The 54,564-nt window shown below is 67.6% G+C and carries 58 protein-coding genes (2 of these 58 cut by a window edge); 25 read left to right on the forward strand and 33 right to left on the reverse strand.

The window, feature by feature from the left end:
* The 5 genes from S2M10_RS13265 to S2M10_RS13280 all read right to left on the reverse strand — a co-directional run.
* Nucleotides 1–67, reverse strand: partial view of a hypothetical protein gene (locus S2M10_RS13265; protein ID WP_168846470.1) — the start only. 902 nt of this gene lie to the left of the window's left edge; only the first 67 of its 969 coding nucleotides appear in the window; the start codon lies at nt 65–67; the stop codon falls past the left edge of the window.
* A 132-nt stretch (nt 68–199) separates the two neighbouring features.
* The gene (locus S2M10_RS22985; protein WP_282098051.1) at nt 200–328 is read right to left on the reverse strand and encodes a hypothetical protein; all 129 of its coding nucleotides are present in this window, start codon (nt 326–328) and stop codon (nt 200–202) included.
* A 217-nt stretch (nt 329–545) separates the two neighbouring features.
* Nucleotides 546–1,160, reverse strand: coding sequence for a hypothetical protein (locus S2M10_RS13270; RefSeq protein ID WP_168846471.1), 615 nt, complete (start codon nt 1,158–1,160; stop codon nt 546–548).
* Nucleotides 1,150–1,656, reverse strand: coding sequence for a sigma-70 family RNA polymerase sigma factor (locus S2M10_RS13275; RefSeq protein ID WP_168846472.1), 507 nt, complete (start codon nt 1,654–1,656; stop codon nt 1,150–1,152). Before S2M10_RS13275 ends, S2M10_RS13270 begins: the two co-directional genes overlap by 11 nt.
* Nucleotides 1,657–1,921: 265 nt before the next feature.
* A complete protein-coding gene (locus S2M10_RS13280; protein ID WP_168846473.1) occupies nt 1,922–2,509 on the reverse strand; it encodes a hypothetical protein in 588 nt (195 codons plus the stop codon).
* 111 nt (nt 2,510–2,620) lie between these two features.
* Here S2M10_RS13280 and S2M10_RS13285 point away from each other — a divergent pair, with 111 nt between their 5' ends.
* Both S2M10_RS13285 and S2M10_RS13290 read left to right on the forward strand, forming a co-directional pair.
* Nucleotides 2,621–3,292, forward strand: coding sequence for a response regulator transcription factor (locus S2M10_RS13285; protein WP_168846474.1), 672 nt, complete (start codon nt 2,621–2,623; stop codon nt 3,290–3,292).
* On the forward strand, nt 3,289–4,602 hold the full coding sequence (locus tag S2M10_RS13290; protein ID WP_168846475.1) for an ATP-binding protein: 1,314 nt from the start codon (nt 3,289–3,291) through the stop codon (nt 4,600–4,602). The genes S2M10_RS13285 and S2M10_RS13290 overlap by 4 nt, the downstream gene beginning before the upstream one ends.
* A gap of 7 nt (nt 4,603–4,609) precedes the next feature.
* On the opposite strand, the gene S2M10_RS13295 is transcribed toward S2M10_RS13290, so the two are convergent.
* Nucleotides 4,610–5,653, reverse strand: coding sequence for a LacI family DNA-binding transcriptional regulator (locus S2M10_RS13295; protein WP_168846476.1), 1,044 nt, complete (start codon nt 5,651–5,653; stop codon nt 4,610–4,612).
* Nucleotides 5,654–5,785: 132 nt separating this feature from the next.
* Between S2M10_RS13295 and S2M10_RS13300 the strand changes: the two genes are divergently transcribed.
* Nucleotides 5,786–6,130: an L-rhamnose mutarotase gene (locus tag S2M10_RS13300; protein ID WP_168846477.1), complete on the forward strand. Its 345-nt coding sequence runs from the start codon at nt 5,786–5,788 to the stop codon at nt 6,128–6,130.
* Between the two features lie 16 nt (nt 6,131–6,146).
* On the opposite strand, the gene S2M10_RS13305 is transcribed toward S2M10_RS13300, so the two are convergent.
* Nucleotides 6,147–7,154, reverse strand: coding sequence for a zinc-binding alcohol dehydrogenase family protein (locus S2M10_RS13305; protein WP_168846478.1), 1,008 nt, complete (start codon nt 7,152–7,154; stop codon nt 6,147–6,149).
* Nucleotides 7,155–7,214: 60 nt separating this feature from the next.
* Complete coding sequence (locus S2M10_RS13310) at nt 7,215–8,045, reverse strand: amidohydrolase family protein (RefSeq protein ID WP_168846479.1); 831 nt, start codon at nt 8,043–8,045, stop codon at nt 7,215–7,217.
* Between the two features lie 151 nt (nt 8,046–8,196).
* Here S2M10_RS13310 and S2M10_RS13315 point away from each other — a divergent pair, with 151 nt between their 5' ends.
* On the forward strand, nt 8,197–9,183 hold the full coding sequence (locus tag S2M10_RS13315) for an SDR family oxidoreductase (protein WP_168846480.1): 987 nt from the start codon (nt 8,197–8,199) through the stop codon (nt 9,181–9,183).
* A gap of 41 nt (nt 9,184–9,224) precedes the next feature.
* Nucleotides 9,225–9,443, forward strand: coding sequence for a hypothetical protein (locus S2M10_RS13320; protein ID WP_168846481.1), 219 nt, complete (start codon nt 9,225–9,227; stop codon nt 9,441–9,443).
* Nucleotides 9,444–9,549: 106 nt separating this feature from the next.
* On the opposite strand, the gene S2M10_RS13325 is transcribed toward S2M10_RS13320, so the two are convergent.
* Nucleotides 9,550–10,809, reverse strand: coding sequence for a DUF445 domain-containing protein (locus S2M10_RS13325; RefSeq protein ID WP_247650802.1), 1,260 nt, complete (start codon nt 10,807–10,809; stop codon nt 9,550–9,552).
* A gap of 37 nt (nt 10,810–10,846) precedes the next feature.
* The gene (locus S2M10_RS13330; RefSeq protein WP_168846482.1) at nt 10,847–11,581 is read right to left on the reverse strand and encodes an SDR family NAD(P)-dependent oxidoreductase; all 735 of its coding nucleotides are present in this window, start codon (nt 11,579–11,581) and stop codon (nt 10,847–10,849) included.
* 159 nt (nt 11,582–11,740) lie between these two features.
* Between S2M10_RS13330 and S2M10_RS13335 the strand changes: the two genes are divergently transcribed.
* Nucleotides 11,741–12,028 (forward strand): DUF1488 family protein, encoded by a 288-nt coding sequence (locus S2M10_RS13335; protein WP_168846483.1) that lies wholly within the window; start codon nt 11,741–11,743, stop codon nt 12,026–12,028.
* Nucleotides 12,025–12,294 carry a hypothetical protein gene (locus S2M10_RS13340; protein WP_168846484.1) on the forward strand — a complete coding sequence of 90 codons (270 nt, stop codon included), beginning with the start codon at nt 12,025–12,027 and terminating at the stop codon, nt 12,292–12,294. The genes S2M10_RS13335 and S2M10_RS13340 overlap by 4 nt, the downstream gene beginning before the upstream one ends.
* 209 nt (nt 12,295–12,503) lie before the next feature.
* Here the strand turns inward: S2M10_RS13340 and S2M10_RS13345 are convergent, their stop codons facing one another.
* Both S2M10_RS13345 and gyrB read right to left on the reverse strand, forming a co-directional pair.
* Entirely contained in the window at nt 12,504–12,836 is a 333-nt protein-coding gene (locus S2M10_RS13345; protein WP_168846485.1) for a hypothetical protein, read from the reverse strand.
* A 356-nt stretch (nt 12,837–13,192) separates the two neighbouring features.
* Nucleotides 13,193–15,688, reverse strand: a complete 2,496-nt coding sequence (gene gyrB / locus S2M10_RS13350) for a DNA topoisomerase (ATP-hydrolyzing) subunit B (protein ID WP_168846486.1) — start codon at nt 15,686–15,688, stop codon at nt 13,193–13,195.
* A 92-nt stretch (nt 15,689–15,780) separates the two neighbouring features.
* On the opposite strand from gyrB, the gene S2M10_RS13355 reads away from it, so the two are divergent.
* From S2M10_RS13355 to S2M10_RS13365, 3 genes are all read left to right on the forward strand, one after another.
* Nucleotides 15,781–16,776 (forward strand): ligase-associated DNA damage response exonuclease, encoded by a 996-nt coding sequence (locus S2M10_RS13355; RefSeq protein WP_168846487.1) that lies wholly within the window; start codon nt 15,781–15,783, stop codon nt 16,774–16,776.
* Nucleotides 16,777–16,789: 13 nt separating this feature from the next.
* The gene (locus tag S2M10_RS13360) at nt 16,790–17,395 is read left to right on the forward strand and encodes a heme-binding protein (protein WP_168846488.1); all 606 of its coding nucleotides are present in this window, start codon (nt 16,790–16,792) and stop codon (nt 17,393–17,395) included.
* A gap of 190 nt (nt 17,396–17,585) precedes the next feature.
* Nucleotides 17,586–18,053 (forward strand): hypothetical protein, encoded by a 468-nt coding sequence (locus tag S2M10_RS13365; protein WP_168846489.1) that lies wholly within the window; start codon nt 17,586–17,588, stop codon nt 18,051–18,053.
* 6 nt (nt 18,054–18,059) lie between these two features.
* On the opposite strand, the gene S2M10_RS13370 is transcribed toward S2M10_RS13365, so the two are convergent.
* From S2M10_RS13370 to S2M10_RS13395, 6 genes are all read right to left on the reverse strand, one after another.
* Nucleotides 18,060–18,902 (reverse strand): endonuclease/exonuclease/phosphatase family protein, encoded by an 843-nt coding sequence (locus S2M10_RS13370; RefSeq protein ID WP_168846490.1) that lies wholly within the window; start codon nt 18,900–18,902, stop codon nt 18,060–18,062.
* Entirely contained in the window at nt 18,902–20,404 is a 1,503-nt protein-coding gene (rpoN, locus tag S2M10_RS13375) for an RNA polymerase factor sigma-54 (protein WP_168846491.1), read from the reverse strand. Before rpoN ends, S2M10_RS13370 begins: the two co-directional genes overlap by 1 nt.
* Nucleotides 20,405–20,409: 5 nt before the next feature.
* Nucleotides 20,410–21,192: an LPS export ABC transporter ATP-binding protein gene (lptB, locus tag S2M10_RS13380; RefSeq protein ID WP_168846492.1), complete on the reverse strand. Its 783-nt coding sequence runs from the start codon at nt 21,190–21,192 to the stop codon at nt 20,410–20,412.
* Between the two features lie 125 nt (nt 21,193–21,317).
* The gene (locus S2M10_RS13385) at nt 21,318–21,860 is read right to left on the reverse strand and encodes an LptA/OstA family protein (protein ID WP_168846493.1); all 543 of its coding nucleotides are present in this window, start codon (nt 21,858–21,860) and stop codon (nt 21,318–21,320) included.
* Nucleotides 21,860–22,504, reverse strand: coding sequence for an LPS export ABC transporter periplasmic protein LptC (gene lptC, locus S2M10_RS13390; RefSeq protein WP_168846494.1), 645 nt, complete (start codon nt 22,502–22,504; stop codon nt 21,860–21,862). The genes S2M10_RS13385 and lptC overlap by 1 nt, the downstream gene beginning before the upstream one ends.
* 53 nt (nt 22,505–22,557) lie before the next feature.
* A complete protein-coding gene (locus S2M10_RS13395; protein WP_168846495.1) occupies nt 22,558–23,178 on the reverse strand; it encodes a ribonuclease D in 621 nt (206 codons plus the stop codon).
* A 351-nt stretch (nt 23,179–23,529) separates the two neighbouring features.
* Here S2M10_RS13395 and S2M10_RS22990 point away from each other — a divergent pair, with 351 nt between their 5' ends.
* Nucleotides 23,530–24,342 (forward strand): cold-shock protein, encoded by an 813-nt coding sequence (locus S2M10_RS22990; protein ID WP_168846496.1) that lies wholly within the window; start codon nt 23,530–23,532, stop codon nt 24,340–24,342.
* 96 nt (nt 24,343–24,438) lie between these two features.
* Complete coding sequence (locus S2M10_RS13405; protein ID WP_168846497.1) at nt 24,439–25,074, forward strand: DJ-1/PfpI family protein; 636 nt, start codon at nt 24,439–24,441, stop codon at nt 25,072–25,074.
* A gap of 4 nt (nt 25,075–25,078) precedes the next feature.
* Here S2M10_RS13405 and S2M10_RS13410 read toward each other — a convergent pair whose 3' ends face one another.
* The 4 genes from S2M10_RS13410 to S2M10_RS13425 all read right to left on the reverse strand — a co-directional run bounded on the left by S2M10_RS13410 (nt 25,079) and on the right by S2M10_RS13425 (nt 29,552).
* Entirely contained in the window at nt 25,079–26,227 is a 1,149-nt protein-coding gene (locus S2M10_RS13410) for a PAS domain-containing sensor histidine kinase (protein ID WP_168846498.1), read from the reverse strand.
* 120 nt (nt 26,228–26,347) lie between these two features.
* Nucleotides 26,348–27,130 carry a DUF4019 domain-containing protein gene (locus S2M10_RS13415; protein ID WP_168846499.1) on the reverse strand — a complete coding sequence of 261 codons (783 nt, stop codon included), beginning with the start codon at nt 27,128–27,130 and terminating at the stop codon, nt 26,348–26,350.
* Nucleotides 27,131–27,215: 85 nt separating this feature from the next.
* Complete coding sequence (locus tag S2M10_RS13420; protein WP_168846500.1) at nt 27,216–28,793, reverse strand: cisplatin damage response ATP-dependent DNA ligase; 1,578 nt, start codon at nt 28,791–28,793, stop codon at nt 27,216–27,218.
* A 33-nt stretch (nt 28,794–28,826) separates the two neighbouring features.
* Nucleotides 28,827–29,552 carry an aspartate/glutamate racemase family protein gene (locus S2M10_RS13425; RefSeq protein WP_168846560.1) on the reverse strand — a complete coding sequence of 242 codons (726 nt, stop codon included), beginning with the start codon at nt 29,550–29,552 and terminating at the stop codon, nt 28,827–28,829.
* Between the two features lie 94 nt (nt 29,553–29,646).
* On the opposite strand from S2M10_RS13425, the gene S2M10_RS13430 reads away from it, so the two are divergent.
* Together S2M10_RS13430 and S2M10_RS13435 are read left to right on the forward strand one after the other, a co-directional pair.
* Complete coding sequence (locus S2M10_RS13430; RefSeq protein WP_168846501.1) at nt 29,647–30,483, forward strand: metallophosphoesterase; 837 nt, start codon at nt 29,647–29,649, stop codon at nt 30,481–30,483.
* Between the two features lie 80 nt (nt 30,484–30,563).
* The gene (locus tag S2M10_RS13435; RefSeq protein WP_168846502.1) at nt 30,564–30,881 is read left to right on the forward strand and encodes a hypothetical protein; all 318 of its coding nucleotides are present in this window, start codon (nt 30,564–30,566) and stop codon (nt 30,879–30,881) included.
* Between the two features lie 46 nt (nt 30,882–30,927).
* On the opposite strand, the gene S2M10_RS13440 is transcribed toward S2M10_RS13435, so the two are convergent.
* Complete coding sequence (locus S2M10_RS13440; RefSeq protein ID WP_168846503.1) at nt 30,928–31,422, reverse strand: DNA starvation/stationary phase protection protein; 495 nt, start codon at nt 31,420–31,422, stop codon at nt 30,928–30,930.
* A 252-nt stretch (nt 31,423–31,674) separates the two neighbouring features.
* On the opposite strand from S2M10_RS13440, the gene rpmG reads away from it, so the two are divergent.
* Entirely contained in the window at nt 31,675–31,842 is a 168-nt protein-coding gene (gene rpmG / locus S2M10_RS13445) for a 50S ribosomal protein L33 (RefSeq protein WP_010125625.1), read from the forward strand.
* Between the two features lie 88 nt (nt 31,843–31,930).
* Here rpmG and S2M10_RS13450 read toward each other — a convergent pair whose 3' ends face one another.
* Nucleotides 31,931–32,308, reverse strand: coding sequence for a response regulator (locus S2M10_RS13450; RefSeq protein ID WP_168846504.1), 378 nt, complete (start codon nt 32,306–32,308; stop codon nt 31,931–31,933).
* Nucleotides 32,309–32,343: 35 nt separating this feature from the next.
* On the opposite strand from S2M10_RS13450, the gene S2M10_RS13455 reads away from it, so the two are divergent.
* Genes S2M10_RS13455 through S2M10_RS13465 form a run of 3 tightly spaced genes read left to right on the forward strand, consistent with a single transcriptional unit; the run spans nt 32,344 to nt 33,725 of the window.
* Complete coding sequence (locus S2M10_RS13455) at nt 32,344–32,610, forward strand: DUF3572 domain-containing protein (protein ID WP_168846505.1); 267 nt, start codon at nt 32,344–32,346, stop codon at nt 32,608–32,610.
* Nucleotides 32,607–33,218: an HAD family hydrolase gene (locus S2M10_RS13460; RefSeq protein ID WP_168846506.1), complete on the forward strand. Its 612-nt coding sequence runs from the start codon at nt 32,607–32,609 to the stop codon at nt 33,216–33,218. Before S2M10_RS13455 ends, S2M10_RS13460 begins: the two co-directional genes overlap by 4 nt.
* Before the next feature lie 42 nt (nt 33,219–33,260).
* Nucleotides 33,261–33,725, forward strand: a complete 465-nt coding sequence (locus tag S2M10_RS13465) for a RidA family protein (protein WP_168846507.1) — start codon at nt 33,261–33,263, stop codon at nt 33,723–33,725.
* 77 nt (nt 33,726–33,802) lie between these two features.
* Here S2M10_RS13465 and S2M10_RS13470 read toward each other — a convergent pair whose 3' ends face one another.
* The 7 genes from S2M10_RS13470 to S2M10_RS13500 all read right to left on the reverse strand — a co-directional run bounded on the left by S2M10_RS13470 (nt 33,803) and on the right by S2M10_RS13500 (nt 43,324).
* A complete protein-coding gene (locus tag S2M10_RS13470) occupies nt 33,803–34,216 on the reverse strand; it encodes a DUF3035 domain-containing protein (RefSeq protein ID WP_168846508.1) in 414 nt (137 codons plus the stop codon).
* The gene (gene lspA / locus S2M10_RS13475) at nt 34,209–34,730 is read right to left on the reverse strand and encodes a signal peptidase II (RefSeq protein ID WP_168846509.1); all 522 of its coding nucleotides are present in this window, start codon (nt 34,728–34,730) and stop codon (nt 34,209–34,211) included. The genes S2M10_RS13470 and lspA overlap by 8 nt, the downstream gene beginning before the upstream one ends.
* Nucleotides 34,730–37,690, reverse strand: coding sequence for an isoleucine--tRNA ligase (ileS, locus tag S2M10_RS13480; protein WP_168846510.1), 2,961 nt, complete (start codon nt 37,688–37,690; stop codon nt 34,730–34,732). Before ileS ends, lspA begins: the two co-directional genes overlap by 1 nt.
* Before the next feature lie 173 nt (nt 37,691–37,863).
* Complete coding sequence (locus S2M10_RS13485; protein WP_168846511.1) at nt 37,864–38,631, reverse strand: methyltransferase domain-containing protein; 768 nt, start codon at nt 38,629–38,631, stop codon at nt 37,864–37,866.
* Nucleotides 38,632–38,633: 2 nt separating this feature from the next.
* A complete protein-coding gene (prfB, locus tag S2M10_RS13490) occupies nt 38,634–39,761 on the reverse strand; it encodes a peptide chain release factor 2 (RefSeq protein ID WP_168846512.1) in 1,128 nt (375 codons plus the stop codon).
* A gap of 81 nt (nt 39,762–39,842) precedes the next feature.
* A complete protein-coding gene (locus tag S2M10_RS13495; RefSeq protein WP_168846513.1) occupies nt 39,843–42,344 on the reverse strand; it encodes a transglycosylase domain-containing protein in 2,502 nt (833 codons plus the stop codon).
* Nucleotides 42,345–42,409: 65 nt separating this feature from the next.
* Nucleotides 42,410–43,324 carry an N-acetylmuramoyl-L-alanine amidase gene (locus S2M10_RS13500; RefSeq protein WP_348770599.1) on the reverse strand — a complete coding sequence of 305 codons (915 nt, stop codon included), beginning with the start codon at nt 43,322–43,324 and terminating at the stop codon, nt 42,410–42,412.
* Between the two features lie 489 nt (nt 43,325–43,813).
* Here S2M10_RS13500 and S2M10_RS13505 point away from each other — a divergent pair, with 489 nt between their 5' ends.
* The 5 genes from S2M10_RS13505 (at nt 43,814) to S2M10_RS13525 (ending at nt 50,742) form a co-directional block, all read left to right on the forward strand.
* Nucleotides 43,814–46,474, forward strand: a complete 2,661-nt coding sequence (locus tag S2M10_RS13505) for a ribonuclease E/G (protein WP_247650804.1) — start codon at nt 43,814–43,816, stop codon at nt 46,472–46,474.
* Nucleotides 46,475–46,580: 106 nt separating this feature from the next.
* Entirely contained in the window at nt 46,581–47,963 is a 1,383-nt protein-coding gene (locus S2M10_RS13510) for a M48 family metalloprotease (protein ID WP_168846514.1), read from the forward strand.
* On the forward strand, nt 47,960–48,724 hold the full coding sequence (locus S2M10_RS13515; protein WP_168846515.1) for a DsbA family protein: 765 nt from the start codon (nt 47,960–47,962) through the stop codon (nt 48,722–48,724). The genes S2M10_RS13510 and S2M10_RS13515 overlap by 4 nt, the downstream gene beginning before the upstream one ends.
* Nucleotides 48,725–49,048: 324 nt before the next feature.
* Nucleotides 49,049–49,975, forward strand: a complete 927-nt coding sequence (locus S2M10_RS13520) for an ABC transporter ATP-binding protein (RefSeq protein WP_168846516.1) — start codon at nt 49,049–49,051, stop codon at nt 49,973–49,975.
* Nucleotides 49,972–50,742: an ABC transporter permease gene (locus S2M10_RS13525; protein WP_168846517.1), complete on the forward strand. Its 771-nt coding sequence runs from the start codon at nt 49,972–49,974 to the stop codon at nt 50,740–50,742. The genes S2M10_RS13520 and S2M10_RS13525 overlap by 4 nt, the downstream gene beginning before the upstream one ends.
* 125 nt (nt 50,743–50,867) lie before the next feature.
* Here the strand turns inward: S2M10_RS13525 and S2M10_RS13530 are convergent, their stop codons facing one another.
* Nucleotides 50,868–52,715, reverse strand: coding sequence for a CocE/NonD family hydrolase (locus tag S2M10_RS13530; RefSeq protein ID WP_168846518.1), 1,848 nt, complete (start codon nt 52,713–52,715; stop codon nt 50,868–50,870).
* Between the two features lie 81 nt (nt 52,716–52,796).
* Complete coding sequence (glpX, locus tag S2M10_RS13535; RefSeq protein ID WP_168846519.1) at nt 52,797–53,765, reverse strand: class II fructose-bisphosphatase; 969 nt, start codon at nt 53,763–53,765, stop codon at nt 52,797–52,799.
* Between the two features lie 159 nt (nt 53,766–53,924).
* Between glpX and S2M10_RS13540 the strand changes: the two genes are divergently transcribed.
* Both S2M10_RS13540 and S2M10_RS13545 read left to right on the forward strand, forming a co-directional pair.
* On the forward strand, nt 53,925–54,278 hold the full coding sequence (locus tag S2M10_RS13540; protein ID WP_168846520.1) for a hypothetical protein: 354 nt from the start codon (nt 53,925–53,927) through the stop codon (nt 54,276–54,278).
* Between the two features lie 79 nt (nt 54,279–54,357).
* Nucleotides 54,358–54,564, forward strand: partial view of a hypothetical protein gene (locus S2M10_RS13545; RefSeq protein WP_168846521.1) — the 5' portion only. It continues 123 nt past the right edge of the window; the window shows 207 of its 330 coding nt (coding positions 1–207); its start codon is at nt 54,358–54,360; its stop codon lies beyond the right edge, outside the window.

Raw genomic sequence — 54,564 nt, forward strand, 5'->3', positions numbered from 1 at the left:
GCGCGGGCGGGGCGGGGCGACGATGTGATCCGGCAAGATACGCCTGAAGCTGTGGACGAGGAATCATGGGTCCTCCGGTACGAATGGCGCACGTCCTCCCGCACCGCAGCCTTCCGGCCGTGGCGGCAGTCGTACGACGATGGGGCGAAGTCCTCGTGCGCGTCACCCGCCTGGCGGGATGCGCGCACGAGGTGCGGGATCAGCCGCCTACGAAGATCCCCAGGACGACGGCGAGACACGCGACGCCGCCGACTTCCTCACGAACGACATTCCCGCAGAAGCCGACCCGCGTCGGCAGCGAAAGCTTGCTCTGATCAATCTTGTTCATGGCAATCCCCCAATTCCGCCGTGGATATCGGCGATCTTCCCTGTAGCCGTGCGATGCGCACCGGTCCGCCGCCCGCCACGCGCCTTGGGTGCGTGGCAGCGAACAATCCCGACCGAACCGACGGGACAACCATTTCAGTTGTCAGGAGTATAGTCTCCGCCCGGCGGAAAACCTGTCGCCCTTGTCGAAAATATTTATCGATCGTTTGATTCAGGGCTTATTGCCCGAGCGCGGCGCGATCCATTGCAGCTTCCCGCCGGTATTCGACAAGCGAGCCGGTCAGCCTGCGAACGACCTGGCGCTGCCGGCGCAGCCGTACCACCAGATAGGCGACGGTGGCGCCCATCGCTGCAAGGCCCAGCAACGTGGGCCAGTTCCAGAGATGATCGAGCAAATGCGTGAGGGGACGCCCCTCAACGCTCTGGCGTAAGGACGAGAACATCATGGCGAAGACGCTTAGCGGACCGAACAGGATAAGGTCGAAGATCGTGCGGCGGATGCGCGCATTGTACCGCACGATCTGTCCCTCCACGAATTGCTGGCGCTCCCGCTGCTCCGCACCCCATTCCACCCGCCGCAGCCGATAATGGGTGTAGGTGGACCAAAGGATGAACGCTATGATCGCTATGGCGACCAGTAGCGTCTCCAGCGAGAATTTGCGCCAGACCGCGAACGCGATCAACGCGATGAGGAGGCCGGCTACCGCCATTTCCACGCGCTCGATCAGGCGCGCCCGGCGCACCGCACGCTGGGAGAGCGCCACGACACTTAGCGTCGATTCCTGGTCGTCCTGCTGCCACAGCCGGGCCAGATCGTCGACATCAGCGTGCATGGGCGTGCCCCATCTGCTCGATCAGCGAGACCTTGGCGCGCTGGCACCGCAGCATGGCGGCGTTGGGGCTAATCCCCAGGGTTTCGGCGATTTCGGCGAAGGAAAAGCCTTCCAGCATGAGCATCGCCGTTTCGCGCTGCGCGGCGCTGAGCATCCGCACGGCCGCCAATAGGCGCGACCGGCGATCGGACGCGATCGCGGCCTCGTCGGGTTGTGGGCCGCCCGAAGGGACTTCCTCGCCCAGTTCCTCGGTCGCCGGAATGCGTCGTTGCCGCGAGACATGCGTTACCGCGCGCTTCTGGGCGATGCTGGCGACATAGGTCTTGACGGAAGACTGCCCGCGGAAGGACGGCAGGGCGCGCCAAATGGCCAAGATCATCTCCTGCTTCAGGTCTTCGCGCTGGCTAGGATCGCCTTCGTACGCCAACGCGATGCGCGAGAGCAGTCCCGAATACGTTCGAATGACCTGCTCGAAGCTGATCGCGTCTTCCGTCAAAGGGTCACCGACTTACGATACGCATCGTCGCAGATATCCAACTGCCCATCGCCATAGAACCCTGTCTCGTCGGCGACGTCAATCATTCCCGCCATTTGACATGCGAAGATCTCGTGGAGTGTCCGACACAGGTTTCACACAAAGCGCGGGCCGGCGAGCGGCATCTCGCCGCCCGATGCTGCACGCGCCGATTACCCCGGACTTGCTTCCGATCGACCCGCGACGTCTGAAGACGCGCGGGCCGACCCATGCTTCGTGCGCGCGATCAGCCTGTGGGCGATGCGCTGGGCGCCGGTGCAGGCGGGAGGGCCGCCGGCGGCAACGGCGCACCCGGCACTGCCGATGCGGGCAGTGGCGGTGGCGGCGGCGCGCCGGGGCCGCCCGGCGCTGGCGGTGGCGGTGGTGCACCGGGGCCGCCCGGCGGTGGCGGCGGCGGGGCGCCGGGGCCGCCCGGCCGGTGCGGCGGCGGCCCACCCACAAGCGCCACCTGCCCGGCGCCGTTCACCAGATAATGCGCGTGGAGCTGACCGTCGAAATAGCGCCCCTGCACGGTCAGCACGCTGCCGGACTGCACGCCTGCGCCTTCCGGCCCCACATCCACCAGTGTCCGCCCGGAGCCATCCTGCAGCACGAACCGGTCGCCATAGATTTCCGCCACGCGACCCTTCACCGTCACGATCCCGCCGGCCTCGGCGAGCTTGGCTGTAGTGGTCGGCACCATCGGCGCCATTTCCGCCGTCGGGCGGGTAAGCTGCACGGCACCCGCGCCACCCGCCGCGCCCAAGGCCAGCAGCGCGGCCGCCGCCAGTGTCAGCCGCGTTCGAGGCGAAAGCCGGTTCTTCCAGTCGGTCATTCCATCAACTCCTCTTGGGTGTTCGATGGTCCTGTTCTACCGAATCGGACCCGACCCGCGCTGAACCCTGCGGTTCAGCTTGGGTTTAAGCCGGGGGGCTAGGCGAGGGCGATGCGGATCCTGCTGGTAGAAGACGACCCCGATCTCGGCCCCGCAATCGCCCGGGCGCTGCGCGCGGAGCATTGCGCCGTCGACCTGGCCGCGAACGGCGTCGACGCACAGCATCTCGGCGAAACCGAAGCCTATGACGCCGCGGTGCTCGATCTCGGCCTGCCGGACCGGACGGGCGCCGAGATCCTTGCCGCCTGGCGCGCGGGGGCGCGCGGGCTGCCCGTGCTGGTGCTCACCGCGCGCGAGGCCTGGGCCGACAAGGTCACCGCGTTCAAGGCCGGTGCCGACGATTACCTGACCAAGCCGTTCCGCGTCGAGGAACTGATGATGCGGCTGCGCGCGCTGGTGCGACGTGCCGCCGGCCATGCCCAGACCCGCATCGCGTGCGGGCCGCTCGTTTTCGACAGCCAGACCGGGCAGTTCGAGCTGGACGGCCTGCCCTTGAAACTCACCGCGTTCGAATGGCGCGTGCTGTCGCAATTGATCCTGCGGCGCGAGGTGGTGATCGAGCGGCTGGAGTTGCTGGAGCGGGTATATCAAGGCGATGCCGACGTCGATTCGAACAGTCTCGAGGTCATCATCGGCCGGCTGCGGCGAAAGATCGGCGCCGAGCGGATCGAGACAGTGCGCGGCCGCGGCTACCGACTGACCTGCGGCGCGCCGACACCATGAGCCGGCATTCGCTGCGCACGCGGATGATTCTGCTGTCGGCGCTGGCCACGCTGATCGCGCTGGGGCTGGCGGGCTGGACCATGGCCGGCGTGCTCGGCCGCGTGGTGACCGGCGGGATCGACCAGCGTCTGGACGCGCAGCTGGCGGTGCTGGCGAGCGCCGTCCGCCAAGACGGCAGCATCGATCGCGCGCGGCTTGCTGCACGACAGGGCAGCCTGGCTGCGGGCCCGGGCTGGCGCTGGCGGATCGAGGGCCCGCGCCGCTCGATGGGCAGCAGCGATTTCCCCGCGCTTCGGCCGCCCGCCCTCGGGCCGAGCGCCGCAGCGCCTGAACCGCTACCGCCGGCGCCGCTCGAGGGCGAGGATGCGCATGGCCGCGTTCACGCCCGCCGACTGATCCTGGACAGCGATTCGGGCCCCGTGACGCTCACCGCCGCCGCCCCGGGGCGGGTGATCGGCCGCCCAATCCGCGACGCGCTGGTGCCGCTGGCGACGGTGATCCTGTTGCTCGCACTGATCTTCGCGCTTGCTGCCTGGGTGCAGCTTCGGCTCGCGCTGCGGCCGCTGGCGGCGCTCGTCGCACAGATCGGCGCGATCCGGCGCGGCGAACGCAGCGCAGTCGAGCGAGAGCAGCCGAGGGAGCTCCAGCCCCTCGCCGACGAGCTGAACGCGCTCGCCGCCGCCAATGCCGCGACGCTGGCCGCCGCGCGGCAATCGGCCGCGAACTTGGCGCACGCGCTGAAGACGCCCGTCGCCACCCTGGCGCTCACCCTGGCGCCGGACAGCCCGCAGGCAGCCCAGGTGCGACGCATCGAGGGGGTGATCCGCCACACGCTGGCGCGCGCGCGCGCCGCGGCGGTGAACCGGCGGGCCAGTACCGCGATCGCGCCCATCGCCGCCGATGTCGCGGGCGTGATCGGCACGCTACGCCCCGGGGTCGCGCTTGAATGCGATGTGCCGCCGGCCAGCCGCATCGCGATCGACCCGCATGATCTCGCCGAGATTCTAGGCAACCTGCTGGACAATGCGGGCCGCCACGCGCGCCACCGCATCCTGCTTGCGGCGGAAGAGGCCGCGCCCGGCACGATTGTGCTGACGGTGGAGGATGACGGTCCCGGCATCCCGCACGAGCGCCGCGATCAGGTGCTGCAGCCAGGCGTGCGGCTGGACGAAGGTCCAGCAGGCGACGGCTTCGGGCTCGCCATCGTGCGCGATCTGGTCGCGCTCTACGGCGGCCAAATGGCGCTGTCGGACAGCGCATTGGGCGGCCTGTGCGTCGCCCTGCGTTGCCCCGCGGGTGCGACGGGCTGACCGTGGGTCAGTCACCCATCGGCGGCGGCGCGGCGGTGGAGCTGCGCTTGACGATCTCATGCGCCAGCACCCGATCCCGACGCGCGCGCGCTTTCGGCACTGCCCCGCGCGCCTCGTCCGCCAGCAGCGCCAGCGCCTCGGCGGCGAGGCGGCGGACGGGCTGGTGGACGGTAGTGAGCGGCGGCCACAGGGTCACGGCGGCGGTGGTATCGTCGAACCCGACGACGGTGAGCTGCCGCGGCACGTCCAGCTGGCGGCGATGCGCGACCGAGACGATGGCGGCGGCCATGTCGTCGTTGCTGGCGAACACCGCCGTGGGGGGGGTGGACCCGTCCAGCAGCTGCTCGCCCGCCGCCAGGCCGGAGGCATAGCTGAAGTCGCCCTGCACCAGCTGCACGCCCGCATCCGGCACGTCGCGGATCGCGTCTTCCACGCCGGCCCTGCGCTCGGCGCTCGCCGCCTGGTCGGGATTGCCCAGCACAAAGCCCAGGCGGCGGTGGCCGAGATCGAGCAGATGGCGCGTCATCTCGAAGGCGGCACGACGATCATCGATCCGCACGCAGGTGGCGCCCGGCACGTGATAGGCCCCGATGGCCGCGATCGGCACGCCCAGGTTCCGCAGCGTCCGCAGCACCACCGGTGCTTCGGCCAGCGGGGGCGCCAGCAGGACGCCGGAAAGGCCCGCGCCGGCAAAGCGCAGCAGCGCCTGCTCCGTCGGCGCCCGACCGCCCTCGCCCTTCAGCAGCACCAGCCGCGCGCCGCGGGTCGAGGCTTCCTCGAACACGCCGGTCAGCAACTCGCTCATGAATGCCGCGCTGGGATTGGAATAGACGATGCCGATGCGCAGCTCCGCCGAGGTCACCAGGCTGCGCGCGGCGACATTGGGTACGTAATGCAGCTCGGCGATGGCACGCTCGACCAGTTCGCGGGTCGCCGAGCTCACCCCGCTGCGACCATTGATCACGCGCGAGACGGTCATCGCGGAAACGCCCGCCTTCGCCGCCACGTCGATAACCGTGGCCCCCTGCGCCGGACGATTCGCCTTCGCCACGCCCTCGCTCTTTCTTCCCCGCATCCGCCAAGACGTACGCGAAGCAGCCGCATCGGGAAAGCCGGGATGCGTCCCTCGGCTTGCGCGGCTGGCCGCGAGGGCTATGCAGCACGGGAACGAGAGAGGTTTTCGATGCGCCACGTCCTGCTGCTCGACCTGAACGACGATCCCGAAGCGATCGCCGCCTATGCGCATTGGCATCGGCCGGGCGGGCCACCGGCCGCAGTGACCCGCTCGATCCGCGAGGCTGGAATCGAGTCCATGGAGATTTGGCACGCCGGCGATCGGCTGGTGATGGTGATGGAAACCGGTCCCGGCTTCGACCCCGAGGCCAAGCGGGTGCGCGACGCGGCGGACCCGGATGTTCAGGCGTGGGAGACACTGATGGACGGGTTCCAGCGCCGGCTCGCCTTTGCCGAACCCGGCGTGAAATGGGTGCCGACCGATCGAATCTTCGCGCTCGCCGACCAGCCCTGAACCGGCGGCGAGCCTGTCAGAAGGCGACGATCGCCTTCAGCACATGGTCCGCCGCATCGATCAGCGCAGGCAGGCGCTGCGGCAGGTCCGCGGCATCGACGCTGTGGGTATGCAACCGCTCGGTGGGGATTACGCCCGAGCGAATCGCGGCGATCACCCGCTCGAAATCGCCGGCGAGCGCGTTGCGGCTGGCGATCAGCACCGCCTCGCGCTTGTGAAATTCCGGATCGGCGAAGCTGAGGTCGCCGGGCGCCACGCCGACCAGCAGCAGCGCGCCGCCATGGGCGACGAAATCGAGGCTTCTGCGCATCGCCGCCAACGATCCGGTCGCGTCGATCACCACGTCGAAGCCGTCACCCTCGGTGCGCACCGCCAGACGCTCGGCGAGCGCGTCGTCGGCGACCAGTCCGTCCAGCCCGAGTGCCTCCTGCGCGAAGGCGAGCCGCCGGTCACGCTGATCGACCAGCGTGACCGCGAAGCCATCCAGCCGGGCGAACAGCGCGCTGGCGATGCCGATCGGGCCGGCGCCCACCACCAGCATCCGTCCCTCCCCCTCTCTGGGCGCGCGCGACACGGCATGCGCGCCGATCGCCAGGAACTCGATCATCGCGGCCTGGTCGACACTCAGCCCCTCGGCATCGAGCACGGCGCTCGCCGGCACCACCAGCAGTTCCGCCATACCGCCGTCGCTGTGCACACCGAGCACCCGAATGTTGACGCAGGCATTGGGCTTGCCCTTGCGGCAGGCGACGCAGTGACCACAGGCCAGATAGGGATTGATCGCTACCGTCCGACCCAGGGGCAGCGCGACGCCTTCGCCCAGCGCCACCACTTCGCCGCCCAATTCGTGCCCCATCACGCGCGGATATTGCAGGAACGGGTGGCGGCCGGCGAAGATATGATAGTCGGTGCCGCATAGGCCCACGCGGCGGATACGGACCAGCACCTCGCCTGGACCCGGGGCGGGCGTCGCCCGCTCGATTTCGGTCAGCTCGAAGGGGGCGTTGCAGAGGATCGTGCGCATGGTCCGGGTCTCCTGGAACCGCCCTGCCATCACCACTCGCATATATGCAAGTCGGTTTTCCTAGACGCGAAGCTCAAGTGCATAGGCTCGCGCGGCATTGCCCCCGAAGACCGCGCCTTCCAGGGTCGGGCAATGCCGGTCGACAAATCGCTGCACAATGTCGCGCGTGTCGCGATAGGATCCGGCGAGTTCGCACACCGGCCAGTCCGATCCCCACAGGATGCGCTCCGCCCCGAAACAGGCGAAGACATGGTCGAGATAGCGCTCGAAGTCGCTCGGTTGCCAATCGCGCGCCGCTTCGGTGACGAGGCCGGAGACCTTGCAGAACAGCGCGTCGTGCCGCGCCGCCGCCGCGATCTCGTCCGCCCAGGGCTGCCAGGCGCCGCGCGCGATGTCGGGCTTGGCGGCATGGTCGAGGATCAGTCGCCCCGGCCCGCATTGGTCCAAGAAGGCAGGCAGGGTGCCGAGTTGCGCCGCGTTCACCAGCACGTCGTAGCTCAGCCCTGCCGCTAGCACCGCGCGCACGCCGGCGAGGAAGGCGTCGCCCAGCAGGAAGCGGGGATCGGCCTCGTCCTGCACGATGTGGCGATAGCCAAGGATCGGCCCTGCGGCGCGCGCAGCGACCCGGTGGGCGATGTCGGGCGCGCGCAGATCGATCCAGCCTACCACCCCGACAATGCGGGGCTGGCGCGCGGCGCAGTCGAGCAGGAAAGCCGTTTCCGCATCGCTCTGCCGAGCCTGTACCGCGATGGCCTGGTCGATACCGGCGGCCTGCAATTCCCTGGCGAGGTCGTCGCCATCGAAGTCCCGGGCGATGGCGCTTCCGGGCGCGATCCAGCCGAATGCCTCGGGGGTATAGCGCCAGAGATGGTGGTGAGCATCGATCCGCATGCCACCGCATAGCCGAACCGAGCGCCCCTCGGAAAGCGCGGTGGGGCGAACGCGGCCGGGGGTTTGTTTTGCATCCCCTGCAACCCTTGCACCGCTATCCGGTTGGTCGAGCGACGGGCGGCAGCGGGTCGCTTGAAGGGGAGATGTCTGGATGGTGACGACGCACAGCCCACGAACCGCTGTCATCACCGGTGCGACCAGCGGCATCGGTCGCGCCACAGCCGAATTGTTTGCCGATCGCGGCTGGCGGCTGGTGCTCGCCGCGCGCGACTCCGATGCGCTGAACTTGCTTGCCGGCGGACTGCGCGAGAGAGGCGCGCCGATCCACGTCCTTCCCACCGACATTGGCGACAATGCCGCCGTTCTGGCCCTTGCGGAGCATGCGCTGGCATTTGGCGGCACGATCGACCTGTGGTTCGCCAATGTCGGCGTGGGCGCGGTCGGGCGATTTGAGGAGGTTACGATCGAGGCGCACGAACGCGTCTTGCGATCGAACCTGCTCGGCCATCTGTACGAGGCGCACGCAGCCCTGCCGATCTTCCTGCGCCAGGGACACGGCGTGTTCGTCAACATGATCTCGATGGTCGGCTTCGCCGCCGCGCCACTGGCCGCGGCCTATTCCGCAAGCAAGTTCGGGCTCAAGGGATTGTCCGAATCGCTACGGGCGGAAATGGCCGCGCACCCGCACATCCATATCTGCGACGTGTATCCGGCGCTCGTCGATACCCCTGCACTCGATCATCCCGCCAATTACACCGGCAAGGCGATCCATCCGCCGCTGCCGCTGGTGGATCCAAGGCGGGTGGCGGCGGCGGTGCTCCGCCTCGCCGATCATCCGCGCGCCACCACCATCGTCGGCGCGCAGGTCTGGGCGGCACGGATCGGCCATGCCCTGGCGCCGGTAGTAAGCCTGAAGCTGATCGATCGCTGGTTCGAAGGCTATTTCGCGCAGGCGCGGCCGGCAGCGGTCACTTCCGGCAACCTGTTCCATCCGCCAGAGGATACCCCTCGCGTCGATGGCGGCTTTCGCAAGCCGGTGACGCGACGGCTGCCCTTGCTGCTGGCGGGCGCGACCTTGCTCGCGGTGGGAGGCGCGGCGGTGCTCCGGCGCCGCGCGTCGCGGATGGAACCAATCTAGGCGGCGTGCGTCGGCTCGACGCTGAGCAGAGAAAGATCGTCATGACAACCAATCCGATGCGCGACCGCACCGAGGCCGAACGCCATGCCCATGAAGTCGACGCGCAGCGCGCCCCGCCACGCGACGGGCGGGTGGACGCGCTGGCGGGGGAAGACCCCGATGGCATCCCGATGACCGGCGAAGAGGACCCGTATGTGGAGGCAGAGCGGCTTCCCGCCGATGCGGAAGGCGATGCCGAGGCCGAGGCGCACCCGTCGTAGGCGTTTCGACGCCCCGGTCTTCGAGCGCTTCAAGGCGACGCTGCCCGCGGCGGTGCTGGCAGGGGATTGCGCCCGGCGATACCGGCAGAGAGCGGGCTTGCCGTGCCTACAACAACACATCCACCGCGTGGATCGCCACGCCGACCAGCCCGCCCACTACCGTACCATTGATCCGGATATATTGCAGATCGCGACCTACCGCGTTTTCCAGCCGCGACGTCACGGTCTGCGCATCCCAGCCGCGGATCGTGTCGGAGACCAGCCGGACGATGCCGTCGCCATAGTCCGACGCCGCGCCCACCGCCGATCGCCGTACGAATCGGTTGATCGTCCGCGCCAGCTTCGCATCGGTCTGCAGCGTGCCGCCGAACTGGCGCAGCGCCTCGCCCATCCGCCCGCCCAGCGCCCGCTCGGGGTCGCGCGCCAGCCGCAGCATCGCCGCGCGGCTCTGCTCCCACAGCCCATCCACCCAGCGCTGGAACCCTTCATTCTCCAGCATCTCCAGCTTGAAGCTTTCCACCCGCGCCCGCAGCTCGGGATCATGCTGAAGGCGCTCGGCGAGGCTCTCCAGCCCCTCCTCCATCTTGGCGCGGACGGGGTGTTGCGGATCCTCGGCCAGCTCGTCGATCAGCTTCTTCAGCCCCTCGATGATCTTGGTAGAGAGTGTCTCGTCCAAGCCTGTCCAGCGCAGTACCGATCCTGCGCGGGCATGGACCATTTCGCGGATCAGATGCTCGTTCGCCTCCAAAATGCGCGCGCCGCCGCGGATCATCGAATCGAGCAGCGGCAGATGCCGGCCATTGGCGATTGCCGCCGCCAGCGCCTGGCCGAACAGCGGCGCGACCGTGATCGCCCGCAGCCGGCCCGCAATGGCGCCCTTGGCCATCCCGCCCAGCCGCTCCTGATCGAAGGATTCGAGGATGTTGGCCGCCAGCCGCGAGGCACCCGCGCCGATGCGACCGGTGCCGTGCGACGGCGCGGCGAGCCAGCGCCCCGCTGCCGCCGCCATGTCCAGCCGCTGCATCCGCCGCGCGACGACGCGCGGGATCAGGAAGTTGGCGCGGAGGAACTGGCCGAGCGTCTCGGCGATGCGGTCCTTGTTCCGCGGGATGATGGCGGTGTGCGGGATCGGCAGATGGAGCGGGTGGCGGAACAGCGCCGTCACCGCGAACCAATCGGCCAGCCCGCCGACCATCGCCGCCTCGGCAAAGGCGCGAACAAAGGGGATCGCGGGGTGCAGGCCCTGGAACTGGCGCGCTGCGAGGAACAGCGCCGCCATCGCGAGCAAGAGGCCGGTCGCGACCATCCGCATCCGCCGAAGGGCGGCGGGCGGCGGGTCCTGGCGGAGGCGTGGGGAAAGACTCATGATCCGTGCAACGCCGGAAAGTCGGTCAGCGCTCCGCTCAGCCTTCGCGATGCACCGCGAACGGGCCGTTCGCCTGGTTCACCGGCATCAGCTCCAGCGTGTTGATGTTCAGATGCGGCGGCAGCGTCGCTACCCACAGCATCGTCTCGGCAATGTCCTCCGCCGTCATCGGGTTCACGCCGCCATAGAGCTTGTCCGACGCTTCCTGGCTGCCGGTGCGCACGAGCGTGAACTCGGTCTCCACCATGCCTGGCTCGATCGAGGTGACGCGGACGCCGGTACCGATCAGGTCGGCGCGCAGGTTGAGCGTGAACTGACGGACGAAGGCCTTGGTCGCGCCGTACACATTGCCGCCCGGATACGGGTAGTTGGCTGCCACCGAGGAGAGGTTGATGATCCCGCCCTTGCGCGCAACGAGGGCCGGCAGCAGCTTGTGGGTGATGGAGACCAAAGCCGTCACATTGGTGTCGATCATCGTGCGCCAGTTATCGAGCGACGCCTGCTGCGCCGGCTCCAGCCCGAGCGCGAGGCCGGCATTGTTGATCAGCAGGTCGATCTCGGAAAAGGGCGCGGGCAGGCTGCCCAGCGCCGCATCGCGCGCGGCTTCGTCGCGAATGTCGAAGGCGAGGGTGTGGACGCGCTCGCCGGCGAGCTTTTCCAGCCGATCGGCGCGGCGGCCGGTCGCCACGACGTGCCAGCCGGCGTCCGCGAAGGCGCGGACCGAAGCTTCGCCGATCCCGGCGGTGGCGCCGGTGATGAGTACGGTAGGCATGGCAACTCCTGAGCGTAACGGGTTTCCCCTCCTATACGCACGCCGACGCGCTTTGGATCAGCTTTTTGCGCGGGGCGCAGCAACCGGGGCGGAACTGCCGGCAGCGGAACCGCGCCCCTGCCCCTGCGGTTTCGATCCTTGACCGATGGAGTATTTGGAATGTCTGCACAGCAGCTGAAAATCGACGACACCACCCTGTTCGACAATCTCGACGATCGCCAGCTCGAGTTCGGCGGCCAGGTCGACGGCGACGCGTATCAGTTCGCGGTGCAGTATAGCGTGCTGGAAGCGCTGAGCGGCAGCCAGCCCGACGGCGATGCCGAAGAGCGCTTCCGCCGCTACCGCGACCCGATCGCGCAGGCCGCCCTGGCGGCGCTTGCCAAGGGCCCGGACCGGCCGATCATCGTTATCAGCGAGAACGATCTCGACCGCGAGGACCAGGCATGACCGAGGCACGCTGGGGCGACGACGCCCGGAACCCGCCGATCGACTGGACGATGAGCGCAGCGCTGGAGAATGTCGTGCGCGGCGGCGGCGACATCGCCGAGGTCACCAATCTGGGCGAGGCGGTGCGCGCATGGCGTGACCTGGACCCCGACCACCGCGCGCACGCCGTGCTGATCCTCGACCATCCAGTGCACATCGATGGCGCCGCGGCCAATCGCTTCGAAGGCGAAGGCATCGCGGCGCTGGCCGAGCGGCTTGGCGATTGAAGCGGGGCAGCGCCCATCTCCCTCTCCCGCTTGCGGGAGAGGGCCGGGGTGAGGGTGAGTCGGGCGAAGGAGAGGGCCGCATGCTCCTTACACACCCTCACCCTTCCGCCGCCTGACGGCGGCTCCCTCCCTCTCCCGCAGGCGGGAGAGGGAAACTACGCCCGGTTCGCATTGGACCCAGCGGGCTGAAAGTGGGTGGGAAGCGTCGATCAGCGGTGTCGAGAAAGCAAAGCAAGCTCTGCAGCTTCACCGGCTGTAACCTCGTTCCAGACCTTCGATTGGCCGCAGTTGTAATTGACCCACAACGCACCCTTAGCGGACGCTGGCTGGCCCCTTTCAAATGGTTGGGGCGTCAGGAACAGTAGATAATCTCTATCCAGGTCTGGCCCACCACCGTTGCCGTCCATGTAAAAACCACCACTGTTACGCTCAGTGAAAAACGTGAACTGACTCGTCAGATTGCCTTTGTAGGATTTTACAACCTTAAGCCGGTAGAGCGCCCAAGATTCATCTTCGTCCGACCAATGATAGTCGACTGACACGACATGAGCACGCACCACCCATCGCGAGTCTCTAAACTCCTGAGCGATAGTAGTTTTTGCGTTTATCCACTCCGCGATAGATACAGAGCGCTGAAGCTGGGAAGCTCCACGTTGTCACCAAAATCGCCGTAACGAGCTTCTTAAGCATGCCTCACGATAACCCAAAGGCATTGTGTCCGCTATTGGGGCGTGAGCAGCCAACCCGCTTGGCGATTCCATGGCCCCGTTAGCTAACAACAGACGGGCTCAAGCCGCTCCCGCTAACACTGCAAGGGGGCGGTAAAAGCCAAAACCGACTTCAACCGCCCCCTCGCTGGTAAGGATCTCCTCGCGTCACCCGCCAGCCGACCGGCCGATCAAACGTCGAGATTGGCGACGCTGAGCGCATTTTCCTGGATGAACTCGCGGCGCGGTTCGACCACGTCGCCCATCAGCTGGGTAAAGATCGCGTCCGCCACGTCGGCCTGATCGACCGCTACCTGCAGCATCGAGCGGTTCTGCGGGTCGAGCGTGGTCTCCCACAGCTGCTCCGCGTTCATCTCGCCCAGACCCTTGTAGCGCTGGATCGCCAGGCCCTTGCGCCCGAAGGCGAGGATCGCGTCGAGCAGCTGCGACGGGCGCGACACCAGGGTCTCGCCCTTGCCCACCGCGACGGGGGCGTCCTCCTCCGCCACCGGCGCGTCGACCTCGGTCGCCAGCCCCTTGTTCGACACCAGCTTCGACGGCGTAAGGTACGCCGCCGCCTGCTCGGCCGCCAGCGCATGCAGCTTGCGCGCCTCGGCCGAGACGAGGAAGCTCGCCTCGACGATGTGGTGGTCGGTCACCCCGCGCCACAGCCGCTCGAAATGATAGCCGCCGTCCTCGGTGATGCGCGCGCTCCAGCGGGCATCGGCATCGGCCGCGTCGAGCCGCTGCACGACGGTCTTCAGCTCCTCGGCATGGCGCTCGCGGCTCACCGACGGATCGAGCGCGCCGCCCAGCGCCAGCGCCTCGATGATCATCGGGTCGTAGCGGCGCGGCACGTAGCGCATCAGGGTGCGCATGCGCCGGGCATGCTCGACCAGCGTGCGCAGATCCTCGCCCGAGCGCTGCGCGCCGTTGGTGTCGAGCACCGTGCCGCCCACGCCGGCATCGACCAGATACTGGTCGAGCGCATTGTCGTCCTTGAGGTAAACCTCGGAGCGGCCCTTGGTCGCCTTGTAGAGCGGCGGCTGGGCGATATAGAGGTGCCCGTTCGTGATGATCTCGGGCATCTGGCGGTAGAAGAAGGTCAGCAGCAGCGTGCGGATATGCGCGCCGTCCACGTCTGCGTCGGTCATGATGACGATCTTGTGGTAGCGCAGCTTCTCGACGTTGAAATCGTCGCGGCCGATTCCGGTGCCCATCGCCTGGATCAGCGTGCCGATTTCCTTCGAGCTCAGCATCCGGTCGAAGCGCGCGCGCTCGACGTTGAGGATCTTGCCGCGCAGGGGGAGGATCGCCTGGAAATGGCGATCGCGGCCCTGCTTGGCCGAGCCGCCGGCCGAGTCACCCTCGACCAGGAACAGTTCGGACTTGGCGGGATCGCGCTCCTGGCAGTCGGCGAGCTTGCCCGGCAGGCTGGCGATGTCCATCACGCCCTTGCGGCGGGTGAGCTCGCGGGCGCGCTTGGCGGCCTCGCGCGCGGCGGCGGCGTCGATCACCTTCTGGATGATCTGGCGCGCCACGGCGGGGTTCTCCTCCAGCCACTCGGCCAGCTTGTCGGCCATCAGGCTTTCGAGCGGCTGGCGGACTTCGGACGAGACCAGCTTGTCCTTGGTCTGGCTGCTGAACTTGGGGTCCGGCAGCTTGACCGAGACGATCGCGGTCAGGCCCTCGCGCATGTCGTCGCCGGTGAGGGAGACCTTCTCCTTCTTCAGCGCGCCCGATTTTTCCGCATAATTGTTGAGCGTGCGGGTCAGTGCCGCGCGGAAGGCGGCCAAGTGGGTGCCGCCGTCGCGCTGCGGGATGTTGTTTGTGAAGCAGAGGACGTTTTCGTAATAGCTGTCGTTCCACTCCAGCGCGACGTCGATCGTCACGTCGTCGCGGGTACCGCTGATCGCCACCGGATCGGGCATCAGCGCGACCTTGTTTCGATCGAGCCACTTCACGAACGCGGCGATGCCGCCCTCGTAGAACAGCTCGATTTCCTTCACTTCCTCGTGCCGGGCGTCGCGCAGGAACAGCCGCACGCCCGAATTGAGGAAGGCGAGCTCGCGGTAGCGGTGCTCGAGCTTGTCGAAATCATATTCGGTGATCTTGAAGGTCGCGGGGCTGGCGAGGAAGGTCACGCGGGTGCCCTTCTTGCCGTTCGCCGGGCCGATCACCTTCAAGGGCGCCTCGGCATCGCCGTGGCGGAAGCGCATGTAATGCTCTTCGCCGTCGCGCCAGATGTTGAGATCGAGCCACTCGCTGAGCGCGTTGACCACCGACACGCCCACGCCGTGCAGACCGCCCGAGACCTTGTACGCGTTCGAATCCGACGTGTTCTCGAACTTGCCCCCCGCATGGAGCTGGGTCATGATCACTTCGGCGGCGGACACGCCCTCTTCCGAGTGGATGCCGGTGGGGATGCCGCGGCCATTATCCTCGACCGAAACCGACCCGTCCGGATTGAGTGTGATCAGGATCAGGTCACAATGCCCGGCCAGCGCCTCGTCGATCGCGTTGTCCGAGACCTCGAACACCATGTGGTGGAGGCCCGAACCGTCGTCGGTATCGCCGATATACATGCCGGGGCGCTTGCGGACTGCGTCCAGGCCCTTCAGGACCTTGATGGAATCTGCGCCATACTCGTTCGCGTTGGGATCGTTCGTCTTCGGAGTGTCTGCCATGCCGAGGATATAGGGATTCAGGGGCCGAAACGAAAGCAAAATGGGCAGCTTGCCGCCTCGCAATCGAGGGCGGCGATCCCATATCGATCGGCATGGCGCTTGGTAGCTGGCTCACCCCCGATCCCTGCGGGATCTACCTTCCGGCGGCGGATGCGTGGATCGACCCGTCCAAGCCGGTCGCGCGCGCGATCGTGACCCATGGCCATGCCGATCACGCCCGCGGCGGGCATGGCGATGTATGGGCGACGCCGGGTACGCTGGCGATCATGGCGGCGCGCTACGGGCCGCAGAACGGACGGCCGGTCGACTATGGCGAGAGCATCCAGCTGGGTCCGATCGAGGTGGGGTTCGTGCCTGCCGGCCATGTGCTGGGCTCGGCGCAGGTCGTGCTCGACCATGCGGGCGAGCGCATCGTCGTCTCGGGCGATTACAAGCGCCGGCCGGACCCGACCTGCACGCCCTTCCAGCCGGTCAAGTGCGACGTGTTCATCACCGAGGCGACCTTCGGCCTGCCGGTATTCCGCCACCCCGTGACCACCGACGAGATCGACAAGCTGCTGACCGCGCTCCGCACCGAACCCGAGCGCTGCGTGCTGGTCGGCGCCTATGCGCTGGGCAAGGCGCAGCGGGTGATCGCCGAGCTGCGTGGCATGGGCTTCGACGATCCGATCTATCTCCACGGCGCGCTCCAGGCACTGTGCGACCTCTATGTCGAGCATGGCGTGGCGCTTGGCGAGCTGCGCCCCGCCACCGGCGTGGCGAAGAAGGAGCTTGAGGGGCGGATCATCCTATGTCCGCCGGGCGCGCTCAACGATCGCTGGTCGCGGCGGCTGCCCGATCCGATCACCGCGATGGCGAGCGGCTGGATGCGCGTGCGCCAGCGCGCCCGCCAGCGCAATGTCGAGCTGCCGCTGATCCTGTCCGACCATGCCGATTGGGACGAGCTGACCCGCACCATCGAGGAACTGGCGCCCCGCGAAGTGTGGGTGACACATGGCCGTGAGGATGCGCTGGTACATTGGTGCAAGCTCCGGCAGATCCGCGCCCGTGCGCTCGATCTCGCCGGGTTCGAGGACGAAGACGATTGAGGGAGATTTGGTGATGGCAAAGGGCAAGACCTGGGCCTGGGTAGGCGGCCTGCTGGGCGGCGCGGTGGTCGCGGGGGCGGCGGCCTATTACGCGTTCGAGAAGGCGAGCGAACAGCCGCCCTTCACGCTGGTGGAAAAGGACGGCGCCTTCGAGATCCGCGACTATCCCGAGCTGGTGGTGGCGGAAACGCGTGCGATCGGCACCCGCGAGGCGGCGCTGAACGCCGGCTTCTCGCGCCTCGCCGACTATATCTTCGCCAAGCGGCGCGGCGACAATGGCGGCAGCGGCGGCGAGAAGATCGCGATGACCGCCCCGGTGCTCAGCACCAAGCAGGACGCCAGCTGGCGGACCCAGTTCGTGATGCCGTCCAAGTTCACCCTGGCGACGCTGCCCAAGCCGTCGGACAATGTCGATTTGACCACCCGCCCTGCGCGACGCGTGGCGGTACTGCGCTTCTCGGGATCGCCCGATGACGCGGCGCTGGAGAAGCGCGAGGCGGAGCTGCGCAGCTGGCTGGCGGCCAAGGGGATCAACGGCGGCGCGGTGGAATATGCCTTCTACAACTCGCCGTTCATTCCCGGCCCGCTCCGCCGCAACGAAGTGCTGATCGCGCTCTGAATTCGATCCTCCCCTGGAAGGGGAGGTGGCGCGCGCAGCGCGACGGAGGGGTGTCAGCGGTGGAAGAGTGTACTTCCGCTTCGACGGGGACATCCCTCCACTAACGCCTTCGGCGGCGGTCCCCCTCCCCTTCCAGGGGGAGGATCTTTTGCCGCGATCTTGCCGCGGAGCTCTCCTAATGGGACTCCCCATGACGATTCGCCCGCTCCTCGCCGCCGCCACGGCCTTCGCCTCGCTGCTCGCCCCCGCCGCCGCGCAGGCCCAGGCGCGCGATCCGTTCGGCGAGTGCCTCCGCGCCCGCACCAGCCGAGCGGACCGTGACGTACTGATTCGGTGGGTGTTTGCCGCCGTCGCTCAGAGCGCCGCGGTGCGCGACATGGTGAAGGTCGACGAGGGCCGTCGCGTCCAGGCCAGCCAACAGGCGGGCCAGCTGATCACTCGCCTCGTCACGCGCGACTGCCGCACCCAGGCGATGGACCGGATGAAAAACGATCCCGGTGCCCTCCAGAACAGCTTCACCGCGCTCGGCCGCGTCGCGCTGATGGATCTCGCGCAGGACCCCAACGTCGTCGGTACGCTGGCGGGCGCCCTCCAATATACCGACATGGGCAGCATCACGATGATGTTGGTGGAAGGCGGCCTGCGCCCCGGCGGCTGAACCCGCTCAGCGCTCGAAGCGCACGCGGGCGACGACCGGATAATGGTCGCTCGGGTACACCTCGCCCCGATGCGTATCGATCGTCGCGATCCGCTCGACTGCGAAGCCGCGCGTCAGGATCCAGTCGATGCGGCGATCGCCCTTGCCGGTGAAGCCGTGGAAGGTGAAGTCCGGCCCCTGATGGTCGGCGCGCGCGATCCACGCGTCCGCGAGCGTCCTGGCCAGCACCGCATGGGCGGGCTTGTCGACGGTGGTGTTGAAGTCGCCGGTGACGATCACCGGCAGCTCCTTGGGGCCCGCCGCGACGCGATCGGACAGTAGCTGCGCACCGCGGGTCCGGGCGGCCTCGTCCTCGTCGCGATAGGGAAAATGCGTGTTGTAGAAGCGGAACCGGCGCCCCTCGCGCGTCTCGAACGTCGCCCAGGTCACCATGCGCGGCAGGGGGTGCCCCCAGCTGATGCTGCCCGGCACCTCGGGCGTGTCCGAAAGCCAGAACTGGCCCTGCTCTACGATCTTCAGCCGGTCGCGCCGGTAGAAGATCCCCATATGCTCGTCCTTGTGGCCACCAAAGCGGTCGGTGCCGAACCAGCTATACTGCGGCAGCGCCCTGACGACATCGTCGCCCTGGCGCTGGAACAGCTCCTGCGTGCCGATCAGGTCAGGATCGGCTGCGCGGATCGTCGCGAAGGTGAGGTCGCGGCGTTTCTCCCACAGATTTGCACCATCGCCGTCGCTTGGCATGCGGATGTTGAGGCTCATCACCGTCAGCGCGGGCGCGCCCTGCGCCAGTACGGGCGCGCACGCCAGCATCGCGGCAAGCGCCGCCACAAAACCCCAAAAACGCTGCATCAACCCGCTCCTTCGAGTGCCTTCTGGCGGCGGCGTTGCACCGAGCTGCCGATGCCCATCGCCTCGCGATATTTCGCCACCGTGCGGCGGGCGATATCGAAGCCCTTCGCATTGAGCATTTCCACGAGCGTGTCGTCGGATAGAATCTTCTTCGGCTCCTCGGCGGCGATCAGCGTCCGAATCGCGCTCTTCACCGCCTCGGCCGACACCGCCTCGCCGCCATCGGCCGACTGGATCGCGCTGGTGAAGAAATATTTCAGCTCGAACAGGCCGCGCGCGCAGCTGAGATATTTGTTGCTGGTGACGCGGCTGACGGTCGATTCGTGCATCTCGATCGCATCCGCCACCTGGCGCAGCGTCAGCGGGCGGAGATGCGCGACGCCCTTCAGGAAAAAGCCTTCCTGCTGCTTCACGATCTCGCTCGCCACCTTGATGATCGTGCGCTGGCGCTGGTCGAGCGCCTTGACCAGCCAGTTGGCGCTGGCGAGCATGTCGCTGAGCCAGGCCTTGCTCGCCTTGTCCTGCTTGCCGCCCGAAACCTCGGCATAATAGGCGCGGTTCACCAGCACCCGCGGCAGGGTCGCGGCGTTGATCTCCACCGCCCAGCCGGTGCCGCGCCGCGCGACGAAGATGTCCGGGGTCACCGCCGGCACCGGATCGCCGCCATAGCGGCAGCCGGGCTTGGGATCATAGTTGCGCAGCTCGCGAATCATGTCGGCGAGGTCCTCGTCGTCGACATTGCACATCCGCCGCAACCGCCCGAGGTCGCCGCGCGCGACCAGCTCGAGATTGTCGATCAGCCGCGCCATGCACGGATCGTAGCGGTCCGCCTCCTTGGCCTGGAGCGCGAGGCACTCGGCAAGGTCGCGTGCGCCGACGCCGGTGGGATCGAAGGTCTGGATGATGCCCAGCACCGCCTCGACGCGGGCGAGCGGCACGCCCAGTCGCTCGGCGATCTCGCGCAGCGGCACCGTGAGATAGCCGCACTCGTCGATCTGGTCGATCAGGTGCTGGGCGATGAACAGGTCGGGCCCCGAGACGCCGGAGCCGGCCTGCGCGAGCAGATGGTCGGCGAGGCTGAGATCGCTGGTGCCGAGGCTGTCGAGATCCGGCCCCTCCTCCGATCCGCCGCCGCCCACGCCGTTCATGCCGAGGCCGCCGTCCAGCCCACCGATCATGTCGCTAACCGAATCATGGTGAAAGGCTTCGGTCGCGAGATCGACGTCGAGCGCCGCCTCCCCCGTCGCTTCGCCGCCGAGGATCAGTTCGCTGGCATCGGCGGGGCCGTCGCGCGGCTCGAAATCGTCGCCGCTATCGGCAGGCTCCGGCGGCCCGTCGTCGCCGCCCTGCGCGTCGAGCAGCGGGTTGCGCTCCACCTCCTCGGCGATAAAGGTCTCGATCTCGAGGTTCGAGAGCGCCAGCAGCTTGATCGCCTGCTGGAGCTGCGGCGTCATCACCAGCGATTGCGACTGGCGCAGATCGAGGCGAGGCGCGAGACTCATCGCATTTAGAGCGAGAAGCTCTCGCCGAGATACAGGCGGCGGACATTCTCGTCCCGTACCAGATCGTCGGGCGAGCCGGCGAACAGCACCCGGCCGTCATAGATGATATAGCCGCGATCGACGATCTCCAGCGTCTCGCGGACATTGTGATCGGTGATCAGCACGCCGATGCCGCGCTGCTTGAGCTGCTTCACCAGGTCGCGAATGTCGGCGATCGAGATCGGATCAATGCCTGCAAACGGTTCGTCGAGCAGGATGATCGTCGGGTTGGCAGCCAGCGCGCGGGCGATCTCGGCACGGCGGCGTTCGCCGCCAGACAGCGCCATGGCGGGCGAAGTGCGCAGCCGGGTGAGGCCGAACTCGTCGAGCAGCTCGTCCAGCCGCGCCTGACGGGCGTCGCGATCAGGCTCGGCGAGCTCCAGCACGGCGGAAATGTTCTTTTCCACGCTCAGCCCGCGGAAGATCGAGGTTTCCTGCGGAAGATAACCGAGGCCGAGAATCGCGCGGCGATACATCGGCAGGCGGGTGATATCCTCGCCGTCGAGCATGATGCGGCCGCTGTCGGGCTTCACCAGGCCCATCACCGAATAGAAGCAGGTCGTCTTGCCTGCGCCGTTCGGCCCCAGCAGACCGACGACCTCGCCGCGCCCGACCGAGACGGACACGTCGGTGAGCACCGTGCGCTTGTCGTACGACTTGGCGATCGAGACCACCGCAAGCCCGCGATCGGGCAGCGGCACGGGATCCGGGGCGGAGCTTTCGGGGGCGGCGATGGCGACGTCGGTCATGACGGCTCCTGCTAGGTGAACGCTGGTCTGGTCCCCGCCCGAAGCGTGGCCGCTTGGCAGGGTTCCTGCATGATAACGCGCGCGAAGAAAAGGCTTTGCACGGCGTACCGTGGCAATGCCCCGGCTTATTGCTTCGTGGTGTCGCGCGCAGGCACGGAGAAGCGGCCGGTCACGCGGCCGCCCGAATTCTGCGTCGCCGGCCCTGCAGGTGCGCCGCCGAAGGTGGCACGGCTGGTGTCGAGATTGATCGTCAGCCGCGGGCCTGCCGCGTTGGCCGTGTTCGATCCCGCCTGCTGCAGTGTGACATTGCCGATCATCGTGATGATCCGTCGATCGACATCGTACACCGCATAGCTGGAGCGCGCGGTCTGGCTCGGCCGCGTCACCGTCACGCCGCCGGTGGCGTCGAGCCGCGAGGCCTGGGGCGAGCCGTTGAGCGCGCTGCCGCTGTAAGCGACCGTCACGCGCGCTGCACGCAGGGTCATGTCCGACTGCTTGATGACCACCCCGCCGCTCAGGATCGCGCGGTTGGCCTTGTCGTCCAGCTGGATGTTCTTCGCGTCGAAATCGATCGGGGCGTTCGAATCATGCCGGACCTGCGCGGCAGCGGGTACGGCGGCGAGCAGCAGCGGCAGCCCGAGGGCGAGCGGAGCGAGAGCGCGGGTCATCAGGGCCTCCTTGCCGGCTTCGGCGTCATCCGCAAGTGCGCATTGCCTTCGAGCGAGATCAGCCGCTTGTCGAGATCGGCGCGCAGGCGATCGGCGCGGAAGGTGCCGGTGGGGGTATTGCCGGTCACCGCCCCGCCGCTTTCCAGCTGGCGCGTCTTCAGGTCTAGCGTAGCGTCATGGGTGTTGAGCAGATAGCCGTCGCTTGTCTGGAAGCGAATCGGCCCGTCGATCATCATCTGATCGGTGTTGAGATTGTAGCGCCCGTGATTGGCGACCAGCGTGGCGGGCCCGTCGGTCAGGCTCAGCCGCGCGTTGAGTTCGTTGAGCTGCACCACCGGCTCGGCCGAGCTCCGCTGCACCGCGGAGCCTGCATGCAGTTCAAACTGGCGGCCCTTGGCATCCTCGCCGCGATAATCGGCCGCGACGATCTTCAGCCGCTCGGGCGACATCGCCACCTTGTTCTTGTCGAGCACGAAGCTCACGTCGCCGCCCATGAACAGCGGCGCGCTGACCAGGAACGCGGCAAGCGCGCCGATCAGGATCGGCAGCAGCACCAGCGCGACGCGCACGGCGCGATCGTGGCTGCTCCCGGGATGGGCCCAGGCGCGCTTCTGCGTGGTCAGACGGGCGGCGATCTCAGACATAGGCTCCCTTGTGGGGAGCCGAAACGGCCAAGACAACCACTCGATCCGCGCGATCACGCATGGGCGAAGATATCCACCTCGGGCCAGCCGGCGATGTCGAGCTCGGCGCGCCAGGGCAGGAAGTCGAAACAGGCCTGCGCCATCTCCGTCCGGCCTTCGCGCTCGAGTCGCTTGTCCAGCTCGACCTTCATCGCATGGAGGAACCGCACATCGGAGGCGGCATAGTCGCGCTGCGCTTCCGAAAGATCCGGGCCGCCCCAGTCGGACGACTGCTGCTGCTTGGAGATTTCCGCACCCACCAGTTCGCGCGCCAGATCCTTCAGGCCATGGCGATCCGTGTAGGTGCGCACCAGGCGCGAGGCGATCTTGGTGCAATAGACCGGCCCGGCAGTGACGCCGAGATAGAAGCGAATCGCCGCCAGATCGAATCGGGCGAAGTGATACAGCTTCAGCCGCTCGGGATCCGCCAGCACCGCGCGGAGATTGGGCGCGGCATAGTTGGACTGCGGGCCGAAGCGCACCAGATGCTCGTCGCCGGACCCGTCCGACAGCTGGACCAGGCAAAGCCGGTCGCGCGGCGTGACGAGGCCCATCGTTTCGGTGTCGACGGCGATGGCGGCGCCGGGCGCGAACACGCCTTCCGGCAGATCTTCTTCGTGGAAATGGACGGTCATCGCGCTCGCGTAGCGGGGTTGGCGCCGCACCTCAATGCCTTGCCGCACCTGCACTGCTTTGCATTTCCCGGATTCGCGCGGTATGTGCGCCGCGATTTCCTCAAGCGCCCGGATCGATCCCATATGATCGGTACGCGCAAACCGTGCCTGGAAAACGTCACCACCGTTGCCGCGCGGACACTTTCCTGCCGCAAACGCGGGCATGCGCGCGATTTTCGTTCGCGCACCCTGTTTTTTTGGAGTATGACTCTGCCCCGGGCGCTACGTTAGCGCCGGAAGACCTGCGTTTTTCGTCCGGCGCTCGGGTTTTGATTGGTAGTTTGTAGGGCGAACCGGGAAGACGAACAGGGCATGAGTTTCGATAGAGGACGTCGCGGCGAGCGCGGTGGGCGCGGCAGGGACAAGCGCGATGGTTTCGGCGACGATAACTTCGGCGGCGGCGGCTTCGGCGGCGGCTTCGAAGATCGCGGCGGCTTTGGTGGTGGCGGTCGCGGCGGCTTCGGCGGCGGCGGTGGCGGCTTCGGCGGCGGCGGCGGCGGTGGCTTCCGCGGCGGTGGCGGCGGCTTCGGCGGCGGCGGCGGCGGTGGTTTCCGCGGCGGCGGCGGCGGTGGCGGCGGGATGCCGCCCCAGGTCATCGGCGAAGGCACCGGTGTCGTTAAGTTCTTCAACGCGCAAAAGGGCTTCGGCTTCATCGTTCGCGATGACGGCGGCGAGGACGTTTTCGTGCACATCTCCGCGGTGGAACAGGCAGGCCTGACCGCGCTGGCGGAAGGCCAGCCGCTCGGCTTCACGCTTGTCGATCGCGGCGGCCGCATCTCGGCGACCACGCTGAAGATCGACGGCGAGCCGATGGAAGTCGTCGAGCGCGCACCGCGCGAAGCGGCGCCGGGTGGCGGCTTCGGCGGCGACCGCGGTGCCCCGCGTGGCGGCCCGCAGCGCCAGCTGACCGGTGAGAAGGCGACCGGCACGGTCAAGTTCTTCAACGCGATGAAGGGCTTCGGCTTCATTCAGCGCGATGACGGCCAGCCCGATGCGTTCGTGCACATCTCGGCCGTCGAGCGCGCCGGCATGCCGACGCTCAACGAAGGCGACCGGCTCGAGTTCGAGCTGGAAGTGGATCGTCGCGGCAAGTACGCGGCGGTGAACCTTTCGCCGCAGCAGTAAGCCGACCGGCTACTAACGCACAGGAGGGGCCGGGCGGCGACGCCCGGCCTTTTCTTTTGCGCCTCGTCCCGGCGATAGTCTGTAGGAGACACGCCTGTGCAGATCGCCGTTCTTACCTTTGATGGCTTCAACGAACTGGACAGCTTCATCGCTGCGGCAATCCTCAACCGCATGCGCGCGCACGGGTGGGCGGCGCACATCACCTGCCCCAGCGAGGAGGTGACCTCGCTCAACGGCGTGACGATCCGGCGCCAGCGCCCGCTGGCGTTCGCGGCGGAGGCCGATGCCGTGATCATCGGCAGCGGCAGCAAGACTCGCGAGATCGCCGCCGATGCCGATCTGCTCGCGCAGATCCGCCTCGATCCCGAACGCCAGCTGATCGGCGCGCAGTGTTCGGGCACGCTGGTGCTGGCGAAGCTGGGCCTGATCGGCGCGCTGCCCGCCTGCACCGATCTCACCACCAAGCCCTGGGTGATCGAGGCCGGCATCGACGTGATCGACGCGCCGTTCGTTGCGCACGGCAATGTCGCGACCGCCGGCGGCTGCATGGCCTCGCAATATCTCGCCGCCTGGATGCTCGCGCGCGGCGGCGGGCTGGAGGCGGCGCGGGAAGCGCTCCACTATGTCGCACCTGTCGGCGAGAAGACCGCGACGGTTGCGCAGGCGATCGGCGTGGTCCTGCCCTTTCTTCCGGTCGTCGCCGACGCGCAGCACCGCCCACAGGCGGCCTGAGCCGCTAGCCCGCCGCAGCTGCGACCGGCCCCTCGAACAGCGCGGGTGCTTCCGCGACGATCGTGCAGGTCAGCCCCTCCGGCGCGAAATCCAGCCGCACCTGCGCCTGCAGGTCGCCCGCCAGCGCGCGTTCCAGCATGCGGGTGCCGAATCCTTGCCGCGTGGGCGCGACGACCGGAGGACCGCCCCGCTCGCGCCACGCGAGATGCAGGCGCGGCGGCGGCCCCGGCTCGACCTGCCATTCGAACTCGACCCACCCCGCCTCGCCCGCAAGCGCACCATATTTGAGCGCATTGGTGCAGAGTTCGTGCAGCGCCATCGCCATCGTGACCGCGATGCGCGAATCGAGCCAGATCACCGGCCCGCCGATCCGCACCCGGTCGGCGACGCCGCAGGAATCGATCGCGCCTTCCGCCACGTCGGCGAGTTCGGCCTTCTCCCAATGCACCTTGGTCAGCGTGTCATGGGCGCGGGCGAGCGCGCCGAGCCGCCCCTCGAACGCCCGCTGGGCCGTGACGGGATCGGGATTGCGCCCGATCGTCTGCCGCGCCAGCGCCTGCACGACCGAGAGCATGTTCTTCACGCGGTGATTGAGTTCGTCGATCAACAGCCGCTGATGCCGCGCCGCCTCGGCCAGTGCGCGCTGGGTCTCGCGCAATTCGGTCGCATCGAAATAATAGCAGATCACGCCCTGCCGGCCGTCCGGCAGGCGGGCTCGGTGAAGCTCCCACTCATAGCCCTCCACCATATCCACATCGGCGCGAGCCTCGACGAACGCCTGCGAGCGAAACGCCTCCCCCGTTTCCAGTGTGTGGCGAAGGTGGCCGACAATTCGCTGCGCCACGGCTTCCGGCCAAAGGATGCGGATCGCCTCGTCAAATGGCCGGCCGATGACGGGTCGGACGTTGCAAAAGGCCCCTTCCTGGCCGCGCTCGTTCATCGCGACAATCGTGAAGCCGTCATCGACGAGATAAATGCCGAACGGACATTTGTTGATCAGTTCGAGGAAGATGTCCCCCTGCCGCGCGCTATGCTCGGCGACCTGCCGGAGCCATGCCTCGGGTACGCCCTCAGCGGCAGGTCCCAGCAGGGCATCCCGCCCGGTGAAGCGCTCCGACAACGCCTCTGCCTCGAAGCCCGACCTGGTCCGCATCGATTCTCCCCCGAACTGGCAGCGTGACGAGCGTGCGGGGCGCGCCTGTGCCAATCCGGGGCAAGCTTAGCTTTTCGGACAACGGCCTGTCCAATCCTTCACCGGGCAGGCGATCGCGGATCAGCGGATGAAATAGCCGGCGACCCGCCAGCCGCCACCCTCGCGCACGAGGATGACGGTCTCGGTCGAGTCGCCGCGCTCGGCAAAGGCGGTCTGGAACTTGAGGATCTCATAGTCGCCGTCGGGGGCGCCCGGCAGCATCTTGGCCTTGAGCACCGACTGGAATCGACGCGTCACCACCGCGCCCAAGGGCTGCCGTACCGGCGTCACCATTTCGGCCCAGCGCGCTTCCGTGACCTGACTGCGGAACATGGCGGCGGCAGCCTGCCAGCTCGCCTGCCATTTGCCCTGATCGACCAGCGTCATCCACGCATTGGCGGCATCGATGCTGGCGGGCATGTTCTCGACGGCGGCGGCAGGGGCCTGCGGCGGCGGAGCGGACGGTGCGCGCAGCCCGATGGCGACGATGGCGGCGATGAGCAGCGACATGATGAGCATTCCTCCACTGAGCCAGGCAAGCCCGTGCACCCGTTGCGATCGGGCTGCCGACGGAGCGGAAGAAGCCATGGCGGGCCGTTCCGCCGACACCCCCAACGGCCTGTCCCCCGAATTTTCGGGGTCGGCCGGCTCGGTCTCGGCCAGTCTGCGCGCCGCTTCCCGGCTGCTGGCCACGCCCAGCTTTCGCCGTGCATCGCGCAGCCGCTCGTTCACCGTATGCACCGAAAGGCCCAGTTCACGGGCGATCGACTTGGCGTCATGCCCGGCCAGCAACAGGCGCAGCGTTGTCTTCTCACGCTCGGTCAGCGTGCCCTTGTCGCGCTGCGGTGGCGATGCATCCCCCATCAACCTGCCCCTGTCCTTCCGCGCTTGTACGAACCGGCGTATGGGCCCGCCAGCCTGCCCAGGCGCACCCCAAGAAATTTGTCCCTCAGGTTACCAGCCGGCGCAGCCCTGCGATGCTGTCCGCCTCTGCGGCAGGCTTGTCGTTGCGGATGCGGGCGATGCGCGGGAAGCGCATCGCCAGTCCCGACTTGTGCCGCTTCGATTCGTGGATCGAATCGAATGCCACCTCCAGCACCAGCGACTTGTCCGTCTCCCGCACCGGGCCGAAGCGGTTGACCGTGTGGGTGCGCACATGGCGGTCGAGCCATTTCAGCTCTTCATCGGTGAAGCCGAAATAGGCCTTGCCCACCGGCAGCAGTTCGCCGTTCTCGGTCCAGGCGCCAAAGGTAAAGTCGGAATAGAAACTGCTGCGCTTGCCGGACCCGCGCTGCGCATACATCAGCACGCAATCGGCGGTGAGGGGATCGCGCTTCCACTTGTACCACAGGCCCACCCGGCGGCCCGCAACATAGGGCGAATCGCGACGCTTGAGCATCACGCCCTCGATCGCCGCGTCGCGCGCACCCGCGCGGATCTCCTCCAGCGCGGCGAAGTCGGCGGCATCGATCACCGCCGAGAGATCGAAGCGATCGGGCTCCAGCCCCGGCACGAAGGCCTCGAGCCGCGCGCGCCGCTCCTGCCACGGCAGCGCGCGAACGTCTTCCGTCCCGTCGAACAGTATGTCGTAGAGGCGAACGAACGCCGGAAACTCGGCCAGTGTCTTGGCGGAGACGATCTTGCGCCCCAACCGCTGCTGCAGCGCGTTGAAGCTGCCCGCCTCGCCGCCCTGCGCCTCGCCGCGCACCAGCAATTCGCCGTCGAGCACGCCGGGCGTTGCGAACGCCGCCGCCACTTCGGGGAAGCTGCGGGTGATGTCGTCACCCGCCCGGCTGTAGAGCCGGGTCTCGCCGCCCGCATGGACGAGCTGGACGCGGATGCCGTCCCATTTCCACTCCGCCGCATATTCGGCGAGGCTGACCTGCGTCTCCTCCAGCGGGTGGGCGAGCATGAAGGGACGGAACACCGGCACGTCCTCGGCGCGCGGCTGCCCGGCGCGGCCCTCGGCCCAGTCGAACAGCCGGTCATAGGGCGGGTGCAGCCCGTGCCACACCTCCTCCACCGCATCGACATCGAGCCCGAAGGCCTGGGCAAGCGCGGTCTTCGCCAGCCGCGCCGAGATGCCGACGCGCAGCGCCCCCGTCGCCAGCTTGAGCAGCGCATAGCGCTCGTCCGACTCCAGCCGGTCCAGCATCGCGGCGAGAACCGCCGGCGCATCGGAGCGCGACAGAGCCCCGAGCGTCGACACGACGTGCGACAGGGTGAGCGGCGTACTTTCGGGCGGCGGCACGTGCGGCTCGGGCCAGAGCAGCGCGATCGTCTCCGCCGAATCGCCGACAAAGTCGCGGCTCATGCCGTACAGCACCGGATCGACCCGGGATTCGATCAAGGCACGGAGCAGTGCAGGCTTCACCGCCGGCAGGTCGAGCGCGCCGGTCAGCGCCGCCATCGCCCAGCCGCGATCGGGATCGGGCGTCGCGCGCAGATAGTCGCCGATCAGGCGAAGCTTGGCATTGCGCGAGCGGGTGTAGATCAGCCGGTCGAGCAGGTCGGCAAAAGCGCGCATGGCCAAGTAGATGGGGGCACGTGGCGGATGGCGCTAGCCCTTGGCCGCCCCGCCCGGATCGCCGGGCGCCGCCAGTAGCCAGTCGACCGCCGCGGCCGCGTGAAGCGCGGTTGTGTCGAACACCGGCACGGGGCTGTCTGCGGCGCCGATCAACAGCATGATCTCGGTACAACCAAGGATCACCGCCTCCGCCCCCGCCGCCACCAACCGCTCGATGACGACACGATAGGCAGCGCGGGACTCGGCGAGCACCTTGCCCGCGACCAGTTCCTCATAGATCACGCGGTGCACGGTTTCGCGGTCTGCCGCATCGGGAACGAGCACGCGCAATCCGTACCGCGCCGCCAGGCGATCCTTGTAGAAGGGCTGTTCCATGGTGAACGCGGTGCCGAGCAGGCCGACCGTGGCGAAACCGGCGGCCTTGATGCGCGCGGCAGTGGGATCCGCGATGTGGAGTAGCGGGATATCGACTGCAGCCTCTACCTGCGCTGCCAGACGGTGCATCGTGTTGGTGCAGATCAGCAGACCCTCGGCGCCACCCGTCTCCAGCCGCTGCGCTGCGTCCACCAGCCGATCGCCCAGCGCGTCCCAGTCACCGCGATGCTGCAGCGCCTCGATCTCGGCAAAGTCGAACGACCAGAGCAGGCAGCGTGCCGAGGCGGTCGGCCCCAGCCGATCGCGCACCCCGTAGTTCAGCAGGCGATAATATTCTGCCGAACTCTCCCAGCTCATCCCGCCTAGCATGCCGATCATCCGCATGCCTGCAGCGTGCCACGACCGGCCGCCGACATCCACCACCGGATCACGGCCCGCCGGGGTTCGAAAAGCGCGTGCCATGCTCTAGGGCCGGGGCATGAAGCGTCTCCTCCTGCTGCTGCTCGCCTTGATGCTGCCGATCCTCGGCATTGTCGCCTGGGGCCTGTCCACCGCGATGCGCGATCCCGTCGTGCGGCGGCTGACCATCCATATGCGCGACTGGCCGGCGCGCGCGGCCCCGATGCGGGTCGTTCTGATCAGCGACCTGCACGTCGCCGGACCCGAGACCACGCCGTCACGGCTCGCGCGCATCGTCGGCCAGGTCAACGCGCTACGGCCGGACCTGGTCCTGATCGCCGGTGACGTCGAGCAGGACCGCTGGATCAGCACGCGACTCTATGAGGCGGAGGAGGCCACCGCGCCGCTCGCCCGGCTGCGCGCACGCTACGGTGTGGTCGCGGTGCTCGGCAACCATGATTATGAGCGGTGCAGCAAGACCGAGCTGCCGCCCTGGCTGGAAAAGCGGGGCATTACCGTGCTGCGCAACGAAGCGGTACGTCTGGGCGCCTTGACCGTCGCCGGTGCCGATGATCTCTACCATGGCAAATATCGGCAAAGGCGGCTCGATGATGCCGCGCGCGCGCTGCCGGGCCCTACGGTGGTGCTGAGCCACACGCCCGACATCGCTCCCACGCTCCCCGCCCGCTACCCGCTGGTCCTGGCCGGCCACACCCATTGCGGGCAGATCGCGCTGCCGCTGATCGGGCCGATCACCGCCTCCTCCCACTATGGGCTGCGCTATGTCTGCGGGCTGATCCGCGAACCCGGCCGGAATGTGCTGGTCACTGCCGGGATCGGCACCAGCGGCGTGCCGCTGCGGATCGGCGCGGTGCCCGATTTCTGGCTGCTGACCTTCGATGGAGCAGCGCGCTGACGATTCGCAAAGCTGCCGCAATTCGCCCCTAGCCTCGCAGCTCGGGCGCGCGTCGCGTCCGTCCAGGGAGAGCCTTTCCGATGAAGCTTCTTGTCGCAGGCGCGGTCGCCGCCGCCATGTTGAGCCCCGCCGCCATGGCCCAGCAGACCCCGGCGCCCGCCGCCGCCCCTGCGGCAGCCCCGGCCGCCAAGTTCAACCTCGATACCCCGATCGAGTCGCTGATCGCCGACGAAAAGGCCAAGGCGGTGCTCGACACCGACATTCCGGGCCTGTCGTCACACCCTGCGCTCGATCAGTTCAAGGCGATGAGCCTCAAGGCCGTGCAGCCCTTCTCGAACGGCGCGCTGACCGACGCGATGCTCAAGAAGGTCGAAACCGACCTCGCCGCCATCAAATAAGCGGCGGGTGGCCGGTGCTCCCCGGGGAGCACCGGCCGTTTTCCGCTCAGCCCTTGCGGCTGGCCTCGAACAGGAACCAGGCGCGCTCTTCGGCCTGGTCGGTCCATTCGTCGACGATGCCGCTGGTGGCGTTGTCCTTGGCCTCTTCGGCCGCTTCCTTCACCGCGCGGAAGCTCTCGACGAGCTTCAGATTGTCGTCGCGCAGCTCGGCGAGCATGTCGCCCGGCGCCACGAACGCCGCGTCATTGTCCGAGATCGTCTGGCGACGCGCGATGTCGCCGATCGAGCGCAGCGTGGTGTTGCCGGTCTTACGGACCCGCTCGGCAATCGCATCGGTTACACCCAGAATCTGCGTCGCCTGATCGTCGAGCAGCAGGTGATAATCGCGGAAGTGGGGGCCGGAGACGTGCCAGTGGAAGTTCTTGGTCTTGAGATACAGCGTGAAGCAGTCCGCCAGCGCGCTGTTCAGGGCATCGGCGACGCTCTTGGTATCGTTGCGATTGAGGTCGGTCGGCGTCGCGAGTGCGGGATTATCAGCCATGGGTGTCCTCCTGAAGGCGGTCGATTCGTAGCCCTAACGATCGGGATATAGGATCGGGTTCCGCGACGGAAACAGCCATGCGGATGGATTATCCCGATCAGGCTGATCGGCGGTTCCACTGGGCGCGGGATCGGCGATGTGCGCGCCAAGGCTTGACTTTCCCGGCCGATTCGCGCATCCGCTCCCGCCTGTCAGCGGTGTGCCCATGGCGCGCCGCTCTTTTCTTTTCGCACGAATCAAGGGTTCCGGGTCATGGCAAAGCCGACCACCGTAAAGATCAAGCTCGTCAGCACGGCGGATACGGGCTTCTTCTATGTCACCAAGAAGAATCCGCGCACGCAGACCGAGAAGCTCAGCTTCCGCAAATATGATCCGGTCGTGCGCAAGCATGTCGACTTCAAGGAAGCGAAGATCAAGTAATGCTGCCGGGCGCCCCAGCCGCGCCCGCGCTGTTTGATCGCATCGCGCCGGATCCTTCGGGGGTCCGGCGTTTTCGCTGTATCACGGCTTATTCCTCGATCGTGGCCATCAGCTTTTCGACCTGATCGACGAAGCGCGCCAGCGAGATCGGCTTGGCGACATAGGAGCGCGCCCCGGCTGCGCGGATCCGCTCTTCGTCCTCGTGGCTCGAATAGGCGGTCACCGCCATGATCGGGATGCGGCCCAGCACCGGATCGGCCTGCATCTGGCCGATCAGCTCGAAGCCGGTGACGTGCGGCAGCTGCACGTCCATGATGACGAGATGCGGACGGAAGCGATGTGCGCTCGGCACGGCCTCGCGCCCGTCGCGCACCGGCTCGGCTTCATAGCCATGCGCGCGCAACAGGTCGCAGAAGAGCTTCAGGTTCAGTTCGTTGTCCTCGACAACGAGTACTCTTTTTGGCACGCGCTACCCCTAGTCTGCGGCAGTGGTGTTAGGCGATGGCGGGCGACGTGACAAATCCCGAAACAATGGCCCTCCAGGCTTTGGCGTGGATTCTCAGCGAGTCCGGGCGCGCGGCGCGCCTGCTGGACCTCACGGGTCTGGACCCCGCAACGCTGCGGGCGCGGGCCGGCGACCCCACCTTGCTCGCCGCAGCGATCGGCTTTCTCGAATCGTACGAACCCGATCTGATCGCGTGCGCCGATGCGCTCGATCTCTCCCCCGCGGTGCTGGTCGAGGCCCGCCGCCAGCTGGAACGCGCATGAAACCGCTGCTGATCACCGATTGCGATGAAGTGCTGCTCCACATGGTGCGCCATTTCGGCGAATGGCTGGGCGACACCCATGACATCGATTTTGCCTTGAACGGCAGCGCGTTCGAAGGTGCCATGCGGCGGCGCGGCGACGGCAGCACGCTGGAGGGCCCGGAAATGTGGGCGCTGCTCGACGGCTTCTTCCCCGCCGAGATGGAGCGCCAGACGCTGGTGCCGCACGCCCGGGAGGCGCTGGGCCGCATCGCAGCGGTGGCCGACATCGTCGTGCTCACCAACCTGCAGGACCATTGCCGCGATCACCGCATCACCCAATTGGCGAATCACGGCATCGTTCACCGCGTAGAATGCAATCAGGGCGGCAAGGGTGCCCCGGTGGCGAAACTGGTCGCGGAGCACGGCGCGCCGGTCGCGGTGTTCGTCGACGATCTCGCCGTCCACCATGAATCGGTCGCCAAGCATGCGCCCGACGTGTTCCGGCTCCACATGGTGGCCGAGCCGAGCCTGGCTCCCAAGGTGCCCCCCGCCCCGCACGCCCATGCGCGTATCGACGACTGGCGCGACGCCGAAGCATGGATCCTGGAGCGCTTCGCCGGCGCCTGACGAGGCCTTGACCCTGCCCGCGCCCGGTGGTTGGGTCGGGGCATGACCACTGCCATCGATCGCACGCTCGCCGAGCTCGGCCTCGCCCTTCCCGAGGCCGCCGCTCCCGTCGCCGCCTATGTCCCGGCCGTTGCGGCCGGCGGGCTGCTCCACCTCTCCGGGCAGCTGCCGTTCAAGGACGGCGCGCTGATGACCGGCCGCCTCGGCGAAGACCGCGACGTCGCCTATGGCACCGAGGCGGCACAGCGCTGCGGCCTGATGCTTGTCGCGCAGATCAAGAAGGCGCTCGACGGCGACCTTTCGCGAGTCAAACGCGTGGTGAAGCTGGGCGTGTTCGTGAATTCCACCGCCGATTTCACCGATCAGCCCAAGGTCGCCAACGGCGCGTCGGAACTGATGCAGGCGCTGTTCGGTGAGGCCGGCCGCCACGCCCGCAGCGCGGTGGGCGTCGCCGCCCTGCCGCTGGGCGCCGCCGTCGAAGTCGACGCGATCATCGAACTCTCCTGAACCGAAGCACCGCCAACGAAAAACGCCGGCCCGCATTTCTGCGCGCCGGCGTTTTGCTTGTCGGGCGATGCGCGCCCTTATTGCGGCGTGCTGACGCTCGCGTCCTTGTTGTCGCCCTGGGGCGATTTCAGGATGTCCTGGGTGGTGGTGCCCTTGTCGACCACGGTGGTCGCCGGGCTCCCGGCATTGCTGCGCACGCCGGCATCGGCGCTCGCGGCCCCTGCCTGGTCGAGCGTCGCGGTCTCGGCCGGGCTGCGCGCCGCGGTGCCGCCGAACAGCGCTTCCAGCGCCTGATCGGACGGATTGGTGTCCTGCGGGCGGGCAGCACCCGGCTGCGGCGGACGCAGCGAGAAATCGGGCGGGATCACCAGCGGTGCCTGGCGGGCCACCGCGAACTCGTCCGGACGCGCCCGATCATACCCCTTCTTGCCGCACGCCGACAGCGAGGCCACCAGGGCGACGCCGGTCGCGACGAGGATCAACTTACGCATTGAATTTCTTCTCCACAGGGGCAGGCGACTTGGGGTTCTTGTCGCGAACGAGCAGGGCACGAAGCAGCAGGATCACCACGCCGATGGTAATCGCGGCATCGGCCACGTTGAAGACCAAAAAGGGGCGCCATTCGCCGAAATGCAGATCGGCGAAATCGACGACATAGCCGAGGCGGCTGCGATCGAGGATGTTGCCGCACGCGCCCCCCAGCACCAGGCCGAGCGCGACGACGTCACCGGTCTTCTTCTCGCGCAGCATCCACACGCACACGCCGATCGCGATGCACACGGTCATCAGCACCAGCAGCCAGCGCATGGTCGGGCTGTTGGCCGAGAGCAGGCCCAGCGACACGCCGATATTCTTGACGAAGCGCAGGTCGAAGAACGACGTGATCGTCATCGAGTCATTCTGCACCACCAGCCCAAGCGGGCCGGTGACGATGTACTTGGTCAGCTGGTCGAGCACGAACACGGCAAGCGCCGCAGCGAAGCCATAGAGGCGAACCTGCTTCATCACGACACCACCTCTGCGCAACGATCGCACAATGCCCCATCCTCGGTCACTTCGGGAAGATGGCGCCAGCACCGGCCGCATTTGTGGCGATCGGTGGGCGTGACCGTGACATCGGCGCCTTGCTCCACCTTCGCCACGATGAACAGCTCGGTGAGATCCTCGGCCGGCATCGGCAGGCTTGGCACCGTCACCTCGGCCTCGAGGCTGGAGCGCACCTTCTTCTCGCGGCGATAGGGCTCGATCGCTTCGGTGACGGTCTGGCGCAGCGCGCGGATCGCGGTCCAGTCATGCGCGACCGCAGCACCTTGCGGCAGCAACGGCCATTCGAGCTCGTGAACTGATCCGTCCTCGCTCGGGAAGCGGCTCTGCCACACTTCCTCGGCGGTGAAGGCGAGGATCGGCGCGGCGTAGCGGACCAGCGCGTGGAACAGCACGTCCAGCACCGTGCGATAGGCGCGGCGCTTGGGATCGCTCTCCGCGTCGCAATAGAGGCAGTCCTTGCGGATATCGAAGAAGAAGGCCGAGAGGTCCTCGTTCATGAAGTCGCCGAGCGCGCGCGCATAGCGATTGAACTCGAACGCCTCCGCCGCCGAGCGCAGTTCCGCATCCAGCGCCGCCAGCTTGTGAAGCACATAGCGCTCCAGCTCGGGCATCTCGGCCACCGCGACCTTCTCGGCCTCGCCAAACCCGTCGAGCGCGCCGAGCAGATAGCGGAAGGTGTTGCGGATCTTGCGGTACGCGTCGCCGGTGCCGGCCAGCACTTCCTTGCCGATGCGGACGTCGTCGAAATAGTCGGTCTGCGCGACCCAGAGGCGCAGGATGTCCGCGCCGCTCTCGCCGATGATCTTTAAGGGATCGACGACGTTGCCGAGCGACTTGGACATCTTCTTGCCCTGGCCGTCGAGCGCGAAGCCATGGGTGAGCACCGCGTCATAGGGCGCCCGGCCGCGCGTGCCCGACGATTCGAGCAGCGACGACTGGAACCAGCCGCGATGCTGGTCCGAGCCTTCGAGATAGAGGTTGGCGCGGGCGCCCTCGCCGTAGCGCGCCTCGATCACGAAGCTGTGGGTCGAGCCGCTGTCGAACCACACGTCGAGAATGTCGGTGACGACCTCATAGTCCTCGAAGGCGTAGTCGGGGCCGAGCAGCGCCTGGTGGTCGGCCTGGAACCAGGCATCGGCCCCGCCGGCGCGGAAGGCATCGAGGATGCGGGCGTTGACCGCGGGGTCGCGGAGATAGTCGCCGGTCGCACGGTTGACGTAGAGCGCGATCGGCACGCCCCAGGCGCGCTGGCGGCTGATCACCCAGTCCGGGCGGCCCTCCACCATCGCGCGGATGCGGTTGATCGAGCGCTCCGGCACCCAGCGGGTGCGTTCGATGGAGTCGAGGGCGATCTGGCGGAGCGTGGGGGCGTTGCTGTGCGCTCCCCCTCCCGCTTGCGGGAGGGGGCTGGGGGGTGGGCCCCCGGCATCCGCGAGTGCATCGCTGGTGGAGAGCGAGGGCCCACCCCCGGCCCCTCCCGCAAGCGGGAGGGGAGCGGATCTATCCATGGGAATGAACCACTGCGGGGTCGCCCGGAAGATGATCTTGGCCTTGCTCCGCCAGCTGTGCGGATAGCTGTGCTGGAAGTCGTCCGAGGCGGCGAGCAGCGCGCCGGCGGCCCGCAGGTCCGAGCAGATCGGGCCTTCGGCGCTGGCGAACTTCTTGTTGATCACCGATCCCTGGCCGCCGAGCCACAGCCAGTCGGCGCGGTACATGCCGGCGCCGTCGACCGCGAAGACGGGGTCGATGCCGTGCGCCTTGCACAGCAGGAAGTCGTCCTCGCCGTGATCCGGCGCCATATGGACGAGGCCGGTACCCGCATCGGTGGTGACGAAGTCGCCGGGCAGGAACGGCCGCGGCTTGGCGAAGAACCCGCCGAGCGCGTGCATCGGGTGGCGTGCGACGGCACCGGCGAGCTGCGAACCAAGGAATGTCGGCTTGCTTTCCAGGTCGATTCCGAAGTGCTCGGCTCCGGACGAAGGTGGGCGACTGATGCCTGCCTTCTGCGCACGATCCATGAAGCTAGCGACAAGCGGCTTTGCGATCAGCAGCTTTCGGACTTCTGTGATCGTGACCGATTTTCCGAACTCCGCCTCCGGCAAATTCGTCCAATCGTCGATCAGAACGTACTCAACCTCAGGCCCATAGGCGAGCGCCTGGTTCACCGGGATCGTCCACGGCGTGGTCGTCCAGATTACCGCGTAAGCGCCTTCGAGCTCCGGCGCGTTCGGCGCGGACTCAATCTGGAACGCCACGTCAATCTGCGTGGACGTGATGTCCTCATATTCGACCTCGGCCTCGGCCAGCGCGGTCTTTTCGACCGGCGACCACATCACCGGCTTGGCGCCGCGATAGAGCTGGCCGCTCTCGGCGAACTTGAGCAGTTCGCCCGCGATCCGCGCCTCGGCGTCGAACTTCATGGTGAGATAGGGATCGTCCCAGTCGCCCAGGATGCCGAGCCGCTCGAACTGGCCGCGCTGCACCGCCACCCACTTCTCCGCATAGGCGCGGCATTCGGCGCGGAAGGCGACGGGGTCGACTTCGTCCTTGTTGAGCTTCTTGGCGCGGTACGCCTCTTCGACCTTCCACTCGATCGGCAGGCCGTGGCAGTCCCAGCCGGGGACGTAGGGCGCGTCCTTGCCCATCAGGCTCTGGCTGCGGACGACGATGTCCTTGAGGATCTTGTTGAGCGCATGGCCCATATGGATGTCGCCATTGGCGTAGGGCGGGCCGTCGTGCAGCAGGAAGCGCTCGCGGCCGGCGCGGGCCTCGCGCAGCTTGCTGTAGAGGCCAATCTTCGCCCAGCGCTCGAGGATGGCGGGCTCCTTGGCAGCAAGGCCGGCCTTCATCGGGAAATCGGTCTTCGGCAGGAAGACGGTGTCGCGCCAGTCGCGCTGGGTGTCGGTTGCGTCAGTCATGGGTCGCGCGGGATTAGCCGGTGTGGCGGGGGAAGTCATCCCTGCTCTTCTTCTAAGCCCCTCCTCCTTGGAGGAGGGGTTGGGGTGGAGGGATTCCAGAACAGAAGTTGGTCTCGGTGAGACTCTGCCCCACCCCAAACCCCTCCCCTGAAGGGGAGGGGCTTAAGAGTGCGCTATTCGTGCGCGCCGTTGGGCTTGGGCGTCACCGCCTTGGCGTGCGCGCCGGACTTGCAGGCGCGGATCGTCTCGGGCTCCGGCCGCGAACCGCGTGCCTCGAACACGGCCATGTACCCGCCCGCCGAGGCCATGGGCCGCATCGAGACCTGGACATAGCCCACCGCCGCGAACTCGCACTTGAGCAGCGCGGGCGGCGTCCCGTGATTCTCGGTAGCGCGATCGGCATCGACCACAATCACCTGCCCGCCCGGCGCCAGCGACGGCCGCAGCCGCCACAGGAACTCGTAGGGCGATTCGATCTCGTGGTACATGTGCACCATCAGCACGCGATCGAAGCTGTTCTCGGGCAGTCGCGGGTCGGCGGGGAGCCCCAGCCGCACGCTGACATTGTCGAGCTTCTCGCGCACCACGCGCGTCGCCAGCGCGCTGATGTAATCGGGGACGATGTCCTCGGCGACCACCCGCCCCTTGGCGCCGACGCGCTGGCCGAGGCGGATCGTGTAATAGCCCTCGCCCGCGCCGATATCGGCGACGGTCATGCCGGGCTTGATGCCGGCCAGGTCCATCACCTTGGCCGCCTCGTTCAGCCGGTCCCGCTCTTCCTCGCTCGACCAGCGCGACGAGACGATCGTCGCCACCGGCCGGTCCGCCGCGGGGAAACCCGAGTTCGCCGGATCCTGGCGCTCGTTACGCGCCGCCCGCGGACTGCCGTCGCACGCCGCCAGCAGCAGCGTCACGCCGAGCAGCAGGGGCCGCGCGCGCAAGCTCAATCGACATCCTCCACCGCGACGGCCTCGCCCGTCACGCGCTGTGCTAGCGCGGCCGCCATGAAGCTGTCGAGATCGCCGTCGAGCACGTCGCTCGGCGCGGTCGAGGTCACGCCGGTGCGCAGGTCCTTCACCAGCTGATAGGGCTGAAGCACATAGGAGCGGATCTGGTGGCCCCAGCCGATATCGGTCTTGGTGGCGTTCTGCGCGTCGGCCACCGCCTCGCGCTCGGCCAGTTCGCGCTCGTACAGGCGGGCGCGGAGCTGGTTGAAGGCCTCGGCGCGGTTCTTGTGCTGCGAGCGCTGATTCTGGCACTGCACCACGATGCCGGTGGGCAAATGGGTGATGCGCACCGCCGAATCGGTGGTGTTGATGTGCTGCCCGCCCGCACCCGAGGCGCGATAGGTGTCGATGCGCAGCTCGCTCTCGTTGATCTCGATCTCGATATTGTCGTCGATCACCGGATAGACCCAGACCGAGGCGAAGCTGGTCTGGCGGCGCGCGTTCGAATCGAACGGGCTGATGCGGACCAGGCGGTGGACGCCGCTCTCGGTCTTGGCATAGCCATAGGCGTTCTCGCCCTTGAACAGCAGCGTGGCGGACTTGATCCCCGCCTGTTCGCCGGCATGATAGTCGACCAGCTCGACCTTGTAGCCGTGGCGCTCGGCCCAGCGCGTGTACATGCGCTGGAGCATTTCGGCCCAGTCGTTCGATTCGGTGCCGCCGGCGCCGGCGTTGATCTCGACATAGGTGTCGTTGGGATCGGCCTCGCCCGAAAGCAGCGCCTTGACCTTGTCGGCATCGGACCGCTCGGCGAGTGCGCGCAGACTCTCGGTGCCGTCGACCGCCATTTCCTCGTCGCCCTCGGCCTCGGCCATCTCGATCAGCTCGACGGTGTCGTTGAGCTCGCTCTCGATCGCGCGGGTGGCGCTGATCGATTCGTCGAGGCGGCGGCGCTCGCGCATCACGTCCTGCGCCTTCTTGGCGTCATTCCACAGCGTCGGATCCTCGACGCGCGCGTTCAGCTCGTCGAGGCGGCGCAGTGCGCGGTCCCAGTCGAGCGAGCGGCGGAGCAGCGCCAGCGCGCTGTTGATCTTGTCGACATATGCCTGCGCTTCAGCGCGCATGTTCCAAACCTTCCGAAGTGACCGCCGGCCGCACCACGAACGATGCGGCGAATTCATGCCATATAGGGTGCGCCGCGTGCGCTAGTAGATTCCGCCCTGTTGTTGCAAGAAGTCGCTGTCGCCCTGCCGGTCCGCCTTGCGCTGGGCGGGTGCCGTCGCGGTGGCGGCGGGCGCTTCCTCGCTGGCGGTGCGGCGGGTGCGGCGCGGGTCGGTTTCGGGGCGGAACGCCTCCCAGATCACCGGCGCCAGCGGATCCTCGGTCGGCCAGCCATATTGGACCGGGCGGCCGCTGCCGCGATCGATGCGTACCATGCGGATGCCCGGCGGCGCCGTGAAAGGCAGCGGCTCCAGCCCCTGATAGGCGGGCACCGCGAACTGCTTGAAGATCGGCGCGGCGATCGAGCCGCCCTGGGCATAGCCGCCGAGATTGGCGGGGCTGTCATAGCCGAGATAGAGGCCGCCGATCATCTGCGGGGTGCCGCCGACGAACCATACATCGGTCGGGCCGTTGGTGGTGCCGGTCTTGCCCATCATCGGGCGGTTCAGTTCGCGCAGCACCGTCGCGGTGCCGCGCTGGACCACGCCCTCGGTGATATGGACCATCTGATAGGCGACCATCGGATCGATCAGCTGGCGGGCACGGACGATCGGGCGCGGCATCGGCCTGCCGTCCCAGTCGCGCGCGTTGCAGCCCGAACAGGCGCGCCAGCCCGCCGGGAAGATCACCCGGCCGCGACGGTCCTGCACATAGTCGATCAGCGTCGGGTTGAGCGCGCGGCCGTGATTGACCAGGATCGAATAGGCGTTGACCATCCGCAGCACCGTCGTCTCGCCCGCGCCCAGCGCATAGGAGAGATAGGGCGGCAGCCGGTTCTTGGAGACGCCCAGCCGCTGGATCACGTCGACCACCTTGTCCATGCCGGTGGCGTTGGCGATCTGCACGGTCATCAGGTTGCGCGACTGTTCGATGCCCCAGCGCAGCGTGCGCGGGCCGGCGCCGCGGGCATTGCCGAAGTTGCGGAAGCATTTGTTGCCCAGCCCCGCGCCCTGCCAGACGCAGAACGGACCATCAACGACGATCGAGGCGGGCGTCATCCCGTTCTCGAGCGCGGCGGCATAGACGATCGGCTTGATCGTCGATCCCGGCTGGCGGGTCGCCTGGGTGGCGCGGTTGAACGCCTGGAGCCGCGAATCGAACCCGCCCTGCATCGCCAGCACGCGGCCGGTCGAAGGCTCCTCGACCACCATGCCGCCCGACACCTTGGGCACGCTGCGCAGGCTCCACGCGCCGCCCTCGGGCGCCACCGCAAGAATGTCGCCGACCTTGATCGCGTCGAAGGCATGGCCGCCCTTGCCGCGGATCGGCATCTGCGCGGCGCGCTCCGGCAGCGTGCCGGTCTCGCCATCGTCGAAGCCGAGCTGTGCGCTGCGCGAATCGCGCGCGATCACGACGGCGGCGCGCCAATTGTCGTAATCGACGCCGATATTCTTCGAGGCGAAGGCCGAATACCAGCCATCGCCTTCGAACTGCACCTTGCCGATCGGCCCCGACCAGCCGCGCCCGCGGTCGAAACGCAGCAGCCCGTCGCGCAAGGCACGCTGCGCATAGGCCTGGAGCCGCGGATCGAGCGAGCTGCGCACCCACAGGCCGCCGTCATAGACGCTATACGGCCCGTCCTCGCGCTTCTCGCCGAATTGCCGCGCGAGCTGGCGGCGGACTTCCTCGACGAAATAGCCCCCCACCCGTTCGAAACGCGGCGTCTGGCGCGGCACCGTGCCGAGCGGCGCGGCGACTGCCTCGGCATGCTGCGCCTGGTTGATGAAGCCGTTGCGCAGCATCTCGCCGAGCACCCAGTTGCGACGATCGAGCGCGCGCCGGGTGTTGCGGTCGGGATCGTAATTGGCCGGGCCCTTGGGCAAAATTGCCAGATAGGCCATCTGCGCCAGGCTCAATTTGTCGAGCGGCTTGCCGAAATAGGCTTCGCTCGCCGCCGCCACGCCGCCCGCATTGCGCCCCAGCTCGATGGAATTGAGGTACAATTCCATGATCTGCTGCTTGGACAGCGTGTCCTCGATCCGCCAGGCGAGGATCGCTTCCTTGAGCTTGCGGGTATAGCTCGCCTCGTTGCCGACCGCGAGATTCTTGGCGACCTGCTGGGTGATGGTGGAGGTGCCGCGCGGCGTCTTGCCACGGATAATGCCCTCGCCCGCCGCGCGCACCAGCCCGGGGAAATCGAGCCCGTGGTGCGAGAAGAAGGTGCGGTCCTCGGCCGCCATATAGGCGCGCACCAGCAGCGGCGGAAACTCGTTGTAGCTCAGCTGCACGCGCCGCATCTGCGCATAAGCATGGATCGGCGTGCCGTCGGCCGAGCGGACATAGCTGGGCAGCTGCGGCTCATAGGTCCGCAGCTTGTTGACCGAGGGCAGATCGCGCGCGACGAGCAGCCAGACGGCGAACACCCCCAATCCGGCGAGCAGCGCCAGGATCGCGAGCGCGCGGAACCACCAGCGCCGCCGCAGCCGCGCCCAGCGGCCGGGCGTGCGTTCGATACGGATGGTTGGGGGAGTGTCGCCGTCGGCCATGCGGCGCGCGGTGTAGCAGCTTTTAGAGCGGAAGAAAGGGAGCCGCGCCCGCGCCTTGCCCCGGCTCAGCGGGTGGCGAGGAAGATTTCGGTCGCCCGGCGTACCGCTGCGGCGAGCCGTGCTTGGCCCGCGGGCGAGGCGAGCGCCTGCGCATCCTCGGCATTGGAGACATAGCCGAGCTCGAACAGCACCGAGGGCATGTCGGGCGCCTTGAGCACCATCAGCGCCGCCATCCGCCGCGGCCGCGCGTGCAGCCGCAAGGCCGGGGCGACCTCGCGGGCGAGCAGGTCGGCATAGCGCGCGGAGACCGCCATGGTGCGGCGCTGGGCAAGATCGATCAGCAGCGAGGCGACGTCCGCCCGCTCGCTGCCCAGATCGACCTCGGCAAGCAGGTCGGCGCGATTCTCCCGCGCCGCCATCCGCGCCGCCTCCTTGTCCGAAGCGATTTCGGACAGGGTGTAGAGCGTACCGCCCGATGCCAGCGGATCGGCCGCGCTGTCGCAATGGAGCGACAGGAACAGTGCCGCGCCCAGCCGCCGGCCAATATCGCTGCGCTGCTGCAGCGGCACGAACGAATCCGCGTCGCGCGTCATCGCCACCCGCACCCGGCCCGAGGCGAGCAGCGCGTCGCGGATCGCGCGGGCGGCGGCGAGCGTGAGGCTCTTTTCCGTCACCCCGTCCAGGCCGGGCGCGCCGGGGTCGCGTCCGCCATGGCCAGGGTCGAGCACGATCAGCGGGGCGTCTGGAGGCCCCTGGACGGCCGGCAGCGGCGGACCGCCTGCTGCCGGCACGGGTGCGGGCATCGCGAGGCTGACACTGTAGCCCGGTGTCCGGATGGCGAAGCGGAGCCCCTGTTCCTGGGCCGCCGGGTTCGGCGAAACGACGAGCGCCCCCTCCGCGACGCGGACATGCTCGGCCAGGCCGACCCATCCGGGCACGCCGGTCAGCCACCCGGCAAGCAGAACCAAGATCCACGACACCGCGCCGCTATGCCGCGCGCTTCGCCCCATGGTCCAGCCCGGATTCGCTCGCTCCGCTTGGTTAACCGCCCGCTAAGTCCCATGTGATAGAGGCGCGGATCGAAATCCGCGGAAATGCTTTGTGCCGCCGGGGAATAAAACTTGCCCGCTCGCCCGCGGTTGCCGCAACGACATCGCGGTGCTAGGCAGGTTACGCTTCCGGCACTGCGCCGGATAAGGCCCGCGACGCTTCTTTTGTCGCGACAGTTCAGGTTGACGTTCGCATGAGGCAATTTCCCCACCGTCCGCATCGCCAGGCCCTCGCGGCCGGCAGCGTGGCGATGGTGGAGCAAGGGGACCGCTGGTCCGCTCGTGCCCGTGCAGCAACAGCAGTTTTTGAAACCCGCGCCACCCGGATCGGCCTCGCCGATCGCCTGGGGCGCTTCTTGTATCGCGCGCTCGCGCCCCATTCCCTCGAGGAACTGTGCCGGCGCGCCCGGAGAATCATAAATGACCATGCGTATGCTGATCGACGCACGCCACCGGGAAGAAACCCGCGTGGCCGTCGTCAAAGGGAATCGAATCGAGGAATTTGACTTCGAGTCCGCCGAGCGCAAGCAGCTCAAGGGCAATATCTATCTCGCGAAGGTGACCCGGGTCGAGCCGTCGCTGCAGGCGGCCTTCGTCGATTATGGCGGCAACCGCCACGGCTTTCTCGCCTTCTCGGAAATCCATCCCGACTATTACCAGATCCCCAAGGAAGATCGCGAAGCCCTGCTGCGCGAGGAGGCCGAGCATGCCGCGCAGGAAGCCGCGCTGCGCGAGGCCGATGGGGACGAGGACGACGATCACCACGATCACGACCACGACGACCATGAAGACGGCGTCGAGATGGTCGAGCGCGCGCATGACGACGAGGAAGCCGCGGAAGGCGAGGACGCTCCGCAGGGCGGCCGCCGCCGTCGCGGTCGTGGCGGCAATGGCGACGAGGCCGAGGCGCTGCGCCAGCGCCGCATGAACCTGCGCCGCCGCTACAAGATCCAGGACGTGATCCGTAGGCGTCAGGTGCTGCTGGTCCAGGTCGTCAAGGAAGAGCGCGGCAACAAGGGCGCGGCGCTGACCACCTATCTCAGCCTCGCCGGCCGCTACTGCGTGCTGATGCCGAACACCGCCCATGGCGGCGGCATCTCGCGCAAGATCAACTCGGCCGCCGATCGCAAGCGCCTCAAGGCGATCATGGCGGACCTCAAGCTGCCCGCCTCGATGGGCTGCATCGTCCGCACCGCCGGCCTCCAGCGCACCAAGACCGAGATCAAGCGCGACTTCGACTATCTCGCCCGGCTGTGGGACGAGATTCGCGAGAAGACGCTCACCTCCTCGGCGCCCGCGCTGGTCTATGGCGACAGCGACCTGATGAAGCGCGCGATCCGCGACATCTATAATCGCGACATCGACGAGGTGATCGTCGAGGGCGAGGAAGGCTATCGACAGGCCAAGGACTTCATGAAGCTCCTGATGCCGAGCCATGCCCGCAAGGTGCGCCAATATGCCGATGCGGTGCCGCTGTTCCAGCGCGCCGGCGTCGAGGAGCAGCTGTCGGCGATGTACCACCCGGTGGTGCAGCTGAAGTCCGGCGGCTACCTCGTGATCAACCCGACCGAGGCGCTGGTCTCGATCGACATCAACTCGGGCCGCTCGACGCGCGAGCACAATATCGAGCAGACCGCGACCGCGACCAACCTCGAAGCCGCCCAGGAAATCGCCCGCCAGCTCCGCCTGCGCGACATGGCGGGCCTGGTCGTGATCGACTTCATCGACATGGATCATTCGTCCAACGTCCGTAAGGTCGAGAAGGCGATGAAGGAGGCGCTGAAGAACGATCGCGCTCGCATCCAGGTTGGCCGCATCTCGCCCTTCGGCCTGATGGAGATGAGCCGCCAGCGCCTGCGCACCGGCGTGCTGGAGGCCTCCACCCGCACCTGCCCGCATTGCGAGGGCACCGGCCTGGTCCGCACCGCCTCGTCGGCCGGCCTGTCGGCGCTGCGCATGATCGAGGACGAGGCCGCCCGCGGCCGCGGTTCGGAAATCCTGCTGCGCGCCAGCCAGGAAGCGGCCTTCTACGTGCTCAACAAGAAGCGCAGCGAGCTGGCCGAGATCGAGGATCGCTACGGCGTGCTCGTCGAGGTCGAGGCGGACGGCGAGCTGGAAGGCGCGCGCATGACCGTCGAGGCCTCGGGCCCGCCGCCGGCCTATGCGCCCAAGATCGAGCCGCTGCTCGAGGAGCCGGAAGAAGACTTCGTCGAGGAGATCGAGGAAGAGGAAGAAGAGCTCGAAGCCGAGGCCGAAGCCGAAGCCGCCGAGCCGCGCGAACGGGGCGAGCGCCCTGAGCGTGGCGAGCGGGACGGCGAAGGACGTGGCAAGCGCCGCCGCCGTCGCCGTGGCCGTGGCCGTCGTCGCGAGGGAGGCGAGTCCGGTCAGGACGAGCAGAGCGAGACCGACGGCATGGAGTCCGAGGCCGATGCGGATGTCGAGCCCCAGGAGGCCGAGGTCGAGGCTGCGGGCGAGACCGAGGAAACCGCGGCCCAGCATGAGGAAGGCGAACGCAATCGCAAGCGCCGCCGTCGCGGCCGTCGTGGCGGCCGTCGCGGTGCGGGCGAAGAGGGTACCGAGCAGGCAGCCGAGGACGGCGACGCCCCGGCGCAGGCCGAAGCCGAGGTTGACGCCGAAGCGCCGGTCGCCGCTCCCGAGCCCGTCGCCGAGACGGCGCCGGCGCCGGTAGAGGCCGAGGTGGAAGCCCCGGCCAAGCCGAAGCGCACCCGCCGCAAGAAGGCAGATGTCGAGGCGGAAGCCGCAGCCGCGGCCGTCGAGGCGCCCGCCGAGGAAGCACCGGCCAAGCCGAAGCGCACGCGCCGCAAGAAGGCAGACGTCGAGGCGGAAGCCGCTGCCCCTGTCGTTGCGGCGCCCGCCGAGGAAGCTCCGGCCAAGCCGAAGCGCACGCGTCGCAAGAAGACGGACACGGTCGCCGAGGCAGCGCCCGAGGCTCCGGCCATCGAAGCGCCCGCCGCGCAGGACGCGACGCCCGACGCCACGGAGGCGCCGGCCGCCGAGGACGCCGCGACCGAGGAAGGCCAGCCCCGCCGCGGCTGGTGGCAGCGCACCTTCGGCGCCTGAGGAAGATACCCGGCGCGGCTGCCTGTGCCGCGCCGGGGCTTTCAGTGTAGGTTCAGGGCCTTGTTGCCAGGGCGGCCCTTCAGACGAGTCCCCGGGAGTATCGATCATGGCGCGCATCCACCGATTGGCCACGCTGCTCGCGATGCTGTGCCTCGCCGCGTTCGCCTCGCGCCCGGCGATCGCGCAATCGGTGCTCCGCGACGCCGAAACCGAAGCGCTGCTGGCGGACATGGCCAAGCCGCTGTTCACCGCCGCCGGACTCAACCCGGCCAATGGCAAGGTGGTGCTGATCGGTGATCCGTCGATCAACGCCTTTGTGGCGGGCGGGCAGATCGTCTACGTCAATGCAGGGCTGATCGACGCGGCGGATACCGCCAACCAGGTGCAGGGCGTCATCGCCCATGAAATCGGCCATATCGTCGGCGGCCATGCTGTGTTCCAGCGCGACGGCGGCTATGGCAATATCTCGATCCTCAGCCTGCTGCTCGGCGCGGCGGCGATGGCGGCGGGCTCGGCCGAGGCCGGCACCGGCATCCTCATGGCCGGCCAGCGTGCCGCAATCGGCAAATATCTCGCCTATAGCCGCGTGCAGGAATCCTCGGCCGATGCCGCCGGCGTGCGCTTCCTCAACAGCGCGGGCATTTCGGGCAAGGGCATGCTCGGCTTCTTCGAGAAGCTGACGCAGGAGATGCACCGCTATGGCTATTACGCCACCGATCCCGAGGTCGACCCCTTCGCGCAGACCCACCCGATGTCGCAGGATCGCGTCCAGACGCTGAAGGCGGATCTCGAAGGGTCGCCCAACTGGAGCAAGCCGCTCGATACCGATCTCGAGCGCCGCTTCAAGCGCGTTCAGGCCAAGCTGCGCGGCTATACCAACGATCCCAAGAAGACGTTGCGGATCTATCCGCAGAGCGACCAGTCGGCGCCGGCGCATTATGCGCGCGCCTATGCCTATCACCAGTCGGGCTATCCGGAGCAGGCGGCGGCCGAAACGGCGGCTTTGGTCAAGCTGGCGCCCAACGACCCCTATTTCCTCGAGCTGCAGGGCCAGATCCTGCTCGAATCCGGCCAGCCCCAGGCGGCGCTCGATCCGCTGCGCAAGGCGACGCAGCTCTCGAACAATTCCCCGCTGATCGCGAGCACCTTCGGCCATGCGCTGGTCGCGACCGAGGACAAGGCAAATCTGAAGGAAGCCGAGCGCGTGTTGCGCGAGTCGCTCACGCGCGATCGGGACAATCCCTTCGCCTGGATCAACCTCGGCACCGTCTATGACCGCGAGGGCGACGAGCCGCGCACCGCGCTCGCCACCGCCGAGCGCGCCAACCTGATCGGCGATGCCCGCACCGCGATGGTCAGCGCGCGCCGTGCGATGGGCGGCCTGACGCAGGGCTCGCCCGAATGGATCCGCGCACAGGACATCGCCATGGTTTCGGAACAGGCGATGAAGGACGACAAGCGCAACAAGGGACGCAATCTCCAGCAATGAACCGCTCGAAGCTCTTCCTGGGCGGCACGCTGCTCCTCGCTGCGATCCTGGGTGGCCTTGTCGTGCTCGCCGCGCAGGCGCTGCTGCCGGGGATCGGTGGCAACAAGGCGCAGGTGGAGCGCATCGTCCAAGCCTATCTGCTCGAGAACCCGTCGATTCTGCGCGACATGATGGAACGGCTTCAGCAGCAGGATAACGAGCAGGCCCAAAAGGCGCAGGATGGTGCGCAGGCTGCCGTCCCCGCCGCCCTGCCCGCGCTCACCACGCCGTTCGCCAGTGCCTGGGCAGGCAATCCCGACGGCGACGTCACCGTAACCGTGTTCATGGACTATGCCTGCGGCTATTGCCGCGCGAGTCTGCCGGGCCTTGCCGAGCTGGTCGCCAAGGATCCGAACGTCCGCATCGTTTACCGCGAATACCCGGTGCTGGGCGAGGCGAGCGTCATCGCTGCCCGCTTCGCGCTTGCCGCCGCCCAGCAGGGCAAGTTCCGCGCCTTCCACGACGCGCTGTTCGCCAGCGGCAGCCCCAGCAACGCGACGATCGGCGATGCGCTGGCCAAGGCAGGACTCGATCCAGCAGCGACCCAGAAGCTGGCCAACAGCGACACGGTCGCCAAGGAGATCAACGCCAACCACCAGTTGGGCGCCAAGCTGGCGATGAACGGCACGCCCGCCTGGGTGGTGGGCAAGCAGATCCTCTATGGCGCGCGCGATTACCAGGCGCTGGCCGACGCCGTGGCGATCGCGCGGAAGGCGAACTAGGCCCGCACCTAAAGCTGAAAGCGTATCCTCCCTCGCCAGGGCAGGGCAATCGCATCAACCACAGTATTTCGTCATCCCCGCGAAGGCGGGGATCCATTGGCGCTGATGCCGAAGTTCCTTACCCGAGCGCTCAGCGCAATGGATTCCCGCCTTCGCGGGAATGACGATGGTTCTTTTGAAGGTGCAGACCCTTAGCTTAGATGCGATAGCCCTCCGCGCCAGTGGGAGAAACGCTTCGAACGAAAGCCATTGGCCCAACACCTTGCCGCAGGATGAACGCCACCCTAGCTAACGGGCTCCTTCCGGCCGGGGCCATCATCACCCATGCAACCCATCCTGTCGCTACGCCAGGTCTCCAAGACCTACGCGTCGGGCCATACCGCGCTCGACCATGTCGATCTCGACATCCAAAAGGGCGAGATCTTCGCCCTGCTCGGGCCGAACGGCGCGGGCAAGACCACGCTCATCTCCATCATCTGCGGCATCGTCACCCCCAGCACCGGCACCATCCTGGTCGACGGGCACGATGCGATCCGCCAGCCGCGCGCGGCGCGCTCCAAGATCGGCCTGGTGCCGCAGGAAATCGCGGTCGACATGTTCTCGCGCGTCGGCTCGGCCGCCCGCTATTCGCGCGGGCTGTTCGGCAAGGCGCCGGACAACGCCTATTGCGACCAGCTCCTCAAGGACCTGTCGCTGTGGGACAAGCGCAACGCCAAGATCATGGAGCTCTCGGGCGGCATGAAGCGCCGGGTGATGATCGCCAAGGCGCTGAGCCACGAGCCCGACATCCTGTTCCTCGACGAGCCGACCGCCGGCGTCGACGTCGAGCTGCGCCGCGACATGTGGAAGCTGATCGGCCGCCTGCGCGACCGCGGCACCACCATCATCCTGACCACCCACTATATCGAAGAGGCCGAGGAAATGGCCGACCGGGTGGGCGTGATCAACAAGGGGCACTTGCTGCTGGTCGAGGAAAAGACCGCGCTGATGAAGAAGCTCGGCAAGCGCGAGCTGGACCTCAGTCTGGTCGAGCCGCTCGCCGCCATCCCCGCCGAGCTCGGCGAATGGCAGCTCAGCCTCGCGGACGAGGGCCACAAGCTGCGCTATACCTTCGACGCGCAGGCCGAGCGCACCGGCATCCCGTCGCTGCTGCGCAAGCTGCACGACCTGAACATCGCCTTCAAGGATCTCGACACCTCCAAGTCGAGCCTGGAGGACATCTTCGTCGACCTGGTGGGGGCGCAGGCATGAACGGCATCAACTTTCCCGGCATCTGGGCGATCTACAAGTTCGAGATGGCCCGCACGATCCGCACGCTGTGGCAGTCGATCGCGACCCCGGTGATCACCACCTCGCTCTATTTCGTCGTGTTCGGCGGCGCGATCGGCAGCCGGATCGATGCGATCCACGGGGTCAATTACGGCAGCTTCCTGGTGCCGGGCCTGATCATGCTGTCGCTGCTGATGCAGAGCATCGCCAATGCCTCGATCGGCATCTACTTCCCCAAGTTCACCGGCACGGTGTTCGAGCTGCTCTCGGCGCCGATCTCGGCTCTCGAGCTGGTGGTGGGGTTCGTGGGGGCTGCTGCGACCAAGTCGGTGGTGATCGGACTGATCATTCTGGCAACCTCGGCGCTGTTCGTGCCGCTGCGGGTGGACCATCCCGCCGCGATGCTCGCCTTCCTGGTGCTGACGGCCGTGACCTTCAGCATGTTCGGCTTCATCATCGGCATCTGGGCGAAGAGCTTCGAGCAGCTCAACATCGTGCCCTCGCTGCTGGTGACGCCGCTCACCTTCCTCGGCGGCGCCTTCTACTCGATCGACATGCTGCCCGAGCCCTGGCACACGGTGAGCCTGTTCAACCCGGTGGTGTATCTGGTGAGCGGCTTCCGCTGGAGCTTCTTCGGGCACGGCGATGTCGACATCGCCTGGAGCCTTGGGTTCACCGGTGTATTCCTGCTGCTGTGCCTGGGGCTGATCGTGTGGATCTTCCGCACCGGCTACCGACTGAAGAATTAGAAGTTCTTAGCCCCTCCCCTTCAGGGGAGGGGTTGGGGTGGGGCAGTGTCTCACCGAGACCACCCTAGGTTCTGGAATCCCTCCACCCCAACCCCTCCTCCCAGGAGGAGGGGCTTAAGTACAGCCTACTTCACCACCGGCAGCGTCACCGCGGAGCCCGCACACACCCGCTGCGTCGCCTTGCGATAGTCCTCGGGCTTGGCCTTGTAGATGTTGGGCACGAAGGTCTGCGGGTTGCGGTCGATCACCGGGAACCAGCTCGACTGGACCTGCACCATGATGCGGTGGCCCTTCTTGAACACATGGTCGTGGTCGCGCAGCGGGAAGTCCCAGGCGGTCACCTGATCCGGCACCAGCGGCGTCGCCTGCTCGAAGCTCTTGAGGTAGCGGCCGCGGCGAATCTCCATCGCGATCGGCAGCTCATAGCCGTTGAGCCCCTTGGCATAGGTGCCCAGCGCGGTCGGTGCCTTCTCGTAGTTTTCGGGGAACACGTCGATCAGCTTGACGACGAAGTCGCTGTCGGTGCCGCTGGTCGAGGCCATCAGCTTGGCGGTGACCGCGCCGGTGACGGTCAGGTCGCTCTCCAGCGGCGCGGAGACATAGCTGAGCACATCGGGCCGGTCGTCGACGAAGCGCTGGTCCTCGGCTTCCCACCAGCGCCAGTCGGGCGTGGCATAGGTGGCGGACATCGGCCGCGGCCGGAACGGCACCGGCCGCGCCGGATCGCTGACATAGTCCCGGCAGCCCTCACCCGCCGCCGGCGCGGTGAAGCCGAGCGAACCGTCGGCATGCAGATAGAGGCTGGTCGCCTGCGCATTGGCGAGCGGATAGGTCTGGTACGTCTTCCACTGCCACGAGCCCGACTGGAAGCTCTTCAGCGCGAAGTCGGGCCTGGTGCCCGTGCCGTGCAGCCAATAGGCGAAGAACGGCGCCTCGATCTGCTCCACGAATTGCGTGCCGCTGTCGACGCCGAACGCGATGCGGCCGAGGCTGTTCGCCGGCGTGTGCCAGGTGCCGTGCGCCCAGGGGCCGGCGACCATCAGCGCGAGCTTGTCCGGATCATTGGCGCGCTGCTTTTCCCAGATCTTCCAGCTGCCCCAGGGATCCTCCTGGTCCCAATAGCCCGCGACGTTGAGCGTTGGCACGGTCGTCTTGCCGAGCGCGTTCGACCAGACCTGATTCTTCCAGTGATCGTCATAATCGGGATGCTCGATCATTTCGCGGAAGCGCGGCACCCGGCCCTTGAAATATTTCTTCTCAATCTCGTCGGGCGAGCCGGCGTGGAGGAACCAGTCGTACGTGTCGTAGCGATCATACAGGTCGATGCCGGCATTGGTCTTGTCGGCCTGGAGGCTGTTCACCCAGTCGCTGGCATAGGTGAGCCGCATCGCGCCCCAGCGGTGGAGATCGTCGTTCTTCCAATAGTCGATCCACGCCGCCTGCGGGCTGGTCGCCTTGAGCGCGGGATGCGGCTTGGCGAGCGCAATGGCAGCGGTGAAGCCGGGGTACGAGACGCCCCACATGCCGACCTTGCCGTTGTTGGGCTTTACGTTCTTCACCAACCAGTCGATCGAATCATAGGCATCCGTCGCCTCGTCGGTCACGCCCTTGCCTGTCTTAACTTCGGTCGAGAGCGTGAACGGACCGCCCTCGGACTTGAAGCGGCCGCGCATGTCCTGGAACACGAAGATATAGCCGTCGCGCACCAGCGGCGCCCAGCTGTTCGGCACGCGCCCCGGTGCGGCGTCGGGCGCACCATAGGGTGTGCGCTGGAAGAGGATCGGCAGCGGGCCGGTGGCGCCCTTGGGCCGCAGGATGACGGTGTGGAGCTTCACCCCGTCGCGCATCGGGATCATCGCCTCTTCGAAAGTGAAGGGCGCCTCGGTCGCGGTGGGTGCGGCTTGCGGCGGCGCGGCGGCCGCGAGAGGGGCAGCAAGCGCCGCAAGTGCTACCGTAACCAGCCAGTGCCGCATGTTCGTCGATCCCCCAGAAAGCGAGGGTGACTTGGTGCGACAATACGCCGCCGGGATCAAGCCGGCGGCGTTCGGTCGGGATCAGTCGATGCGGTGCTCGCCCTTTACCCAGCGCACCGTACCCGAGCTGGCGCGCATCACCACGCTCTCGGTGGTCATCTTGCCCTTCACCCGCTTGACGCCGGCGAGCAGCGAGCCGTCGGTCACGCCGGTCGCAGCGAAAATGCAATCGCCCTTGGCGAGCTCGTCGAGCGAGTAGATCTTGTCGAGATCCTCGATGCCCCATTTGCGGGCGCGCGCGCGCTCGTCCTCGTTGCGAAACACCAGCCGGCCCTGGAACTGGCCACCGACGCAGCGCAACGCCGCGCAGGCCAGCACGCCCTCGGGCGCACCGCCCTGGCCCATATACACATCGATCGTCGTGTCCGGATCGCTGGTCGCGATCACGCCGGCCACGTCGCCGTCCGGGATCAGCATGATGCCGCAGCCGATCTCGCGCAGCTCGGCGATCAGCTTCTCGTGGCGGGTGCGATCCAGCACACAGGCGATGATCTCGCTGGGCTGCACGCCCTTGGCGGCCGCGATCGCCTGGATGTTCTCGGTCGGGGTCTTGTTGAGGTCGATCACACCCTGCGGATAGCCCGGGCCGACCGCGATCTTGTCCATATACACGTCGGGCGCGTTGAGCAGGCAGCCTTCCTCGGCCACCGCCAGCACCGCCAGCGCGTTGGGGCCGGCCTTGGCGGTGATCGTGGTGCCTTCCAGCGGATCGAGCGCGATATCGATCTTCGGTCCCTTGCCGATCGCGGAGCCGACCTTTTCGCCGATAAAGAGCATCGGCGCCTCGTCGCGCTCGCCTTCACCGATCACCACGGTGCCGTCCATGTAGAGCTGGTTGAGCGCCTCGCGCATCGCTTCCACCGCGGCATGGTCGGCGGCTTTCTCGTCGCCCCGGCCGATCAGGCTGGAGGCGGCGATCGCAGCGGCTTCGGTGACGCGCACCATTTCGAGAACGAGGACTCGGTCGAGAACATGGCTTGCGTTCGGCATCGGTTCGGTGATCCCCTGTTCGATTTGTGCGATGCGATAGGGGGCGCTTCCCGCGCTGTCGAGCAGTGCTAACGTTGTCAGCGAAAAGGGCCCAAGTCCTTTAGTGATTTCGGCACCAATTTGCGATATCATTGCGCCAGTTGGTGGAGATGCGACACCATGTTGCTGGCGATGCTCCTGATGGCTCAACAAAGTGCGGTTGCCACCGTGCTGGCGGACTATCGTACGCGCACCCAGGCGGAGATTCCGTGCCGCGCCTCGACGGATCCGAGCGAGATCATCGTATGTTCCCGCCGCGACGCCGATCGCTACCGGGTTCCGTTCGTCGCGCCGAACCTCGGGCGGGACTCTGATGCCGCCCGGCTCAACCGGTTGATTGGTGACCCCGTGCAGCAGGGGATCACTCCCTGCGGCAAGGGCGCGTTTACCGTCAAATGCGGCAAGGTTGGCATCACCGCGACGATGGGCTTGGACGGCGAGGTGAAACTGCAGCAGCGGGAGCTTGCTCCATGAGCGCGATGAAAGGCCTGCATGGCTGCGCAACCAGCCGCATATCGACGCGTTGCTTCCGCGGGACACGACAGGAGGGCATATGTTGTTGATCGCACTGGCGCTCCAGAGCGCTAGCCTGGCCGGCGCCGTGAGCGCCGCGGAGACGGCACGTCCGCGCGTGACGCGCGCCACGCTCAAGCGCTCGGCACGGCCCACCGGCGATCTCTCTCCGCTGATCAGCGCCTGCGACGTCGAACGCGACTGCGGCACGCGCAACGCACGAAGCCGATTCCGACTGACCGGCGCG

The sequence above is a fragment of the Sphingomonas sp. S2M10 genome, from assembly GCF_012650175.1.
In the GTDB taxonomy this organism is placed as follows: domain Bacteria; phylum Pseudomonadota; class Alphaproteobacteria; order Sphingomonadales; family Sphingomonadaceae; genus Sphingomonas.

Bases quoted from the DNA above. Each gene is read 5' to 3' on its own strand.
- S2M10_RS13435 (WP_168846502.1), top strand. From the start codon at position 30,564: ATGAAGCTTCTTGTCGCAGGCGCGGTCGCCGCCGCCATGTTGAGCCCC.
- S2M10_RS13455 (WP_168846505.1), top strand. From the start codon at position 32,344: ATGGCGGGCGACGTGACAAATCCCGAAACAATGGCCCTCCAGGCTTTG.
- S2M10_RS13310 (WP_168846479.1), bottom strand. From the start codon at position 8,045: ATGCGGATCGATGCTCACCACCATCTCTGGCGCTATACCCCCGAGGCA.
- S2M10_RS13320 (WP_168846481.1), top strand. From the start codon at position 9,225: ATGACAACCAATCCGATGCGCGACCGCACCGAGGCCGAACGCCATGCC.
- S2M10_RS13505 (WP_247650804.1), top strand. From the start codon at position 43,814: ATGACCATGCGTATGCTGATCGACGCACGCCACCGGGAAGAAACCCGC.
- rpmG (WP_010125625.1), top strand. From the start codon at position 31,675: ATGGCAAAGCCGACCACCGTAAAGATCAAGCTCGTCAGCACGGCGGAT.
- S2M10_RS13470 (WP_168846508.1), bottom strand. From the start codon at position 34,216: ATGCGTAAGTTGATCCTCGTCGCGACCGGCGTCGCCCTGGTGGCCTCG.
- S2M10_RS13340 (WP_168846484.1), top strand. From the start codon at position 12,025: ATGACCGAGGCACGCTGGGGCGACGACGCCCGGAACCCGCCGATCGAC.
- S2M10_RS13515 (WP_168846515.1), top strand. From the start codon at position 47,960: ATGAACCGCTCGAAGCTCTTCCTGGGCGGCACGCTGCTCCTCGCTGCG.
- S2M10_RS13290 (WP_168846475.1), top strand. From the start codon at position 3,289: ATGAGCCGGCATTCGCTGCGCACGCGGATGATTCTGCTGTCGGCGCTG.
- S2M10_RS22985 (WP_282098051.1), bottom strand. From the start codon at position 328: ATGAACAAGATTGATCAGAGCAAGCTTTCGCTGCCGACGCGGGTCGGC.
- ileS (WP_168846510.1), bottom strand. From the start codon at position 37,690: ATGACTGACGCAACCGACACCCAGCGCGACTGGCGCGACACCGTCTTC.
- S2M10_RS13285 (WP_168846474.1), top strand. From the start codon at position 2,621: ATGCGGATCCTGCTGGTAGAAGACGACCCCGATCTCGGCCCCGCAATC.
- gyrB (WP_168846486.1), bottom strand. From the start codon at position 15,688: ATGGCAGACACTCCGAAGACGAACGATCCCAACGCGAACGAGTATGGC.
- S2M10_RS13420 (WP_168846500.1), bottom strand. From the start codon at position 28,793: ATGCGCGCTTTTGCCGACCTGCTCGACCGGCTGATCTACACCCGCTCG.
- lptB (WP_168846492.1), bottom strand. From the start codon at position 21,192: ATGACCGACGTCGCCATCGCCGCCCCCGAAAGCTCCGCCCCGGATCCC.
- S2M10_RS13415 (WP_168846499.1), bottom strand. From the start codon at position 27,130: ATGGGGGATGCATCGCCACCGCAGCGCGACAAGGGCACGCTGACCGAG.
- S2M10_RS13325 (WP_247650802.1), bottom strand. From the start codon at position 10,809: ATGAGTCTTTCCCCACGCCTCCGCCAGGACCCGCCGCCCGCCGCCCTT.
- S2M10_RS13440 (WP_168846503.1), bottom strand. From the start codon at position 31,422: ATGGCTGATAATCCCGCACTCGCGACGCCGACCGACCTCAATCGCAAC.
- S2M10_RS13355 (WP_168846487.1), top strand. From the start codon at position 15,781: ATGGCGCTTGGTAGCTGGCTCACCCCCGATCCCTGCGGGATCTACCTT.
- S2M10_RS13270 (WP_168846471.1), bottom strand. From the start codon at position 1,160: ATGCACGCTGATGTCGACGATCTGGCCCGGCTGTGGCAGCAGGACGAC.
- S2M10_RS13430 (WP_168846501.1), top strand. From the start codon at position 29,647: ATGAAGCGTCTCCTCCTGCTGCTGCTCGCCTTGATGCTGCCGATCCTC.
- S2M10_RS13385 (WP_168846493.1), bottom strand. From the start codon at position 21,860: ATGACCCGCGCTCTCGCTCCGCTCGCCCTCGGGCTGCCGCTGCTGCTC.
- lspA (WP_168846509.1), bottom strand. From the start codon at position 34,730: ATGAAGCAGGTTCGCCTCTATGGCTTCGCTGCGGCGCTTGCCGTGTTC.
- glpX (WP_168846519.1), bottom strand. From the start codon at position 53,765: ATGCCGAACGCAAGCCATGTTCTCGACCGAGTCCTCGTTCTCGAAATG.
- S2M10_RS13335 (WP_168846483.1), top strand. From the start codon at position 11,741: ATGTCTGCACAGCAGCTGAAAATCGACGACACCACCCTGTTCGACAAT.
- S2M10_RS13525 (WP_168846517.1), top strand. From the start codon at position 49,972: ATGAACGGCATCAACTTTCCCGGCATCTGGGCGATCTACAAGTTCGAG.
- S2M10_RS13300 (WP_168846477.1), top strand. From the start codon at position 5,786: ATGCGCCACGTCCTGCTGCTCGACCTGAACGACGATCCCGAAGCGATC.
- lptC (WP_168846494.1), bottom strand. From the start codon at position 22,504: ATGTCTGAGATCGCCGCCCGTCTGACCACGCAGAAGCGCGCCTGGGCC.
- rpoN (WP_168846491.1), bottom strand. From the start codon at position 20,404: ATGAGTCTCGCGCCTCGCCTCGATCTGCGCCAGTCGCAATCGCTGGTG.
- S2M10_RS13395 (WP_168846495.1), bottom strand. From the start codon at position 23,178: ATGACCGTCCATTTCCACGAAGAAGATCTGCCGGAAGGCGTGTTCGCG.
- S2M10_RS22990 (WP_168846496.1), top strand. From the start codon at position 23,530: ATGAGTTTCGATAGAGGACGTCGCGGCGAGCGCGGTGGGCGCGGCAGG.
- S2M10_RS13425 (WP_168846560.1), bottom strand. From the start codon at position 29,552: ATGCGGATGATCGGCATGCTAGGCGGGATGAGCTGGGAGAGTTCGGCA.
- S2M10_RS13370 (WP_168846490.1), bottom strand. From the start codon at position 18,902: ATGCAGCGTTTTTGGGGTTTTGTGGCGGCGCTTGCCGCGATGCTGGCG.
- S2M10_RS13330 (WP_168846482.1), bottom strand. From the start codon at position 11,581: ATGCCTACCGTACTCATCACCGGCGCCACCGCCGGGATCGGCGAAGCT.
- S2M10_RS13465 (WP_168846507.1), top strand. From the start codon at position 33,261: ATGACCACTGCCATCGATCGCACGCTCGCCGAGCTCGGCCTCGCCCTT.
- prfB (WP_168846512.1), bottom strand. From the start codon at position 39,761: ATGCGCGCTGAAGCGCAGGCATATGTCGACAAGATCAACAGCGCGCTG.
- S2M10_RS13410 (WP_168846498.1), bottom strand. From the start codon at position 26,227: ATGCGGACCAGGTCGGGCTTCGAGGCAGAGGCGTTGTCGGAGCGCTTC.
- S2M10_RS13360 (WP_168846488.1), top strand. From the start codon at position 16,790: ATGGCAAAGGGCAAGACCTGGGCCTGGGTAGGCGGCCTGCTGGGCGGC.
- S2M10_RS13530 (WP_168846518.1), bottom strand. From the start codon at position 52,715: ATGCGGCACTGGCTGGTTACGGTAGCACTTGCGGCGCTTGCTGCCCCT.
- S2M10_RS13305 (WP_168846478.1), bottom strand. From the start codon at position 7,154: ATGCGCACGATCCTCTGCAACGCCCCCTTCGAGCTGACCGAAATCGAG.
- S2M10_RS13495 (WP_168846513.1), bottom strand. From the start codon at position 42,344: ATGGCCGACGGCGACACTCCCCCAACCATCCGTATCGAACGCACGCCC.
- S2M10_RS13540 (WP_168846520.1), top strand. From the start codon at position 53,925: ATGTTGCTGGCGATGCTCCTGATGGCTCAACAAAGTGCGGTTGCCACC.
- S2M10_RS13510 (WP_168846514.1), top strand. From the start codon at position 46,581: ATGGCGCGCATCCACCGATTGGCCACGCTGCTCGCGATGCTGTGCCTC.
- S2M10_RS13315 (WP_168846480.1), top strand. From the start codon at position 8,197: ATGGTGACGACGCACAGCCCACGAACCGCTGTCATCACCGGTGCGACC.
- S2M10_RS13520 (WP_168846516.1), top strand. From the start codon at position 49,049: ATGCAACCCATCCTGTCGCTACGCCAGGTCTCCAAGACCTACGCGTCG.
- S2M10_RS13460 (WP_168846506.1), top strand. From the start codon at position 32,607: ATGAAACCGCTGCTGATCACCGATTGCGATGAAGTGCTGCTCCACATG.
- S2M10_RS13280 (WP_168846473.1), bottom strand. From the start codon at position 2,509: ATGACCGACTGGAAGAACCGGCTTTCGCCTCGAACGCGGCTGACACTG.
- S2M10_RS13365 (WP_168846489.1), top strand. From the start codon at position 17,586: ATGACGATTCGCCCGCTCCTCGCCGCCGCCACGGCCTTCGCCTCGCTG.